Genomic DNA, 57,671 nt, shown 5'->3' on the forward strand with positions numbered 1-57,671 from the left:
GCCCACGTCTTTGAATGGCGCCGCGGTCACGACGCTGGTGCGGCCGGTGCGGAGATCGATGACCGGCGCCGCGAACACCGCTCCGCGCAGCGCTTCGGTCAGCCACGCCGCGCCGCTGTGCGACACGCCGATCGGCGTGGACCCGGCGCTGGAGCAGGTGATGCCGCCGCGGGGCAAGACGAAATCCAGGCGGGTCTGCTGGAGGACGCCGATCGGGCCGGAGCCGACGTTGCACGCTGCGCCCGGCACGAAGAGCGACGCGCTGGCCGGGTTCGCCGCGGTCCCGGTCACGAGCTCCTCGATCCCGCCCAACGCGCTCGTCACTTCCGACGCCGCAAGATCTGCGGCGAACATCGCTTCCTGTCGACCAGTTCGCTCCGCGTCCTGCAGGCCTTGGGCGCGGACGACCAATGCGGCACCCGCGGCAGTGCAGAGAAATAGGACCAAGAGACCGACTAGGTAGAAGCTGAGCGGAATCCTGCGGCTACGTCCACTGGCCATGCCTGCGGTCCCGACCAACCGCACATTACTGACCTTAATCGTCCAGTCAAGCGAGCCTTAGCACGTGTCAGGGGCTCAAAGTTCCGCTAACTCTTGCTGTCGGCCTCCATGGCCTTGGCGATCGAAGCGAGGAATTCCTTGTTCGTCTTCGTCTTGCCGAGCCGCTGCAGCAGAAGCTCGGTGCCTTCGATCTGACCGACCGCCGAGAGCATCTTGCGCAGCAGGATCACCTGCTTCATGACCTCGGGCGAGAGGAGCATTTCCTCGCGGCGCGTGCCCGACGCTGGGATGTTGATCGCCGGGAACGTGCGGCGTTCCTGCAGCTTGCGGTCAAGGATCATCTCGGAGTTTCCGGTGCCCTTGAACTCTTCGTAGATCACGTCGTCCATACGGCTGCCGGTGTCGACGAGACAGGTCGCGAAGATCGAGAGCGATCCGGCGGCCTGCCCGTTCGCGCCCTCGATGTTGCGGGCCGCACCGAAGAAGCGCTTCGGCGGGTAGAGCGCGACCGGGTCCATGCCACCGGAGAGCGTTCGGCCGGAAGGCGGGACGGCGAGGTTGTACGCGCGCGCCAGTCGCGTCACGGAGTCGAGGAGGATCGCGACGTCGCGTCCCGTCTCGACGAGTCGCTTCGCGCGCTCGAGCGCAAGCTCTGCGACGCGCGTGTGGTTCTCCGTCGGCTCGTCGAAGGTGGACGAGAACACCTCGCCCTTGATCGAGCGGCGGATGTCCGTCACTTCCTCAGGTCGCTCGCCGACGAGCACGACCATGATGTGTACGTCGGGATGGTTGCCCGCGATGCCGTTCGCGATGTCCTTGAGCAGCGTCGTCTTGCCAGCCTTCGGTGGCGACACGATGAGCGCGCGCTGTCCGAAGCCGAGGGGATTCACGAGGTTGATGAGCCGCTGGCTGAGGTTTGCGCCCTCGATCTCGAGGTCGAACATCTCGTCGGGGAACACCGGCGTGAGCGCCTCGAAGAGCGGTCGCCGTTTCGCGACCTCGGGGTCGACGCCATTGACGGCCTCGACGCGCAGCAGGCTGAAGTACTTCTCATTGTCTTTCGGTGGTCTGGTCTGCCCGGTGACGTAGTCGCCAGTACGCAGACCAAGACGGCGCACCTGACTCGAGCCGACGTACACGTCGTCGGGTGAGGGAAGGAGGCTGCGGCGCCTGAGGAAGCCGAAGCCGTCCTCGACGATCTCGAGGATGCCCTGGGCGAAGATGTTCCCCTGGGCCTCGGTCTGCGCCTGAAGGATGCGGGTGATGAGCTCCGGTTTGAGCGTCGCGGGTGTGATGTCAGTGACGCCGAACTCCTTGGCGATCGCCAGCATCTCCTTCGGCTTCGCCTCGTTCAGCTCTGTGATCGTGTAGTACTTGCGCACGCTCGCTTCGCTCGCTGAACCGGGGCCCCCACCCCGGGGCGCCGGCGGTGGCGCTTCGCGGCGCGTGGCCGGTGCGGCGGGCCCGTTCGTCGGGCCGTTGCTGGGACCGCCCGCGCCATTCGTTTCGCTGGTCGTGGGGGTCGCCGCCGCGGTGGGGCTCGGTTCGGGTGTCTGTGGTTGGGTGGGCTCTGGGGTGTCCAAGCGGTGTGTTGCTCCTTGCTGGTGTGTGCTGGCGCTACTGCTTACGTCCTGTGAGGACCGGGGGGCGCATTCGAGGTGCGCTCGCGCCCGGCAGAAGCCAATAGGGGAAAAGTCGCTATAGGACAGTATACAGCGTCGTGAAGCCGATCTCCTCTCCGCTTGCCGACGAGCTGATCCAACTCTCCCGCGAGATCCATGCCGATCCGGAGCTCGCCTATCAGGAGCGTCGCGCCGCAGCACGGATCGCGGCGCTGCTTCAGCGCCACGGGCACGAGGTTCAGATGGGTATCGGTGGCCTCGAGACGGCACTTCGGGCCCGCGTGGGTCCGCCCGGCCCTTCGGTCGCGCTCATCGCGGAGTACGACGCGCTTGCGGGAGTCGGCCACGGCTGTGGTCACAACCTTATCGCCATGACGAACGTCGGCGCGTTCTTGCATGCGGCGGCCGAGGACGATATCGGGATGGCCATCGAGCTCATCGGCACGCCTGCGGAAGAGGACGGTGGCGGGAAGATCGACCTGCTCGGCGCAGGGGTGTTCGACGACGTCGCGTTCGCGCTTTCGAGCCATCCCGCGGCGCAGGGGAGCTGGGGCGTGAGCGGCACGGGCCTCGGCATCGTCGGCAAGCGCGTCATCTACCGCGGAGCGGCGTCCCACGCCGGCTCGTCGCCCGAGCGCGGACGGAACGCGCTCAACGGAGTGATCCGTCTCTTCACCGGCATCGATGCCTGGAGGCAGCATCTCCCGCCCGACAGTCGCGTGCACGGGATCATCACGCACGGCGGCGATGCGGTGAACGTGATCCCGCGCGCGCCGAGGCGAAGTTCGGGCTGCGCGCGAAGGATCTCGCGACCCTGCAGGCGATGGTCGCGACGTTCACCGATGTCGTGCAGGGTGCGGCGCTCGAGACCGGCACCACAGCGGAGATCACCGACTATCTGCCGCTCTACGCGCCGGTCGCCGCGGATCTCCGGCTCGGTGACGTCGTCGCCGAAGAGCTGCGGCGTCGCGGCGTCGACGCGGAGCGCGGCGTCCTGGTGACCGCATCGACCGATCTCGGCAACGTGTCGCAGAAGGTGCCGACCGACTGGATCCGGTTCCCAGTGACGGAGCGTCCGATCGCGGGGCACTCCGATGCGATGCGCGACGCGAGCGCGAGCGACCTCGCCCACCGGAACGCGCTGCTCGTCGCAGACGCGCTGGGCGCAGCGGCGCACCGGGTCGCATCGGATGCGTCGCTTCGCCGATCGATCCAGGATGGCGCGAAGGTGATGGCATGAGGGCCGACGCGCTGCGCACGGAGCTGGTCGCGCTCTCACGCGCGATCCACAGCACCCCGGAGCTCGCATATCAGGAGCGAACCGCGGTGAAGAACATCGCCGCGCTCCTCGCGAGTCACGGCCACAGGGTCGAACAGCAGCTCGGCGGCGTCGAGACCGCCTTCCGCGCGCGGGTCGGACCCGCGGGTCCTGCCGTCGCCCTCCTTGCCGAGTACGACGCCCTACCGGAGATCGGGCACGCCTGCGGACACAACCTCATCGCGATGTCGAACGTCGGCGCGTTCCTCTTGGTCGCGGAGCGCGCGAAGGAGCTGAAGGTCGGCGTCGAGCTGATCGGCACACCGGCCGAGGAGAGCGGCGGCGGCAAGATCGACCTTATCGACGCCGGCGTCTTCGGCGAGTCGGTCGCGGTCCTCTCGTCGCACCCGTCGGGCGATCCGGACTGGGAGTTCGGCGGGAGCTCGCTGGGCGTCGTCACCAAACGCGTGACCTTCCACGGTGTTGCCGCGCACGCGGCGTTCTCGCCGCACCTCGGTCGCAACGCGCTCTCTGCGGCGATCCGGCTCTTCGTCGCGATCGACGGGTGGCGGCAGCACCTGCCCGCCGACACGCGCGTCCACGGGATCATCACCAAAGGCGGCGCGGCGCAGAACATCATCCCGGAGCTCGCCGAGTGCGACATCGGCCTTCGTGCCGCTACCAAGGAGCAGCTCGACGCGATGCAGCGCACCTTCGCGGAGATGGCAAAGGGTGCCGCGATGCAGACGGGAACGACCGTGGACATCGTCGATGACATGCGCATGTACGCGCCGGTGAAGCCGAGCGCGCAGGTCGGCGACCTCCTGGCGGATGAGCTGAAGCGCCGCGACCTTCCGACCGTGCGGGGCAAATTCGTCCTCGCGTCGACCGATTTTGGCAACGTGTCGCAGGTGGCACCGGCGGACTACATCGGGTTCCCGGTCAGCGAGGAGTCGATCCCCGGCCACTCGCATGTGATGCGCGACTCGTCGGCGACGGACCTTGCCCATCGAAACGCGATGATCACGGCGGAGATCCTTGCCGCCGCCGCGGTGCGCATCGCGACCGACTCCGCCTTAAGGGAGCGGCTGCGGGGCTAGCGCTACCCTCGCACTCGTGGCCGGCCCGATCACCAACGACACGACGCATCCTGTGCCACGCATCCCGCAGGGCGGCCGCGTTCTCGAGTTCGACTTCCCGGGCCTCGAGGTCGGCGCGGCCCAGTACGCGGAAGGACCGACGGGCTGCACCGTTTTCCACTTCCCGAAGATCGCGTCGATGCAGATCGACGTGCGCGGTGGATCGCCGGGGATCAATGGCGAGTACCTCACGGTCATCAACGCGATCTGCTTCGCCGGCGGCTCGCTCTATGGGCTGGAGGCGTCGACGGGCGTGGCCGCCGAGCTCTTCGCGAAGCGCGGCTACTCCACGAAATTGACGGACATCGCGCTCGTCTCCGGCGCGATCATCTTCGACTACCGCCGGCGCCAGAACGCGATCTATCCCGACAAGGAGCTGGGCCGCGCGGCCGTGCGCGCGCTGCGACCGGGTGCCTTCCCGATGGGTGCGGTCGGCGCCGGCTGCTCTGCCACCGCCGGCCACGGCGACTCGGCGGAGCTTTCGGGACAGGGCGGCGCGTTCCGCGTCGTCGGCAAGACGCGCATCGCGGTGTTCACCGTCGTGAATGCGTATGGAGCGATCGTCGACCGCGCGGGAAAGGTCGTGCGCGGGAACCGCGACGTCCAGGGTCGGCGCCAGCATGCGGCCGACATCGTGAGCGCCACCGGCGCGTACTACCCGCCGGCCGAGCCGCGCTCGCGCAACACGACGCTGACGTGCGTCGTGACCGACCAACGACTCGACGCGCTGCAGCTGCGATCGATCGCACGACAGGTGCACGCGTCGATGGCGCGCGCGATCCAGCCATTCCACGCGCGATGGGACGGCGACATCCTGTACGCGTGCTCGACGCAAGCCGTGGACGATCCTGCACTCGATGAGGTCAGCCTCGGTGTCGTCGCCTCAGAGCTGGCGTGGGATGCGGTGCTCGCGTGTTACGACGAATAGCCGTTGCACTACCGCTGCTCCTGGCGATCGCGTGCCAGCACGTGCAGCTGCCGTCAGCGCTGAGCACACAGCCACCACCGCAGCTGCCACTCCAGCTCGAGATCCCGGACGGCTACCGTGGCTACGTCGTGCTGCAGTACGCGCTCGACTCGTGCGCGGTCCTGCCGCGGCGCGGCGGCTTCACCGTCATCCGCTTCGGCGACGATGGACGCGCGTGCACTTCGGAGACGACCGTCGCGACGACGCTCAAAGACACCGCGTTCTACGTCGCGCCGAACGGCGAGCACACCGGCGAGCTCCTCGGCTTCGACGTGAACTTCGAACAGCGGCAGGAGGCGACCCACCGGATCATCGGCATGGTCTTCGCGGTCGCGCCGGATCCGCTCGTGATCCGGGCGATCGAACAGTGCCGCTGGGAAAACGCGAAATGCTTCGAGGGCATTCGCTCGCGCTGACCATGCCCCGAATGGACACAGCTCTGATGCGCATACGAGCCTGGCGTACGTTGGTATAGAAGGTATGCGTGCACTGACCGCTCTCGCAGCCCTTGCCGTGCTGTTGATCTCGTGCAGCACACCGGAGCCGTCGCGTCCGAGCGACCCTCCCGCGTCATCGGCGCGCACCGCGCCGCCGACCGGTCCGGTCCTTTCGAAGCTCCCCGTCGCGGCGAAGTTCGGCGAGCAGGGCATCCGCGTGTCGCCGAACGGGGAGCTGGTGCTCGTCGTCGAGCGCGAGGGTTTCGTGCACACGATCTACGACCTCGGGGGACGGACCCTCGCCAGCCTGAAGCTCGGCGAGATCGGGATGAATCCGTTCTGGCTGCCCGACTCGTCGGGCGTCCTTATCGGACGACGCATCGAGAAGGAACCGGGCGGCGCGTATCTCCTCGACATCTCGGTCCTCGAGCCTGATGGGAGCGAGCACGCCCTCGCGCATCGCGTCGGCTACCCGCGCGCAGAAGGTCAGCTGGTCTCACCCGATGGCGCCTACCTCGCGTTCGACACGCCCTGCTGTCCGTCGACGGTCATCGCGATCCCGCGCGTGGGTGGCGCGCCGCGCGAGCTCGCGACCGCGTCCGCGCAGCTGCACGTCCTCAGCTGGGACGCGGACGGTCATGTCGTGTACTGGGCGGGCGGTGACGCGCTGGACGCCGCCGGACTAGACGGAAGCCACTATCGCGTCCCGCTCGGACTTCCGGGCGGGGTGCATGCACTGGACATCGCGCCCGGCGCCCGCACCACTGACGGCGCGGCGACCGTGTTCTCCATCCAGGCCGACGGTCCGTTCCCCGGCACGGTGCAGAACAACGTCGCGGACCGCACGCTGGTCGCCCGCGAGCTGCGCGCGTATCCGTCCGGCGTGCCGCTGTATATCCGGCTCAGCGCCCACGAAGCGCTGACCTACGCGATCGGAGGCGCACTCGGCGCATACGACATCACCACGGGGATCACGCGGCCGCTCGTGACGATCGCCGATGACGACGGCGGTCAACCCACGACGATGTCCGGCGCGATCCTCGTGGCCACCCCGGGCCGCACGTGGGTGCGTGTTCTCGACATCGAACACGACGATGAGTGGCACGAAGCCGACGTCGGGCGGCTGCTGCAGACCGCCGGTTATGCGCTGTCGCGCGGCCGTTTCTTGGTGTTCGATGAGGACGGCACCCCGTATGTGCTGGACGGGATCGCCGCGCGAGCCGCGCCCGCACGCCCACAGGTCACGGCGACGTCTGTGAACACCGCCGTCGGGACCATCCGCGTTGCGAGGAACGCCTCCGTCGGTCGGAAGATGGAGCTCGCGTGGCGCATGAAGGATGGCGCGCCGCAGTCGCTGGACTATCTGGGCGCGAGCCTTGTCCTCGTGTCGACATGGACGCGACCGTGCGTGGTGTGCACGCAGCAGCTCGCGCTGCTCTCCGATGTCACGGTCGGCTCGCGGATCGAGATCATCGCGATCGGCGTGGACGAGACCGAGGCGTCGGCGCTCGACGTGGCCAAGGACTACCGGCGCCTCCGACCGCTCATCGGCAGCACCAGCGTCTTGAAGGACATCTCGCCGGGCCTTCTGCCGCAAACGTTCGTGCTCGACAGCGATCACATCGTGCGGCAGGTCATCTTCGGTCCAGTCACCTGGGACGACTTGGTGCGCGCGCTGACGGCGGCGTCGAAGAGTCGGCTAGCGCTCCGCGATGGGGATGTAGCGCTTTCCTGAGGGTCCGGTGTACTCGGACTCAGGCCGGATGAGCCGATTGTCGCCGTGCTGCTCCATGATGTGCGCGCTCCAGCCGGCGATGCGTCCGAGCGCGAAGATCGACGTGCCGAGATCGGCGGGGATGCCTAGGAACGTGTAGGTCGTCGCTGCGTAGTAGTCGACGTTCACGACGTTGACCTTCGCGGCGGCGCTCGGTGACATCTTCGGTCGCCGATCGGCGATCGCTTTCGCCAGTCGCTCCTGGATCTCGAAGTACGGCTTGCCCTTCCATCCCTTCGAGAGCTCCATCGCGAAACGTCGTAGGTACTTGCCGCGGGGGTCCTCCGTGAGATAGACGCGGTGCCCGAAGCCCGAGAACTTGTACTTCGTCGCGATGGCCTTGTCGACGAACGTTTCGACATGATCGGGCGACCCGATCTCATCGAGCATCTTCATCGTGCCGTCCGTCGCGCCGCCGTGCAGCGGGCCCTTGAGGGCGCCGAATGCCGCAGTGACGGCTGCGTGCATGTCCGCGTTCGTGCCTGCGACGACGCGCGCGGTGAAGGTCGATGCGTTGAGGCCGTGCTCTGCCTGCAGGATGAAGCAGGTGTTGAGGATCTCCGCGGCACGCGGGTGGACGTCGACGCCGGCCATGTGCGCGAAGTTCGCGGCATGGTCGAGCGATGGGTCCGGAGGGATCGGCTGTTCCCCGCGGCGGCGCCGCATGTAGCTGGCGAGGATCGTCGGCAGCTTCGCGGTGAGCCGGATCGCCTTCCGGTACTCGGCTTCCTGGGAGTTGTCGCCCTCGGCGGGGTCCTCGACGGCGGAGGCAGAGGTGACCGTGCGGAGAACGTCCATTGCCGTACCGCTCTCGGACATCTCCTGCAGGATCTGACGCAGGAAGGGCGAGAGCGTGCGGTGCTTCACCAGCTCCGCCTTGAAGGCCCGGAGCTGTTCCTTCGTCGGCAGGTCGCCGTTCAGCAACAGGTAAGCGACCTCCTCGTATTCGGCCTTCGTGGCGAGCTCGTCGATCGAGTAGCCGCGGTAGACGAGGCTGTTGTCCTCCACCTTGCAGATCGCCGTCGTGGTCGCAACGACGCCCTCGAGCCCGCGTGTGGGGGCCTTCATGCGGCTTTCGTCGGTCATTGTTCGAGTGTCGCATAAAGGTGTCGGTCGACCCTCTTGGTGCTTGCCCACCCGCCTTGCCTACTTGCATTAGCCGGAGAAGCCGGAGTACAGTCGCGCCATCAGGGTCAGTCGTCACTAAACCCTGTGGGGAGGACGAAACGGACGCGGCGAGGCCGCGTTAGGCACCTTGGGGTGCCCGCTAGAACTGAAAGCCCCTCATCCCACCCACCAGCGGAGGGCGGCGGCCATCGGGCCGGCGCCCTTTCGCTATCTTGGCCGGAGGAACGGTGAAGGCAGGAGCTGCAGTTCCAGAGCGTCGTCCCCGCGTCCCGCGCGACACATATCGAGCGACAGCACGCTCGGTGGGCATCGCGCCGCGTCTCCGCAAACGCATGCCTCTCTTCGACGCGGCGATCCTCATCCTCGCCGGTGTCTTCCTCCTCCTGACCGGCCCGGTCATCGGCTCCGCCATCGGCGACGGGATCCGCCAGATCACGGCGAGAGTCGGCGAGTCGATCGGCGGTCAACTCGGAAGTGGCCAGATCGAGCTGCCGGCTGGCGGCGGCAACGTCGTGAGTGCGGAGCCGGTCATCAACGGCCTGCCTGACTTCACGCGCGACTCGGAGCTGCAGATCTCCGGCCGCGTCCCGTCATTCGCGATCGCGCCGGGGCGCAGCGTCGAGATCGTGCTGAACGCCGCGGTCATCGCCAACGCGGAGCTCGATCCGACCGGCACATTCGCCGCAACGCTCACGCTGAAAGACGGAGCGAACGCGATCGGCCTCACGCTCCTCTCCGGTAAGGACGTCATCGCGCGCTCCGCCTACACCGTCATCCTCGACAAGCAACCGCCGACGCTCGACGTGCTCGGACCTGCGAACGGCGCGCTAGTCGAGGGACCGAACGTCGTCGTGCAGGGGAAGGCCGAGGTCGGCGCGTCCGTGACGGTCAACGGTCGGACCATCGTGCCCGCTCAGGACGGCTCGTTCAGCGAATCGTTCACGCCGCCGGTCGGCCCGGTCGCGATCACGGTGGTCGCGCGTGACCGTGCGGGGAACGAAACGACGGTGAAGGCGAATGTGACCCTGCGGGCGCCGACCGTCTCCGCAACGCTCGTCACGGTGACGCTCGATCGCGTGAAGGTGCGACCGGGTGAGATCGTCGGTGCGCAGATACGCGTGACCGAGAATGGCATCCCGAAGGGCGGTGCGCTGGCGACGCTGTCGGTCGGCGTCGTCACGATCGGCAGCTCCGCGACGGATGCCTTCGGCAACACCCGCATCTCCTTCGCGGCACCGCCGAACGAGGGCGACGCCGCGGTGGTGGTGTTCGCGGCCGGCTCGTCAGGAAGGACCGTGCTCACCGTCGCACGCTGAGCGCGCGCTGCCCGGCGATACTGCGCCGGTGACGTCGGCCGATCTCGTCCTCTTCTCTCTTCTGGGTGGGACCGCGCTCCTCCTTTACGGCGTGCGCCTGGTCGGGGAAGGACTCCAGCGCGCGGCGGGGACACGACTGCGGCACTTCCTTTCGACGCTTACCGGGAACCGCTTCAAAGCGCTCGCCGTCGGCGCAGGAGTGACGGCCGTCCTCCAGTCGTCGAGCGCGACGACGGTGATGCTGGTCGGATTCGCCTCCGCGGGGCTGCTTTCGCTGCGGCAGACCATCGGCGTGATCCTCGGCGCCGACGTTGGAACGACCGTGACCGTGCAGCTCCTCGCCTTCGATCTTCTCTCGGTCTCGCCGCTGATCGTCTTCGCTGGCTGGCTGCTGTGGACCGTAGGTCGCGGGACACTTCGCTACATCGGCCAGGCGGTGCTCGGCTTCGGATTCCTGTTCCTGGGCATGAAGCTCGTGTCGGACGGGACGGCGCCACTCGCGAGCAGCGCCCTGTTCCGCGATCTCCTCAGCGCGCTCACCGGCCAGCCGCTCATCCTGTTCCTCGTCGCGGCGATCTTCACGGCTCTTGTGCGCTCGAGCGCCGCGGTGATCGGTCTCGCGCTGTCGCTCGCGGCGAGCGGCCTGATGCCACTGACCGGCGCGATCCCGATCATCTTCGGCGCGAACATCGGGACAGCCGCCACAGCGCTGTTCGCGGCCATCGGACAGAACGCCGAGGCGCTCCGCGTCGCCGCGGCTCATGCGGCTTTCAAAGTGGTGGGCGTGGCGCTCTTCGTGCCGTTCGCCGGCCTCTTCGCGGATGTGGTCTCCCGCACCGCGCCCGATGTGCCGCGCCAGATCGCGAACGCCCACACGCTGTTCAACGTGATCCTCGCGGCCGTGTTCCTCCCGTTCACGAACGTCGCGGCGGATCTCTTCACGCGGCTCGTGCCGGACCGGACGACGACGTCGACGGGCGCCATCTACCTCAATACGCAGACGATCGACACACCCGCGGTCGCGCTCGGCCAGGCCCTGCGCGAGACACTGCGGATGGGCGACATCGTTCAGCAGTCGCTGCGCGACTCTCTCGCCGTGCTCGAGCGCGACGACGAGCGGCTCATGCGCGAGGTCGTCGCGCGCGACGACGTCATCGACCAGCTCGAGGAGGACATCAAGCAGTTCCTCATCGGCCTTGGCCAGCAGCAGCTCACCGAGGAGCAGGCGGAGCGCGAGACGGCGCTCATCTTCGTCATCGCCAATCTCGAGGAGATCGGTGACGTCATCGAGAAGAATCTGATGGAGCTCGCGGCGAAGAAGATCGCGGGCCACCACGTCTTCAGCCAGCAGGGCTGGTCCGAGATCCGGCAGCTCCACGCCAAGGTGGTCGAGAACCTCGAGCTGGCGATGTCCGCGCTCGCCTCGAACGACGCGACCATCGCGGAGAAGATCATCCGTCACAAGAGCGTCGTGAATGTCCTCGAGCGCCAGCTCCGCCAGACGCACATCCGGCGCCTGCACGAGGGGCTGCGCGAGACGATCGACACGTCGAGCATCCACCTCGACCTGCTGGCCAACTTGAAGCGCGCCAACTCTCTCGTCGCGGGCATCGCATACGCGGTCCTCGGAAAGCACGCGGTGAAGAGCGCCGAGGAATGAGCCGGCGGTGAGCAGCCGTGCCTTCGTCGGCACCTCTGGCTGGTCGTACACGACCTGGCGGCCGAAGTTCTACCCCGAGGGCACGAAGAGCGCAGCCTTTCTCAGCTATTACGCGACGCGGCTCGCCACGATGGAGATCAACTACACCTTCAATCACCTCCCGACCGAGAAGAACGTGGCGCAGTGGACCAGGGCGACGCCTGAGGACTTCATCTTCGCGCTCAAGGCGTCGCAGCAGATCACCCACCGCAAGCAGCTGCGGGAGCCCGCGGAGACGCTTCCGATCTTCTTCGAGCGCGCGCGGCCGCTCGGCAAGCGTCTGGGTCCGATCCTTTTCCAGACCCCACCGTGGGTGAGGCGCGACGACGACCGGCTCGCGATGTTCCTCGCCGCGCTACCACGCGATCTGCGCTGCGTCCTCGAAGTCCGCGATCCGTCCTGGTACGTGGCCGAGGTCTACGACCTCCTGAGCGCGGCGAACGTCGCGCTGGTGCACGCGGAGGGGGAGAAGGCGCCGTCTCCGGTCGAGACGCTCGGTGCGACAGCGGACTTCGCATACGCGCGTCTGCGTAGTCGCAGCGGTTATCCCGACGAGGTTGTCGATGCCTGGGCGGTGCGGCTTCGCGCGATCCTCGATTCAGGGAAGGACGTGTATGCGTACTTCCGTCATGACGAAGATGGCTCCAACGCCCTGTCGGCGGAGCGTTTGCGCCGATCGTTCACGTGAATCCCTCCGTCGAGATAGTCGTCGCGCTCGCGATCTTGGTCGGGTTGATGTGGGCGGTGCTGTCGGCGACGCGCATTCGCGTCCCGTATCTCGAGATCGTCGCGGTCGTGGGACTCCTGGCTGCGGTCGTCTGGGCGCTGCTGGCGTCGCTGTCCGTTCTCGTCTTCGGTCTGAGTGCGGCGGATCTCTCGCACGAGCCCGAGGCGTCCATCACGTTCCCTGGCGCACGCGTTGAGCGCTCAGTCCAGTCAGAGGCGCAACTGGACATCATCTGGGGCGGAGATGTTGCTCGATTTAGCCGCGTGTATCGAACAGCGGCGCCTCTGTCAGAGGTCGTCAGCTTCTACCGGCTGGAGCTTGGATCGCGAGGTTGGTTTGTACTCGTAGGGTTAACCGACTTTGATGCGTGCGCCCGCGGTCTGCTGTTCTCTGTCAGGGGCGTCAGCGCGACGACCTTCGAGACACGGATATACCCGCACGGTAGGTCCACGCACCCGCCTGAGTGCAAGCAGGGCACTCCTCCGGCTCCAGAAGCCGTGGCCCTGATTGCGGTCGGCGCGTTCACGGTGTACATCGTCACGGCATCGCAGGTGCAACGCCGCGCGCGACGTGCCCGCGGCACTCCACTGCGCGCAGTGAGTGGGTTTGCGAGGTGGGGACCGGCGTTCGCATGGGTCCCCTATGTGTTCCTCGACGCACGACCGGGCCCGACGATCGCGCCCAGCGAACTGATCGTGTATGTCGGCATCGTGCTCGTCGTCGTCGGCGCGGCAGTCGCGCTGTGGGCGGCGTTCACCCTAGGGAGCCAGTTCGATCTGGAGCCCGAAGTGCATCGAGACCACGTCGTTGTCAGGGACGGCCCCTACCGTTTCGTCCGCCATCCTGTCTACCTCGGCCTCGGCGCGCATTTGGTCGGCGCATGCCTCGCGTCGGGCAATCTCGTTCTGACCCTCGGCGTGCTGCTCGTCGGCCTCCCGCTCCTCTATCTTCGCGCGTACGCGGAGGAGCGGCTCCTGCGTGCCGAGCTTGGGCCTGCGTACGACGCCTACGCGCGAGAGGTGGGGATGTTCGTTCCGCGCCTGGTGCGCCCCGCTGGATGACGGCCCGGGATGGCCGGTTACTTGTGCGCTTGCCTTAGCCTACCCGCCAGGGGAGCAAGTCACGCTTAGGAGGGAAAGGTGAACTGGCTCGCCATCGTCATCGCGGCCATCGCGAACATGGTCATCGGAACGCTCTGGTATGGAACCTGGGCCTTCGGCAAGAGCTGGACCAAGCTCTCAGGACACAACATGGGTGAGGGGATGTCCACGGGGCCCCTCTACGCAATGACCGCGGCCGCCGCGGTCGTCCAAGCGATCACGATGTCCTGGTTCGTTGCGCAGACCGGGGCGAACAGCGGCGCCGCCGGTGCGATCATCGGCCTCTACGTGGGCCTCGGCTTCGTCGCCACCGCGATGTTCGCCGAGGTGCTATTCGCCGGACGACACCCGCGCCTTTACGCGATCACCGCCGGTTATTCCGTCGTCGCGGCGATCGTGCAGGGCATGATCATCGGATTCCTCGGCTGATCAGCTAACCGTCGCTTTCGGGAACAGACGCGCACCGACCGCGGACGCGGCGATCGTGATCGCCGCGGCCGCGAGTACGGCGCTGAACTGGCCGGACGACACGACGCCCGCGGCGAGGCCGAGGCCCATCACGACGAAGCTGAATTCGCCGATCTGACCAAGGCCGACGCCGAGCTGCGCGCGCCGCGCCGGCACCGAGAACAGCGCGGCGAGCCCGCTGATGGTCACGATCTTCAGCGCGACGAGGAGGAGGACGAGCCCGAGCACGCCGGCCTCGCTCACGACCGTCGCGGGTTCCACCAGCGTGCCGATCGCGACGAAGAACATGACCGCGAAGAGATCGCGGAACGGCAGGACCTCGCGCCGCGCCTCCTGCGCCTCTGGCCGGATCGAGAGGAGCAGTCCCGCGACGAATGCCGCGAGCGCGACGGGTACGCCGAAGATCACGGCGCCAGCGCCGGCGCTCGCGAGCGCGACCGAAACGGCGACGATGAGGAAGATGTCCGGCTGCTCGCGCACGCGCGCGAGTAGCCATGGCAGGGCGACGAGCTGCGCGACCGCCGCGAATCCGATGAACGCGAACGCCTTGCCGAAGGCCAGCGCGGCAGGATCGCCGCTCGGCGCGAGGAGGACGGCCAGGATCGTCGCCGCGACGAGCGTGACCGCGTCTTGAAGGATCGCCCAGACGACCAGCGCGCGATCGGTCACCGCGTCCGTCGTACGCCGCCGGCTGCGCGTGATGTTGACGACGACGACTGAGCTGGAGAGGGCGACGGCGAGCCCGAGCGTGACCGCGCCGAGGACGCCGGTGCCGAGCCACATGAACGCGATCGCTCCCGCGAGCGTGCCGATCGCGATCTGCAGCGGCACGGCGAGCAGGATCCCGCGCGGCTCTCGACGCAGCGCCCGCAGGTCGAGCTCGATCCCGACCTCGAAGAGCAGGAGGACGACGCCGACGTCCGCCAGGACCTGGATCTGATGGCGGTCGGCAACGTATCCAGGGGTGAAAGGGCCAACGAAAAGACCGACGAGGAGATAGCCGAGTACAGCCGGCAGTCCCAGCCGCCTGCTGATGGCCCCCGCGAGAGCGGCGGCAAGCAACACAACACCGATCTCGAGAACCGGGACAGCCTGGGGCACATCCCGAGGCTACCGGGTGCCGGAACGACAGGCAGCAGCGATCGGACGATCGGACGGGCGGGCGAGGTTGGACGGAGCGGCACTCCTCGACGAGCGTCTGCGCCCAGCCGGCCCGACCGGAGCGCGTGCCGTGGGCGGCGGGCCGGCGTAGCCAGCAGCGAGGAGAGGAGTGGCGCGACGTCGGACTCGCCGCCGCTGCGGTCGATAGCGCGGCTAGCTCGAGGGCACGTCCCAGTCAGCAGGGAGGATGTGGATCCAGGTCTGCCCTGGCGAGAGGTAGATCTTCTGGTTGTAGAAGTTCGTGAAGACGAACGCGTCCGTGTACGACGCCCGCGACCACGTCCCATCCTGGCGCAGTCCGTCGCGGAAGATGCTCGCCTTACCGACGCCGGTGAGGCGCATGTCGAGGCTCGGCGCGCCGCCCGCGTCGTCGATGACGTCGGTGACCCAGATGTCGGTGTTGATGATCACGACGTTCCGCGCCGCGATCGCCTGCCCGTTCATGCCGTCGATCTCGGGCCGGTAGTTCAGCGCGCTGCTCGCGCTCTGGAGGCGCGAATAGGTGTGCGACGTCGCGTCGTAGTGATAGAGGACACGCGCGTCGAGGCGATAGGGGATCAGGATGTTGCTCGCCGGGATGCTGCCGAGGAAGCCCCCGGACGTCGCGGCGTGATTCTGCGATGCGAGGAAGTCCCAACGCGGCACGTCGACCGGACCGCCGCCGCCGACCGACGCCGTCGCTTCGCGCAGGGCCTGCGAAGAGGTGAACAGGTTGTGCGGGGCCACCTTTCCGTCGACGTTCGTGCGATAGAACGCGCTGCCCTGTCCGAGCTGCGGCGAGACGCCGACGTAGGCGCCTCGCTCGATGTCGCCGCGCACCAGACCTTCCATGAGCTGCGACGCGCCAGAGAACACGAGCGAGCCGCGGACCATCGGCGTCGTGTACCGGTCCGAGAACCGTACGCTGCGGACCGCGCCGATCGTGTCCGGATCCTGCGAGTGGAAATATGCGGCGAGCCGCGTGATGAAGCCCTCGACAAGGAGCTCGATGACCATGTCGGCCTGACTGATCCCGTAGTGCGGGCGCGCGGTCGGCGCGTTGTCGATCTTCACCGCCAGGGGCCGGCGCAGCGGATTCGGACCGCCGGCGACAACGGGCATCCCGTCCAGCGGCCAGCACGAGACGCACGCGAGCTTCTGGACCTCATTCGGCGGCGTGATCCAGGTGTCGGGCTGGAATACAAAAGCGGACGTCCCGGTGTTGTTGAGCGCGCCGACGTGCGTGGTCCCGTCACCCAGTGCCGTTACCGTGGCCGCATCCGCCTTGCCATCCATGTTCCAGTCCCCGGCGACGAGTGCCGTGTTGCTCCACGACAGCGTCGCCGCGCTCAAGGTCGCGATGCCACCCACCTGCAGCAGAGAGAAGCGCGAGGCCGCCGACATCAGATGCACGCGACTGCTGCCGTCGGCGTAGGAGTACATGGTGAGGATGTCGGTCTTGCCGTCGCCGTCGACATCCCCGGCCGCCCACTTCGCCTTCGTCATGTCGAAGAAGCCTTCGGGCGAGATCCACATCCCGGCCCAGCCGCCGATCGGCTGGATACCGCGGGGTGAGGGATCGAAGACGTGCACGCCGATCCGGAAGTTCGGGTACTGGTAGATCATCGCGACCTGGTCGACGCCGTCGGTGCGCGTGAAGTGTCCCGTGAGGAAGCGCGCCTTCGTCGAATCGACCTGTCCGGGACCCGAGTCGTACGCGCCGCCGTCGCCCGCGTAGAACAGACCCGATCCGGTGGCGATCAGGTACAGGAACTTCAGCTGGAAGTTGTCGAGCTGGTAGGGAATGAGGAGTCCGGTCTTCGGCGTGCCATCCCAGACCCCCGCGAGCAAGCCCTGCGCGCGGTTCCAGTCAAAGTTCGTGTGGCGCCACCAACCGGCGTTGCCGGTGTAAGCGAAGTTGCTGCCGGTCGAGAGCCACACGACGATGTGGACGGTGAGCCCGCCGTCGTTGTAAAGAACTGCGATGTCGGTCTTCTTGTCGGCGTTCAGGTCGACCGCGACGGGCTTCATGCGCGAGAGGTCGAAGTGGTTCGCGCCCTCGAGGAACCACTCGGTGTGGGTGAACTTGCCGTCCGCGCCGCGGTCGAGCACGACGATCCGGAGCCCGAAGTCATCGTTCGGGTCGTAGATCGAGGCGATCTCCTGCGCGCCGGTGCCGCGGAAATCGCCGACGAGGGTGAAGCCGTTGGCGAGGGTCTGCGCCGCGGCGGTCCCGCCGCCGGGTTGCGCGGCCGGAACGATGCTCACGGAGAGCAGCAGGGTCAGGAAAAAGGTGAGGAGCCTCACAAGCGCCAGAACGTCCGATACGACGGTTTTGTGACGGCCTGACTGTACGGCACGGCGGCCGCGCCGCTAGGCGAAGAGGCGCTCCTCGTACTCGACGGCACCGATCGCCTCTCGCTTCGACCGTCCCGAGAGCAGGTGCTCGGCCATGGTGATCCCCATCTCCGAGGCGATGTCCATGTCAACGTACTTGTAGAGGCCCTGCCGGCCGCCTGTCACGAGGCCGTCGAAGCGCATGAGCTGGTCCATGAGGGTCTGCATGGCGACCTCGAAGCCGACCATGTAGACGGGGTAGCCGGTCGTCGCGCGCAGGACGACGGACTCGGCGACGTCCTCTTCGCGGCAGAAGCCCTCCGCGGCCAGCTCCTTCGCGCAGCGCCTCCCGAGCTCGTCGGCTGTTGCCGTCCAGATGGCGTCGTTGATCTCGCAGGTGATGTCGCATAGCACCACCGTCTCGCCGGGCGGGCAGATCTCCGTGCCGCCGTAATTGCGCGTCTCCGAAACCCGGTTGAAGGTCTTGTCCTGGAAGTAGACCGACTGTGCCGGGAGGACCTTCGGCTTCCGGAAGCGCAGGCCGACGATGGTGAGCGCGCGGAAGCGGAGCTTCTTCGCCGCCTCTCGTGCGGCGGGCGACACGCCATCACCGAGCAGTGCGATGAGGGAGGGGAGCGGCAGCGTGTTCACCACGCGGTCACACTCGACGCGCTCCTCCCGACCCTCGAAGTGGTACGGCGCTAGCCCGGGCTCGATGCCCGATGCGATGAGGCAGAGCTGCCCGTCCGTCGCTGTCGAGGCGACCTTCCGATAACGCACGGCGGTGACGCGGTCGCCGGCGACCTCGAGACCGGTGACGAGCGCGCGGGTCACGACGCGGTTGTCCGGCGACGCCGCGCGGATGCGGTCTGCCATCCGTCGCGAGATGAGCCCCGCGCCCTTGGGCGGGTAGTACAGCTGGACGACGAGAGGCGCGTATTCGTGCTCGCCCTCGGTGATCTTGTCGAGGCCCTTTCGGAACGAGCTCACAGCGACCTTCCACAGGTTGATCTGCGGAATGCGGTGCTGCGCGAACGACGCAGCGAGCTGCGAGGGCGGCATGCCCCAGACCTTCTGCGTGTACGGCCCGAAGAACATCCCGTAGAGGGTCTTGCCCATGCCCTGCGTGACCCAGTCCTCGGCCGAGACGATCTTCCGTGGCCGCACGCGCTTGCGAACGACTTCGACGAAGTAGTCGAAGAACGCGCGCGCCGCGAGCAGGGGCGACATGCTGCGCGCGATGTCCATCGCCTCGAGCGGGTACTTGTAGTACTTCCCGCGGAACTTGATGCGCACGTTCTTCGCTTGCGCGGGGAAGCCGTCCGACGCGATCTCTTTGAACATGTCGAGCACACGTTGATTGCGCGCGTGATACGCGTGCGGTCCGAAATCGAAGCCGGCATCGGTCGATCCGCGCAGCGTGGTCGCGAGACCGCCCAGGAAATCCTGCGCCTCAAGGAGCGTGACGCGCTCGCCGCGCTCGGCCAGCGTGAAGCCGGCGGCGAGCCCGCAGATGCCGCCGCCGAGCACGACCGTATGGCTCAGGGAGACCTCCTGGAGATGGTGTGGGTGCGGCTCAGGGTAAGCGGTAGACGCGGAGGTCGCTGGCCACGCGCTCGCCCGCCGCGACGTCCTTGGTGATGGTCGAGCCCAGCACGATCGCGGACCGATCACCGAGGCTCACGCCGCTGGAGACCACCGCACGCGGTCCGATCCATACCTCGTCACCGAGAACGACGCTGCCCGCGAGCGTGGTACCTGCCGCGATGAGGCAGCGCGACCCGATGCGGACGGAGTGCGCGATGTGAACGAGGTTGTCGATCTTTGTGTCGTCACCGATGCGCGTCGGCAGCCGGAACAGGCTGCGGTCGACGGTCGAGTTCGCTTGGATCTCGACCCGCGCGCCGATCTCGACGGAGCCCGCGTGCGGAACGGCGACGTTCGTCGTGCCGTAGTCCCACTCAGCGCGCGCTGCTCTTCCCTGGCGCATCGCCGGTCCCTTGAACTCGAAACCCTCGGAGCCGATCACCGCGCCCGCGCGGATGATCGTGTCCTCGCCGAGCGCGACGCGTTCGAGGATCGTTGCGTTCGGTTCGACGACGGCCCTCGCGCCGATGCGGACGTTGCGTGGCGCGACATAGGCGCGTTCGTGCACCCGCGCGCTGGGATCGATGACGCTCGCGAAGTCGTGCCAGTAGAACTCGCTCGAAGCATGAAGCCAGCGGTGCAGGCCATAGAACGCGGACTCGGGATGATCCGCCACTGCGAGGCCGAGCGATGCGGGCACCGCATCAGCGAGCTCCGCGGTCGTGACGATCGCGGCAGCGGCGCTCGTCTTGGCGAGACGCTCGAGCGATCGTGCGTCACCGGCGTAGACGAGCACGCGACCGTCGCGCGCGCCGAGGAGCGCGAGGTCATCGAACTCCGCGTCGCGCACCACACGAAGTGGTGCGTGCGCCGCGGCTTCGCCCAGCTTCATCGAGGGCACTCTACCCGTAGGATTCGCGCGTGTTCCAACCGCCGCCGCTCGAAGCGGTTCGCGCGTACACGCTCGAGACCTCACCGCTCTGCTTCACGACCGACATCGAATGGTCGCCCGACTGGGCGATCCGCGAACTCTTCAAGCTCGCGGATGAGCACGGTGTACCGCTCACGCCGTTCCTCACCCATCGGTCGCCGTACCTGGCGCAGCGGTTGATGGACGACAACGCCGCTGATGTTGGGTTGCATCCGAACTTCCTGCCCGGCAGCACACACGGCGCGACTGTCGACGAGGTCATCACTGCGACCAAGGCCCTGTGGCCGGGCGCCGTCTCGTTCCGCTCGCACTGTTTCTACGACGACACACGGATGCTCCGGAAGATGGCTGACGCCGGCTTCCGCTACGACTCGAACCTCTTCGCGTTCCTTCAGCCGATGCTCGCGCCGCTCCGCACGGTGACCGGGACGGTGCGACTCCCCGTGTTCTGGGAGGACGACGTTCATTCGGCAAACGAGCTCTCCTGGGATGCAGCTGCGCTGCGAGCGGCGTTCGAGATGCCCGGGCTCAAGATCGTGAACGTCCATCCGCTCCGTGTAGCGCTGAACGTGCCTGACGAGGCCTTTTACGAGTCGCACAGGCGGCTCGAGTCCGCGGTCGACGTGGACCCCCGTGCTGAGGCGCATCGCGGGAAAGGCACACGGACATACCTCGAGGAACTGTTCGCGTACGCGAGCGCTGGCGCGCGCCCCCCGCTGCGGCTCTGTGACCTCTATGCACAAGCGGTCGACCGAGGCGTCGGCGCCCTCGACCGATGGGCCTAAACTCCGCCCGTGCGCGTCGCGGCGATCCAGGCGCTCGAGCATCATCTCCCGGAGCGCCGGCTCACGAACGATGAGCTCGCGAAGCTCTACCCCGACTGGTCGGCCGAGAAGATCTTCGACAAGACCGGGATCCGTGAGCGTCGCATCGCCGCGCCCGATGAGTTCGCATCGGACCTCGGCGTGGCCGCCGCTGAGAAGCTGATCGCATCTACCGGCCTTGACCGCTCGACGGTCGATCTGCTGGTGTACTGCACGCAGAGCCCCGACTACTTCCTTCCGACCACCGCGTGTGTGATCCAGGAGCGGCTCGGTCTGCCGATGACGACGGCCGCGTTCGATTACAACCTCGGCTGCTCAGCGTTTCCGTACGGTCTCGCGATGATCCGCGGCCTCATCGAGACGGGTAGCGCATCGACCGCGCTCCTCGTTATGGGCGAGACCTATTCGAAGTTCATCCACCCGATGGACAAGAGTGTTCGCACGCTCTTCGGCGACGCCGGCAGCGCTGTGCTCGTCACCGCGACGGAGCGCGAGGGACCGACGCTGGGCCCATTCCTGCTCGGCAGCGACGGCAAGGGGGCGAACAACCTCATCGTGAAGCGCGGCGGGATGCGCCAGCCCATCGGTACAGAGCCGCTCGCCGAGACCACCGACGCCAGCGGCAACATCCGCACCGAGGCGAACCTCTATATGAACGGGCCGGCCATCCTCGAGTTCACGATCCGGCGCATCCCCGCGGTCTTCAAAGAGCTGCTCGCGCGCGCCGAAGTCACGCTGAATGACGTGCGCTGGGTGGTCATGCATCAAGCCAACGAGTACATGCTTCGCTACTTGCAGAAGAAGATCGGGATCCCCGATGAGAAGTTCGCGGTCCATCTCGCCAACTGCGGCAACACGGTCTCGTCGACGATCCCCATCGCCCTGCAGCACTTGGTCAAACAGGGCCAGGTCAAGCGCGACGACCTCATCCTCACGCTCGGCTTCGGTGTCGGCTACTCGTGGGGCGCCAATCTGATCCGCTGGAGTCCCGACGCCTGAACGAGCAGGAGTTCCTGCGAGGTCTGCGCGACCGCCTCGCTTGGCCCGATCTCGGACCGGACACAGACCTCTCAGGCGACGATCGCTGGGATTCGCTCGCGCTTGTCGACGTCGTCATGTACGTACAGGACGAGCTCGGCCAGACGCTCGCCGCTGATGACCTGCAGAAGCTGACGAAGGGCCGCGAGCTCGTTGGACTGGTGCGCGACAAGCTCGCCTAGCTTTGAAGGGCCTTCTTCACGAGCCCCGGGATCTCGCTTGGTGCGTTCGCGACGGGAATGCCGGCGGCCTCGAACGCCTTGACCTTTGACTCCGCGGTGCCCTGATTTCCAGAGACGATCGCGCCGGCGTGACCCATGCGTTTCCCTGGCGGTGCGGAACGACCCGCGATGAACGCCACCGCCGGCTTCTTGCCGTTCGCGCGCATGTACTCGGCGGCGCTTTCCTCGGCGCTCCCGCCGATCTCGCCGACGATCACGATGACCTCCGTCGCCGGGTCCTCGTTGAGCAGGCGCACCGCGGCGGGCGTCGGCAATCCGATGACGGGATCGCCGCCGATCCCGAGGCACGTCGACTGGCCGAGACCGGCGCGGCTGAGCAGATCGGCGATCTCATAAGTGAGCGTGCCGCTGCGTGAGACGAACCCCACGGCTCCCGGCTTGAAGTTCTCCGCGGGCATGATCCCGATCTTGCATTCGCCGGGTGTGATCGCGCCGGGGCAGTTCGGGCCGATGAGGGTCGTCCCGGAGCGATCGAGCACCGATGCGACCTTGAGCATGTCCTGCACCGGCGTGCCCTCGGTGATCGTGATCACGAGGTCCAGCTCGGCGTCGAGCGCTTCGAGCATCGCGTCCATCGCGCCCGACGCGGGAACGAAGATGATCGAGGCGTTCGCGCCGGTGTCCAAGGTCGCGCGTGAGACCGTGTCGAAGATCGGGAAGCCCTCGCGCGTCGTGCCGCCGGCACCCGGGACGACGCCGCCGACGACCTTCGTCCCGTACTCGCGCATGCGCGTTGCATGGAACGTCCCCTCGCGGCCCATGCCCTGGACGATCACCTTGGTGTTGCGATCCAGCAGGACGCTCACCTGTGTATCGCAGGGGGAGAATCCCCTGCAACCCCCCTCGTTTCCGCTGCTCTTCGGACGGCTTCTGTGGCGGCTTCGTCCATCGTCGTCTTCGAGACGAGCTTCGCGCCTTCGAGCAGCTTGCGACCCGCTTCGGCCTCGGTGCCCGAAAGCCGGATGACGAGCGGCACGCTCGGCGGGTGCGTCGTGATCACCGAGAGGATCCCCTTCGCCACTTCGTCGCCGCGCGTGATCCCGCCGAAGATGTTGATGAGGACGCTCTTCACCTTCGGGTTCGCGAGGACGATCTCGAGCGCCGAGCGCACGACGGATTCCTTCGCGCCACCGCCAACGTCGAGGAAGTTCGCGGCACGCCCGCCCGCCCGCTGGACCGCGTCGAGAGTCGCCATGACCAGGCCTGCGCCGTTGCCGATGATGCCGACGTCCCCGTCGAGCTGCACGAAGCTGAAGCCGAGCGCGCGGGCGCGCTCCTCGACCTCCTCGTCGGGTGAGATCTCCTTCCAGTCGCGAAGCTCGTTCTGCCGGAAGAGCGCGTTGTCGTCCATGTCGAGCTTCGCGTCGCCGGCCAGCACAGAGCCGTCCGTCTGGATGAAGAGGGGGTTGATCTCGACGAGCATCGCGTCGGTGCGCGCGTAAACGCCGTACAGCTTGATCGCGATCTCGGCGACCGCGTTCCGCTGCGCCGCTGGGACGCCGGCGTCGAAGCACAACGCGCGCGCTTGGTAGGGAAGCATTCCGACCAACGGGTCGGGCCATCCGCGTGCGATCTTCTCGGGCTCTTTCTCGGCGACCTCTTCGATGTCCATTCCTCCGACGGTCGAGAGCATCACGACCGGGCGCCGCCGGTCGCGGTCGAGCGTGATGCCCAGGTAGAGCTCGCTCGCGATCTGCGCGCCACGCTCGACGTACACCTTGCGGACGCGCAGTCCTTTTATCTGCATGTGCAGGATCGTCGATGCGTGCTCGCGCGCCTCGGCCGGCGTCTTCGCGACCTTGATGCCGCCGGCCTTTCCGCGGCCGCCTGCGTGCACTTGCGCTTTCACGACAACGGTGCCGCCGAGGGCGCGCGCGGCCGCCTCCGCCTCCTCATGCGTCGTCGCGAGACGACCCTCGGGGATGGGGATGCCAGCGCGCGCGAGCAGCTGCTTCGCCTGGTACTCGTGGAGCTTCACTGAGGTCGCACCGAGGATATCGTCGCGCTCCGTGAGACGCGTTTCGGTCGTCGGTTCGACGGGCAGCGGCAAGACCACCTTCGCGCGTGAGCTGGCGTCGATCCTTGGCGTGCCGCACGTCGAGCTCGACGCACTCAACTGGGGACCGAACTGGACCATGGTCGACGAGTTGCTCTTCCGTAGTCGCGTGGCTGCGGCGACGTCGCCGGACGCGTGGGTCGTCGACGGCAACTACGGAGGGCGCGGCGCACGGCGGATCGTCTGGGGGCGTGCCGACACCGTCGTGTGGCTCGACCCGCCACTTCCGGTGATCCTCGCGCGCCTCTGGCGGCGGTCGGTCGGGCGCATCCGGTCGGGATACGTGCTCTGGGGCGGGAACCGCGAGACCTTCCGCAACACATTCCTCTCGCGCGAGTCGCTCTTCGTCTGGGCTTTGAAGACCTACCGCGGGCGCAGGCGGCTATACCTGCGAGAGCTCGCGCGGCCCGAACATGCTCACCTCCAGGTGCATCGGTTCGCGCGACCGACGGACGCGGAGCGCTGGCTTGCGACGCAACGCCGGCTCGGCCCGCCGCGTATATAAGTATCGATGGCGACCCTCACCGCGGCGCGATCGACCGCCCTCCCACGAGCCGGCGCGCTCGGGGTCAGGCTCGACTGGCTGGTGCTCGCCGCAAGCGTGTGGCTCCTCGGCGGCTTGTACTGGGACGGCTGGGCTCACGGCTACGGCCTACCGGATTCGTTCTGGACCATCTGGCACGCCGCCTTCTATTCGGGATACGCCGCGTCGGCGACGGTGATCCTCGGGGCGATCGCGCGGGCCCGGCCGCAAGTGGCGAGCTGGCGCGCCGCGATCCCTGCCGGTTACGAAGCCGCGGTGGTCGGCGTCTTCGTGTTCGGTGTGGGCGGCGTATTCGACATGGCGTGGCACACGGTATTCGGCATCGAGCTGAGCACCGATGCGCTGCTGAGCCCCAGTCACCTCATCCTCGGTCTCGGTATCGCGCTCATCGTCAGCGGCCCGCTGCTCGCGGCCTGGCGTCGCGGCGCCTCCGGCGGACTTGTGGCCCAGCTGCCGGCGGTCCTTTCGCTCACCGCGCTTCTGTCGCTCTTCACGTTCTTCTCACTCTTTGCCGGTCCGTACTCGACCGTGATCGGAGCTGGAGCGAAGCCGAACGAGACCACGCTGGTGCGGTCGCTACTTGGCATGTATCTGTTCAGCGCGCTCGTCGTCGGGCTCGCGCTCGTGGCACTTCGTCGAGGCACGCTTCCGATCGGCTCAATGACCGTGCTGCTCGGGCTCAACGGCGTCGCGATGATCCTCATGCGTGGTCACGCGGCGCTCGACGTTCAGGTGACGTTCGCGCTGGTCGCGATCGCAGCCGGCGCCATCGGTGACCTGCTCCTGTGGCGGCTACGGCCGTCGGATTCGCGGCCGTTCCAGCTTCACGTCTTCGCGTTCGTCCTGCCGGCCGGGTACCTTGCGATCTATCTCGCCGTGGTGGTGCTGCGCGTCGGCAGCGGCTGGACCGTGCCCGAGCACACCGGGATGGTCACGCTGTGCGGCGTCGTTGGCCTGCTGGTCAGCTTCGTCGCCGCTCCGCGGCGAGCTATTCCGTAACGTCCGCCGCGACCGCGAGGATCCCTTTGCGCGTCAGCGCGAGGCGCACGCCGTGTTCGACGTCGGCCGGCACGCGACCCCCAAGCGAACGCAGAACATCCTCAGGGACGGCGCCTCCCTCCGACGACAGCATGTCGGCGGCGTTGCGTCGTAGGTCCGGGTCGGGCGAGGTGAGGTTCTGCGCGATCCGACGGCCGAACAGCCGACGGGTATGCCACGCGTTGTATACGTACACGAGCGAGAGCCCGGCGCCCGCGGCGAGCAGCGTCTGCACGTCGGAGTAGCGCAGACCGACGATGAGGGCGACCGCCGCGGCCATATTGCCGAAGGCGTTCACGCCTCCGGACAGGAAGGCGCGCGCTCGTGGACGGATCGTGGCGGACACCTGGCTGTACACGAGCTCGCTGGCCGGACGGTGGAGCGCGGGGATCCAGATGCGCTCGCCGAGCTGCAACGCGATACCGGTGACGAGGATCAGGCCGAAGTACGCGCCCGCGGCATACGTTCCCAGGTACCAGAGCGGAAGGAAGAACAGCACCCAGGCGATGCCGATGCGCCGGAGGAGTCCGCTGGTGATGAAGCTCTGGATCCCGAGGGCGACGAGTGAGGAGCTGGTGTAGACGGACGCATAGAGCTGGCTAAAGACGTCCTCGCGGTCGATCCCCGTGGCCTGCGCAGCCGACGACTGATCCAGACCCAGCAGGTACAGGAAGTTCGCGAACTGCATCAGGAAGTACCAAAAGAAGACCCCGACGCCGAACGTGCGAAGCAGGTTGTCCGACGTGACGGTGCGGTAGCCGTCGACCGACTCGCGGGTCGTCGCCCGCAGGCCCTGCGGCCGCTCTTTCGCCTCGACGTGGCCGGAGCGCCCTTCGGGGAGTCCGCGATATAGCACGAGCGCGATGAAGCACACGAAGAACCCCACTGCCTGCGCGCCGATGAAATTCTCCGCGTGGATGACCGGAGCGATCGCGGCGCCGACGATGCCGCCGATGATCTTCCCCACGAGGACCGAACCCGCGAAGAAGGGAAAGAGACGACGCGACTGTTCGGAGTCGTACAGGTTGCCGGCGTAGACCCAGAAGAGGATGTAGATGGTCTCCTTGACGCCATGCGCGAACACATACGAGATCGGCTGGATGATGTTCCCGATCGAATTAAAGGAGATCGCATATTGGATCCCGACCGACGCGACGGTGACGGCCGCGACATAGAGGAGGAGCATCGTGCGGCGACGCATGCGATCGATGAAGAAGAAGATGAGCGCGGAGACCGCGAGCATCGCGATCGGCGTGATGATGTACATCCAGGGGACGTTCTGGACGCCGTAGCGTTTCACGAAGAGGGCGTCGGCTCCGAGCTTTCCGACCCAGTCGGCACCGACCATGACCGTGAGCAGGAAGTACAGGAAGAGGGCGAGGCCCCATTCGCCGCGCCGCAGGGGCATCGCGTCCCGCAGTAGCCGTCGCATGACTGTCAGGCTACGCGAGTCAGGTCGGAGCTAGGAGGCGGCGGTCTTCGCGCGCGTGCGGCCAAGGCGACAACCCGTGTCGGCGAGATCGAGCGAGAGCCAGTCCTCGCCGACCTTCGCTTGGAACCCGTACGGCGAAGGCTTGCCCGCATCGATGGCGGCGACGACGTCATTCGGGACCCCGACCACGACCCACGCGACGCCGGGACCTGCGTGCTCATCGGTCGGCGCGTGTCCCTTGTCGCCGGGCGCGAGCGGGATGCAGAGCCGCGTCTCGATGACGTTCTCATTGGTGTCGATGACGCGGACCGCGGCTGGTGCGAGCTCAGCGGTGCCGCCCTGGAGCTGCATCCAGTGACGATCGCCGTCGGCGTGGATGCAGAAGCGGAACGGGACCTTCGGGAGCAGACGCGGCGTCGGAAGCGGGGCCGTGACGGTCTGGGCAGCCGACACGCGCGTCGGCGCGATCGGCCGGATCGAGGGAGCAGGAGGACGGATGCCAGGAATGCTCGGCGTGATCGCCATACCCGACGGTGGCACGATCGAGCGCACCGCGGTCACGATCTTCTCGGCCGCCTCGTGCAGCGCGTGGTGCCCGCCGAGCATGCTCGCTCCGTATGAGAGCTCGAGCGTCGCGCGGCCGACCTCGCCGAGCGGGAGCATGAATTCGATGTAGCGCGCGTACTCATCAGCCGCGCCGTCGATGTCGCCGCCACTCGCGAGCGTCGCGGCAAGACGGCGATGCGATGCGAGGTCGGTCGGATCGATCGCGACGGCGGACCAAAGGAGTGCCATCGCGGCGACGCGGTTCCCGGCCTGGATCATCATCGCGGCGCCGTCCTTCAGCGCCTCGAGGTCGCTGCGGTTGGGTCCGCTATTGGGCGAGCCGAGCTCGACCTCCGCTACGGGGTCGGTCGCTCCACGGTTCGCAAGACGGGTGTCATCGTCCACGTCAGGAAGTGTGGTCCCGCTAAACAAGAGCAGCGCCCCCCGGTCGGGGGAAGACGACTCCCCCGCAGGCATGGTCAGGCCGTCAATAGGGCGCGCGTCTCTCGTTCGATCTCGGCTGTCAGCCGGCGGGGACCGGACGCGATCGCCTCGAGCGCGCGCGCGATGTGGATGCGCCGCGCCGGCTCGAGGTCGGGCGGAAGCTCCTCCTCATCGAGGATGATCGTCTCGCCCGTTGGTCGTAGGAGCACGTCGACGACGAGGTCGGTATAGGCGACGACGTCCTCATCGATGACCGTGTCGCTCGCGACGTTGCAGTAATACGCGATCGTTCGTGAGCCATCCAGCCAGTGATAGACGTTGTACGGACGGTCGATCCAGTAATGCGCGATCGTGATCTGACCCGGCCGAAGCACGATCCCGGTGTCAGCGATGACCCACTCGCGGTCCATCGCGTACCGCAGCACCGCATGACGACCGACCTCGAGCGACAACGCCTCGCAGCGATAGTCGCTGACCGATCCGTCGAGGCGGGTCTTCCGTTCGATCGTCGCTCTGCTCGTTTGACGCGCCATGTGCCGTCGGTAGCATGAGCCACGCGTGAGAGAGCTGTACCAGGTGGTTGAGGTCGGGCCGTCCTGGTACCAGGACAACATCCCGTGCCAGGAAGCCTGTCCCGTGAAGACCAACTGCCGCGGCTACCTCAATCTCGCGGCTGCGGGCGAGTTCGAGAAGGCGTGGGAGCTCGCTCTCGACCCGAATCCCATGGCATCGATCTGCGGCTCGGTGTGCGCCGCGCCGTGCGAGACCGCGTGCCGGCGCAAAGAGGTCGACAAGCCGCTCTCGATCCGTTACGTGAAGAAGTTCCTGTCCGACTGGACGCACGACAACATTCGCGTCGATGGGCGCGCGTACACACAGCCGCCACCGCCGGTCATCGGCCCGCCGCGCGGGCGCGTTGCGGTCGTCGGCGCCGGATGCGCGGGCCTCTCGGCGGCGAGCGATCTCGCGAAGCTTGGGTTCGGCGTCACGGTGCTCGACGCACTCGATCAGGCGGGCGGCACCGCACTCGCGGGCGTGCCGCCGTTCCGTCTGCCGCGCGAGGTCATCGACCGGGACATCAATGGGATCGTCAACGAGAACGTCGAGCTGCGTCTCTCGACGTACGTCGGTCGCGATGTGACGCTGCGGCAGCTGCACGATGAATACGACGCCGTGCTCGTGACCGCCGGTTGCTTCGAACCGAACTATCCGGCGGAGATCAAGAACCTCGACGCCGACGGCGTGATGGCCGGTATCGTCTTCCTCGAGCGTGCGTATCGCGGTCGGCCCGTCGAGGTGGGGAAGAACGTCGTGGTCCTCGGCGGCGGCTACACAGCGATGGACTGCGCCTCGACCTCGTGGCGGCTCGGCGCCGACAACGTATCGATCGTCTACCGCCGGGGTCGCGACGAGATGGTCGTCGACGAGGAAGAGCTCACCGAGACCGAGCGCGAGGGCATCCACTTCGTGTATCTCGCGTCGCCTGTCGAGATCCTCACAACGGAGTGGGGGCACGCGCGCGGCGTGCGCTTCGTCCGCAATAAGCTCGGCGAGCCGGACAAGAGTGGACGCCGCAGCCCTGAGCCGATCGCCGGCTCCGAGTTCGACGTTCCGTGCGAGACCGTCCTTCTTGCCCTGAGCCAGAACCCCGACACGACCTGGCTCGCCGACATCCCCGAGTTCCGCGTCAAGCGTTACCGCGACCTGAAGATCGACCCGGAGACGTATCAGACATCGGTGCCGAAGATCTTCATGGCCGGCGACTACCGCGAAGGACCGTCGACGATCATCGCGGCGGTGGCCGATGGACGGTCCGCGGCCCAGCAGGTCGCGAGATTCCTCGATCCGATCGCCTCCGCCGTGAACGTGCCCGAGTACCACGAGATCGTGACGCTGCGACGCTCGAGTACGCCAGACAACACCGGCCAGATCGCCGGCGAGGGCGAGCTCGCGCGCATCTACCACAACATGTCGGTGGACTACGACCGCATCCCCCGTCAGGAGATGCCCAAGCTCGCCAAGAAGGAACGCCGCGGCCTGTTCCTCGAAGTGAATCAGGGTTACGAGCAGGCGCAGGCGATCGCGGAGTCGGACCGCTGCCTCAAGTGCAACTTCAATATCGAGATCATCGGCGAGCTGTGCATCATCTGTGGCGGCTGCGTCGACGTCTGTCCGATGGACGTGATCCACATGGTCGACATATCGGACGTAGTCGATGACGGCGCGATCCCCGCGGTAGGCGAGGCGAAGAAGTGGGGGCAGGGTGTCGCATTCTTCCTCGATGAGACCGCCTGCATCCGCTGCGCCCTCTGCGTCATCCGCTGCCCGACCGACGCGATCACGATGAACCGCTACGGCGCGGTCATGCCCGCCGTTGGCAAGACGCTACCGAAGGAGTCCATCGACGACGAGGTCCACCTCGACCTCACGGTCGGCGGCGGAAGGGCGATCCGCCCGCTTCCTATGTACGATCCCGCCCGCGCGTCCGGATACAAGAACGCGCACAACGGCCATCCGATGACAGAACCACGGAAGGAGCACGTTCACTAGATGCTCGACATCCCGGTGCAGGTCTGGCAGCGCGTCAAGCAGGGCGTGCTCTGGAAGTCGCTCTTCCGCCACGGCTACCCGGACTCGCGGAAGAACCAGTCGCTCGCGGTGTTCACGAACGTGTTCCTCCACCTCCATCCGGTCAAGGTGCGGCGTCACGCGCTTGCGATCCCGTACACGTGGTGCATGGGCGGGCTCTCGTTCTTCCTGTTCCTCGTGCTCACGCTGACCGGGACCCTGCTGATGTTCTATTACCGGCCCACGACCGAATGGGCGTACTCGGACATCAAGGACCTCGAGACGGTCGTCATCTTCGGACAGCTGCTGCGGAACATGCATCGCTGGGCGGCGCACGGCATGGTGATCACGGTCTTCCTCCACATGATCCGCGTCTTCTACACCGGGTCCTACAAACCGCCCCGTGAATTCAACTGGGTCGTCGGCACGCTGCTGTTCACCCTCACGATCCTCTTGTCATACACCGGCTATTTGTTGCCTTGGGATCAGCTGGCGCTGTGGGCCGTGACGGTGGGATACGAGATCGCCAGGGCAACCCCAGCCGTCGGCGACGAAGTGAGCTTCCTCATCTTCGGCGGCTACCAACTCGGGCCAAACGCATTGCTGCGCTTCTATGTGCTCCATGTCGTGGCGCTGCCTCTGGCAACCGGATTCCTGATCGCCATTCACTTCTGGCGCATCCGAAAAGACGGCGGGATCAGCGGCCCGCTATGAGCAGCGCCACGACGCGCCGAGCGCCACTCCTCGTGCAAGCGTTCGCGAGCTCAACGTCGCGCCGCACCTCTCGCTCGCTGCTGGCTACGCCGGCCCGCTATTCACGTAGCGCGCTCCGTTCGGGCCGGCTGGGCGCAGACGCTCGCTCGAGGAGCGCCGCGCCGTCGTCGCTCGCGACGCTTGCACTCGTCGTTGAGGCGCGACCGTGACCGCTCCTAGGGGTCCGCAGCCTTTCCCGGGGCAGGAGAAGCGGCTCCGGCTGCTCGCGTTCGTCCGTCAGGACTCCGTCGTGCGCGTCGACAAGCGCGTCGAGGACACCGCGATGGTCTGGCCGCACTTGCTCGTCATCGAATTCATCGCGGCGATGATCTGGTCGCTCGGCTTGTTCGTGATCGCCGCCTTGTTCAACGCGCCATTGCAGGACCACTCAACAGTGGACTGCACCCCCAACCCCTCGAAGGCGCCGTGGTACCTGCTGAACCTCCAGGAGCTGCTCCTTCACATGGATAAGGGGCTCGCCGGCGTCGTCGTCCCGACGATCTGGCTCACGTTCATGGCGGTCATCCCGTACATCGACCGCGACCGGTCGGGTATCGGCCATTGGTTCACCAACGAGATCGGGAAGCGCACGGCCATCTTCTCCACGGTCTTCACCGGCGTGATCGTGTCGGGGCTCATCGCGATCGATGCCGTGGTAAAGGTCGATCGTCGTGTCTTGGATCCTGCGACCGGCATCAAAACGGGTTGGCCGGGCTACGCCGAGTTCGCGAGCCAATACTTCCCGGGCGGCCGAGAGCTTATCCCGAACTACGTGATCCCGATCACTCTGATGCTCGTTCTGCCGGTCGTGCTCGTGGTGCTCTGTAAACGCCTGTTCGGTGCGGGCACGCGCGAATGGATGATCGCGATCTTCACGGGCTTCGTCGTCACGTATGTCGTGCTGACCGTCGTCGGCACCTCGTTACGCGGCCCAGGGATGGACCTGTACGCGCCGTGGGCGCTGCCGGAGACTCATCAATGCTTCGCGCCGAGTCCTTGACGTGATCCGACCGCACGATGACACGTCGATCGTGTCCGGAGGCATGTTGTCGCGCGTCAAGCGACGGCAACTTCTTCGCATCGGCTTTCTCACAGCGACGCTGCTCGCGGTCGGGGAGCTCTCGGCCGCGTTCCTGCCGTTCTTCAAGGTCATCAAGATCGAGGGCCTGGGCGCCAAGATCCCGGCCGGCAAGAAGGCGGACATCATCGCCAAATTCCAGGCGACGAAGGACGAACCCATCCTCAACACCGAGGGTCGCTTCTTCCTTATCCACGGCCCCGGTGCGATCGCTGCCGCGTACCGCAAGTGCACGCACCTCGGCTGCACCGTGCCCTGGAACAAGACCGAGGACCAGTTCCACTGCCCATGCCATGGGTCGCTGTACGAGAAGACGACCGCGCTCGTGATCGGCGGACCGGCGCCGCGCGGCCTCGATCTTTTCCACGTTGCCGACGTGAACGGGGCGCTGGTCGTCGACACGAACCCGCTCAACGTCCAGAAGCGACCGGACAACAAGTGGAACCCGGCGCACGTCGAGGTCCCGGACGCGTAATGGACATCAACATCATCCTGGCCGCGGCCAGCCTCCTGTTGTTCGTCGCGCTGCTCGCGTATTTCGGTTTCGTCGCGTACCACCAGCGGCAGATCGAGCCCGACGAGAAGCCCACGACCGGCGTGGAGCTGCTCCGCCAGCACTACAGCCCCGGTGACACGGTCGAACAGCCGACGCCGTACTGGGTGGCGCCGATCCCCGCCGCCCCGGACCCACTCGAGATCTCCGGCAACCTCGATCGCAAGATCATCGCGGGCGGCGTGATGCTGTTCGCCATCATCGGTCTGGTGGGCGGCTATCTGCTCCTCGAGATCATCCCCACCGGTCCTCTGTCTCTGCGCGCCGCGGCCGCGGAGAAGCAGATAGAGACCTCGATCCAGCGCGGCAAGAACCTGTACGCGAACTTTTGCTATCCATGTCACGGCAAGACGGGGCTCGGCAACGGTGAGACCGACAAGAACGGAAAGGCCCTGCCCGGCAAGCCTCTGAACGTGGCGGCCAACAAGTACGAGACGCTGAAGGACGATCCGCAAGCGCTGAAGACACGCGAGGACTTCATTCGTCTCACGATCTCCCGCGGCAAGCCGAATCCGCCGCCGAACTATTCGATGCCCGCGTGGGCCGCGTCCGAGGGTGGCCCGTTCAATCCCGAGCAGATCAACCAGCTCCTCACGTTCATCATGCGCGGCACCGAAACCGACTGGGCCGACATCGTCACGATCCGCGGACACCTCGAGGGCGTGACGTCGACCGATATCGAAGTGCCCGCGCCACCAGCCGTCCAGTCCGGCGCGGAGATCGCCCAGGCTTACTGCGTGTCCTGCCACAGCTTCGATGCGGGCAAGCCGAGCACCGTGCCCACGGCGCCGAATCTCGCGCACTACGGCACCGAAGGGCCGATCAACGACCAAAACAAGGCGGCGAAGGCGTCCGGTGACGCCGACTGGCTGTTCCACTGGATCTCGAACGCGCCGAAGGTCAAGCCAGGCGTCATCATGCCGGTGTGGCTCAATACCGATGGCGGTCAGCTCGACGAGGCGACGATCCGCAAACTCGTCGAGTACCTGCAGGGTCTGAAATAGCGTGATCGCTCAGGTCGGCGAGTCCGGCGAGTTCTACATGGTGTTCGTCACCACGGTCATCCTGATCGCGGTGCTGTATTTCCTGCAGAAGTGGTGGACCACCTACCGGTAGGCACCGAGGCCCAGCGACCTTTGCCGCGGCATGCCACGCTCGCCCTCCTCGTCGGCCGCATCACCACGATCAAGCTCGCGTACTGGGCCGCGCTGACGCTCTTCGAGCTCGCGCTCCCACTGGACGTGCGGCCACACGACGAGCGATTCGGCTCGTCGATCGCGTTCGCCGTTCTTGCCACGTTCGTCGCGCTGCTCTGGGCGCGCCGGTCTGCTCGCGCAGTCGATCCCCGCGCGGGCGCACTGTCTCGCTCGATCCCGACGATCGCGACCACATTCGCGGCGGCGACCGTCGTGGCATCTCCAGCGAGCCTGCCACTCCTCCTCGTCGAGCGGGAGCGCTCCATCGAAGGCTGCGTCAATCTGGTGACCTGTCATCCCGAGACGCTGTGGCTCTGGGTCGCGACGCTCGCGATCGGCCTTCTTGTCATCCCGGCTGTTTTCGCTGCATCACTGAGATCGGGCGGCTAGGTAGGCTGTTTACTGTCGGCTGCACAGCGAGCGAAGCGAGCGTTGTGCAGACACAAACAATCTCGTGTGTCATGCTGCCCGCCGGTGGGTACCCAGAAGCGTGTCCTTGTCGTCGATGACGATGCCAGCATCCGTGAGCTGCTCTCGACCGCGCTCGAGGACGACGGCTACGAGGTCGTGCCCGCGATCAACGGTGAAGACGCCCTCTCGGTGTGCGAGCGGTGGCGCCCAGATGTCATCGTTCTCGATCTCATGATGCCGGTGATGGACGGCTGGACCTTCGCGAAGCGCCTGCGCGAGCGCGACGAGATCCCCATCGTCGTCCTCTCGGCTGCGAACGATCTCGCGCGTCACGCCAATTCCATCAGGGCCGCCGATGTCGTCGGGAAACCCTTCGACCTCGACCAGCTCCTTCCGAAGGTCGCACGCGCGGCGGAGAGCGCCTAGCCCTTTCTAGACTGGCGCCCGTGAGACAGGTGCCCTGGCGTCCGCTGCTCCTGCTGCTTCTCGTGATCTCTCCGACGGTCGTCCTCGCGGCCTTGCTCGCGGACCCGCAGCGCAACTCACCGGTCTTCATCCCGGTCGAGCACTTCGTGATCACGACGAACGTTTCCGTCGTCGCGCTGCTCGTAGCGATCTTCGTCGCGCGCGCCGCGCTCGGCTCGGGCCACTACCGAAGTCTTCTCATCGCGACCGGATTCCTGTGCATGGCAGGGATCTTCGCGGTCCATGGCCTCTCGACACCGGACGTGCTGCAGCGTGGAGACAAGAGGGACGACGCCGGCCTCGTCGTCGGCGTGTCGGCGCAGCTCGCCCTCTGGACCTCGGCGCTCTTCTTCGCGATCCGCTACACGCCGGCGGCGGCCTTCCTCGAGAAGCGCGTGCCACCGCGGACGCTGCTCGCGGTCGTTGCGGTCGCGGTGCTGCTCTACGCGGTCGTCGCGATCGGTTGGCCGGCGGCGTTCGGCGGCCTCGCGCGTTGGATCCTCATCGGCGGCGGCGCGTACGCCAGTTACGACCCAGCCGCCTATCCCCGCGGTGCCGCCCCCGACATCTACGGCGGCGCGGGCGTGGTCCCGTATCTGGTCTCGGGAAGCGCGATCGTCCTCTACGGCATCGCCGCGTGGTCGCAGGGCCGCGACTACCTGCGCACGCGGCTTCCGATGCAGGGCGCGCTGGCGGCGTCGTACGTGCTCCTCGCGCAGGCGCAGCCGTCGCAGTTCCTCGGCCCGGTGTGGACGCTCTCATGGTGGGAGTACCACGGCCTGATGTTCGCGGCGACCGTCATCGCGCTCGGCGCGCTGTTTCTCGAGCTCGATCGCAGGCGCGGCCTCGAGCGGTTCCTGCCGCCCACGGTCGTAGAGCGCGTCATCGGAGGCGACCCGCTGCGGCTCGAAGGCGAGCGCCAGAGGGTCACGATCCTCTTCGCGGACCTCCGCGGTTCGACGGCGCTGGCTGAGAAGCTCGCGCCAGAGCAGGTGATCGCCGTGATGAACGCCTACCTCCGCCTCATGGCGCGGTCGGTGATCGACGCCGGCGGCATCCTCGACAAGTTCACCGGCGACGGCCTGATGGCGATCTTCGGCGCGATGGGCGACCCGGCGTACGGCGCACCCGCGGCTGCCCGGGCCGCGCTCGCGATCCGCTCGAGCATCACGGCACTCAATGTCGAGCGCGGGCGGACCGGCGAGCCCGTCGTGCAGTTCGGCGTTGGTATGCACACCGGTGACGTAGTGCTGGGCGCGATCGGGATACCCGAGCGCTCGGACTACACCGCCATCGGTGATGCCGTGAACACCGCATCGCGGATGGAATCGCTCACGAAGGAGTACAAGGTGGACGCAGTGCTCTCCGGCGTCACCGCCGGATACCTCCGGGACGACGGCGTCGAAATGCGTCCGCTCGGCGAGGCTCATGTCCGCGGCAAGTCCGAGGCGGTCTCGATCTTCACGCTCGACTGAGACTCGCGGCACGGCGCGCCCGCAGAGCTGCCGCGCCGTCCAGCACCGTGAGGCCAGCGGGCGTGCGCGCGAGCCACTCGCGAGCGGCAACGAGCGCGCGCACCGTGCTGATGAATTCCTGCGCCGCTCGGGTCAGCCGTCGGTCGCGCCGGTGCGCGAATCCGATCGTCCGCGTGAGCTCGGGCTTCGCGATACGCACCGCGCGCAACGGTCCGCCGCGCTCGACGACGAGGCTCGGCACGACGGCGACGCCCACGCCCGCCGCTGTCAGACGCAAGACGCCGTCCATCTCGCCTCCCTCGAGCGCGAACGTCGGCTCGAACCCGGCGTGGCGGCACGCCGCGACCGTCGTCGCGCGCAGGTCGTAGCCGTCGCGGAACATCACGAGGGGCACGCCGCGCAGCTCCGCGATCGACACGCTCCGCCGTTTCGCGAGCGGATGCGACTTCGGCACCGCAAGCACCAGCTCCTCGCGCAGCAGCGGCGTCGTTTCGAGGATGTCGTCGTGCATCGGGAGGATTCCCAGCGCGACGTCGAGCGCCCCGCGCTCGAGCTCGCCAACGAGATCGCGCGAGCCTGCCTCGTGCAGAACGAGCTCGATCCCCGGATAGCTCTGGTGGTACCGCGCGAGCGCCGCCGGCACGAGCGTCGTCGAAAGGCTCGGCGTCGCGCCGACGCAGAGGCGTCCACGGCGCATTCCCGTGAGGTCGCGGACCTCGCTCTCGGCGCCCGCAACATCGGTGAGGACGCGACGCGCGAGGGGAAGCAGTGCCTCGCCTGCCGGCGTAAGCGCGACGTTCCCGCGCATGCGGTGGAAGAGTGGCGCGCCGAGCTCGTCTTCCAGGCGACGGATCTGCTTGGAGACCGAAGGCTGGGCGACTGAGAGCTCACGCGCCGCCTTCGTGAAGTGGCGCTGCTCGGCGACCGCGACGAAATACCGCAGCTGGTGCAGCTCCACCTCCATAGCCTACGGCTATCGTCACCAGCACCTCGATATCCTTGTCCCCTGCGAGCCGAATGCGTAGGGTGAGCACGCGGTGGCGACGACGACGGCCAGTGTCCGGCAGCGTCCGCACGAGCGTCACGATCGGTGGTGGATCGAGCCACTCACCATCGTCCTCGTTCTGGGTGGCTTCGTCGTGTACTCCCTCATCGTGAGCATCCAGAACGCGAACTACTTCGCCGATCCATACCTGTCGCCGTTCTACTCGCCCTGCCTCACCACGGGGTGCATCCATCCGACGTTCCCGATCATCGGCGACTGGTACACGCTGTCGCCCGCGTTCCTCATCGTGGGCTCGCCTCTCGCGTTCCGCGTCACTTGCTACTACTACCGCCGCTCGTACTACCGCGCGTTCTTCTGGTCGCCACCGGCCTGCACCGTGCCGGACGCGCGCGCGAAGTACAGCGGCGAGACGCGCTTTCCTTGGGTGATCCAGAACATCCACCGGTACGCGCTGTACCTCGCGATCGTCGTGCTCGCGATCCTCTGGTGGGACGCGATCCAGGCGTTCAACTTCGACGGACACTTCGGCGTCGGCGTCGGCACGCTGATCATGGTCGCCAACGTCTTGCTCCTCAGCGGCTATACGTTCGGCTGCCATGCCGCGCGGTACCTCGTCGGCGGCTACCTCGATTCGTTCCACGGCAAGTCCCTGCGCTTCCGGCTCTGGAGCTGGGCGAATCAGCTCAACGTGCGCCACTCGCGATGGGCCTGGGTCAGCCTCTTCGGCGTCGCGCTGACCGACCTCTACATCCGGCTCGTCGCGATGGGTGTCATCACCGATCTGCGGTGGGTGTCTTAAGTGAAGCGAGCGTGCTGCGAGGAGCGAGTCCGCCAGCCCCGAGCGCGTTTCCTCGCCGAAGGCGAGAGATCGAGCTGATGGCCGAGTACGAGACCCACGACTATGACGTCGTCGTCATCGGCGCGGGCGGCGCCGGTCTACGCGCGGCGATCGAGGCGAGCGCGATGGGCGTCAAGACGGCGCTCGTCTGCAAGTCGCTTCTCGGGAAAGCCCACACCGTCATGGCTGAGGGCGGGATCGCCGCGGCGATGGGCAACGTATGGAAAGAGGACAACTGGAAAGTCCACTTCCGAGACACCATGCGTGGCGGCAAGCTGCTGAACAACTGGCGCATGGCGCAGCTCCACGCGCAGGAAGCACCTGATCGCGTTCTCGAGCTGGAGGAATGGGGCGCGCTCTTCGACCGCACGAAGGACGGCCTCATCCTGCAGCGCGACTTCGGCGGTCACAGGTACGCGCGGCTCGCGCACGTCGGCGACCGGACCGGTCTCGAGATGATCCGTACGCTCCAGAACCACGCAGTGCACCGCGGCATCGACGTCTTCATGGAGTGCACGCTCTACCGACTCCTCACCGAGGACGGCGCCGTCTCAGGCGCGTTCGGTTATTGGCGGCAGAGCGGGAAGCTCGTGCTGTTCCGCGCGAAGGCGATCGTGCTCGCGACGGGCGGCGTCGGCAAGTCGTGGAAGATCACGTCGAACTCCTGGGAGTACACCGGTGACGGCCACGGCATGGCGCTCGACGCGGGCGCCGACCTCATCGACATGGAGATGACGCAGTTCCACCCGACGGGGATGGTGTGGCCGACGAGCGTGCGCGGGATACTTGTGACGGAGGGCGTGCGCGGCGACGGCGGAACGCTCAAGAACAACAAAGACGAGCGCTTCATGTTCCGCTACGTCCCCGACTTCTTCCGCGCCGAGACGGCCGACACGGAGGAAGAGGCCGACCGGTGGTTTGAGGACAAGAAGAACAACCGCCGCACGCCGGATCTGCTGCCCCGCGACGAGGTCGCGCGCGCGATCAATGCCGAGGTCAAGGCCGGACGCGGCAGCCCGCACGGCGGCGTCTTCCTCGACATCGCGTCGCGCCGCTCGTCCGACTACATCAAGCGGCGCCTCCCTTCGATGTACCACCAATTCATGGAGCTTGCGGACGTCGACATCACGAAGACGGCGATGGAGGTCGGACCGACACTCCACTACATCATGGGCGGGGTCCGAGTTGACGCGGACTCGACGCAATCGACCGTCCCGGGTCTCTTCGCCGCTGGTGAGGTCGCGGCCGGGATGCACGGCGCGAACCGCCTTGGCGGCAATTCGCTGTCGGATCTCCTGGTGTTCGGCCGGCGCGCCGGCCTGTATGCGGCCGAATACGCGAAACGTGTCGCGAAGATGCCGCGGCTCGACGTTCGCCAGGTGGACACCGCCGCGACCGGGATGCTCGCGCCACTCGAGCGGGTCGAAGGCGAGAACCCCTATGCCGTGCACGCCGATCTCACCGAGACGATGCACGAGCTCGTCGGGATCATCCGCACGCGTGCGGAGCTGGAGGAGGCGATCACACGGATCGGCCGTCTCCGCGAGCGCGCGATGCGCGTCGGAGTCAAGGGCTCGCGCATCTACAACCCCGGCTGGCATCTTGCGCTCGACCTGCTCACGATGCTGACGGTCTCGGAAGCGGTCGCGATGGCCGCACTGATGCGGCAGGAGAGCCGCGGAGGGCACACGCGTGACGACTTCCCGAAGCCCGATCCCGAATGGGGAAAGAAGAACGTCGTCGTTCGCCGGCGTGACGGTCGGCTGGTGCTGCAGTCCGAGCCGCTGCCGGAGATGCCCGCGGAGCTGCGCCCGCTCATCGGCGAGGACAAGCCTACCGGTAAGGTCGCTCTCGAGCCGGTCGCCGCGGCGAGCGCGAAGGAATAGCGGTGGTCGACATCCGCATGAAGATCTGGCGCGGGGATGCGACAGCGGGCGCGTTCGTTGAATACGCAGTGCCCGCTGACGAAGGCATGGTGGTCCTCGACGTCGTGCACCGCATCCAGGCGACACACGCGCCGGACCTCGCGGTGCGTTGGAACTGCAAGGCGGGAAAGTGCGGCTCGTGCAGCGCCGAGATCAACGGACATCCGAAGCTGATGTGCATGACACGGATGAACACGTTCGAGCCTGGGGAGGAGATCACCGTCTCGCCGGTGAAGACCTTTCCCGTCGTGAAGGACCTCGTCACCGACGTCTCCTTCAACTACGAGAAGGCGAAGACGATCCCCGCGTTCAAGCCGAAGCCGAAAGAAGCGGACGGAACGCGACGCATGTACCAGGAGGACATCGACCGCGTGCAGGAGTTCCACAAGTGCATCGAGTGCTTCCTGTGCCAGGACGTATGTCACGTCATCCGCGATCACGAAGAGAACAAGCCTTCGTTCTCTGGTCCTCGCTACTTCGTGCGGCTCGCGGCGCTCGAGATGCATCCGCTCGACACCAATGACCGCATCGACCTCGCGCGAATGAAGCACGGGCTCGGCTACTGCAACATCACAAAGTGCTGCACCGACGTGTGTCCCGAGGACATCCACATCACGGACAACGCGATCATCCCGCTGAAGGAGCGCATCGTGTCTCGGACGTACGACCCGATCGCGTGGGCGCTGCGACGCATGCGCGGCAAGCCCGCTGACTTCGGCGCAGGCGAACCGGAGCCTCCATCCGCCTGAGCTCGCGCCTGCTGTTCCAGATCGTCGTCGGCGTGTTCATGGGTGCGACGCTGCTGTTTCTCGTCATCAGGCCGGCGGTCGACCGAGGCGGCGCGGTCGAGCTGCTTGTTATCGCCGGCATCTTCGCCGCGGTGCTGTTGACCGAACGCTGGCTTCGAACGCGCTGATGCCCCGCTGACCCCTTTTTGCGGCACGGCCGGTGTTAGGCTCGGCCACCGAGGGGCAAAGGTATCCAAATGAAGCCACTTCCGCGCGCCGCGAGGTTCCTGATCGCGGTCACCGTCCTGGTCGCCACGCCATACGTGGCGCTCGGGGTGCGCGATGCGCTCGACGGACGAGTCAGCCCCGAGTATCTCGGCCTCCTTTTCCTTTCGGCCTTCGTCCTCTCGGTACGGCCCATCCGGGTGCAGACGAACACGGAGCTGTCCGCGTCGGACGTCGCGGTGATCGCCGGCATCGTCCTTATGCCAGCCGGCGCGGTGGCCTGTATGGCGGCGGCCGCCCGCCTCGCGAACGACCTGCTTTCGGGGAAGCGTCCGCTGCAGATCATTCGCAACGCCGCATCGGTCGCGGTCGCCACCGGTACCGCCGCGGCGGCCTACGCGCTCTTCCGCGCCGAGCTCATAGCGATGGTGGAGCCCACCGCGGCGACGATCATCGCGGGTGTCGTCGCGGTGCTGGTCCTCGTATTTGTCGACATCCTGCAGATCGTTCTGCTGCAGCGCGCGCTGCGGAATGTGAGCCTCGACCGCATCACGCGGCAGTGGGTCGATCGCACCGTCCGTGCGCAGCTCCTGTGGAGTCTCGCGGCGGTCATCACCGTGCAGGTCGTGCTCATCGAGCCGTGGTTCCTCGTTCCGGGGATCCCGCTGTTCTTCTTCGGCTATCTGGACATCCGCGCGCGGTTCGCCGCGGAGCGCCGCGCCCGGCTGCTCGCGACGCTCGTGGACGTCGGCCACTCCGTCGGCAGCTCGCTCGACCCGGTGAAGGTCTTCCGCGAGGTCTTCGAGCAGGTGCGCAAGGCGCTCGATGTTGACGCGTTCTACGTCGCGATCGCGATCCCCGAGCGGGGCACGCTCTCATTCCGCTACCTGTATGACGGCGGAGAGGAGATGGCGCCGGAAGAGAGCCCGATGGCCGGAACACTGGGCGGGCTCGCCGTCGAAGGCGACAAGCCGATCCTGCTTCGCGATGCGGAGCGCGACCGCGTGCGTCTCAAGCTCCCGCCACGAAGCCCGTGGGGAAAGGTGGTCGAGCGATCGATCATCGTCGCGCCGCTGCGCCTGCACGGAAAGCCGATCGGCGCGATCTCCGCGCAGAGCTCGCGCGCGAACGCCTACGACGAGGGCGACCTCGAGCTCCTGTCGGCGATCGCGACCGAGGCCGCGATCGCGATCGAGCGCGCCGACCTTTACGACCGCACCCTCGCGCTGTCACGCCGGCTCTTCGACCTGCACCGCATCGGCCTCCAGCTGGCGACGCACAAGGAACTACCCGCGCTCGTTCGCGCGCTCGCCGATTCGGTGCAGGAGATGATGCAGGCGTCGGCGGTCGCCGTATACCTCGACTCCGGCGGCGACAGCCTGGAGTTCGCGGTGACGACGGGGACCGCCTCGAGCGACGTGCTCATGCTGGCGAAGAACACCCCGGTCATCGCGCAGTTCCTCGAGGCCGGCGCGCCGATGCAGATCCACGACGAGGACGACGCGCCGAAGAATGCGCGCAAGCTTCTGCGCCGCTTCGGTCACCAGAGCGTGCTGCTGCAGCCCCTCCGCCTCGCCGACAAGCTCGTCGGCGTGCTCTTCGTGACCTGGAGAGAGCACCACATCGTGTCGAGCGAGGAGAACGAGCTCATCGGCGTCCTATCCGGTTTCGGCGCCGCTGCCATCCGGAGCATCGGTCTCTACCGCGAGCTCGACGACGCCTACCTCTCGACGGTGTCGGCCCTCACCGCGACGATCCAGGCGCGCGACCACTACCGCGAGGACCATCAGCGCCGCGTGGCGGCCGATGCGCTCGCGCTCGGCGAGCGCGTGCGCCTACGGCCCGACGAGCTGCGCGACCTCCGCTACGCGTCACTGTTCCACTCGCTCGGGAAGATCGGCGTTCCCGCGTCGATCCTCGGCAAGAACGGCCCGCTCACGCCCGAAGAGATCACGATCGTCCGCGAGCACCCGCTGCTCGGCGCGCGCATCCTCGAGTCGATCCGCTTCCTGCGCGGCGTCGTGCCGATCGTGCGTCACGCGAACGAGCGCTGGGACGGCACCGGCTATCCCGACGGCCTCGCGGGTGAGGCGATCCCGCGCGCAGCGCGGATCCTCAACATGGTCATCGGATACCACGCGATGCTCGCCGACCGTCCCTACCGCATCGCCCTTCGCTCGGACGTCGCGCTGGGAGAGCTGCGCCGCCTCGCCGGCGCGTGGTACGACCCGGTGATGGTCGATCAGTTCGTCTCGATGATCGAGGCACGTGGCGTGATCGAAGCCGCCGAGGAAGAAGTGGGCACGAGCCGCGAGCTCGCGATCCTTGCCGACCTCACTCCGGAGTTCCACACGATCCTCGACCTGCAGCAGCTCCTCGACCGCATCCTCAGCATCCTGCTCAAGAGCATGCCCGGTAGCCGCCTCACGATCCTGCTGCGTGAGGATCAGAGCGACGATCTCGTCGTGCGCGCGCTCGCGGGGCTGCCGACCGGACCCGGCATGTCGCTGCGCATCCCGTCCGGCCGCGGGATCTCCGGATGGGTGCTGGAGCATCGGCAGCCGCAACTCATCGACGACGTCCATCTCGACCCGCGCTACATCGGCGATCCCGAGATCCGTTCGGAGATCATCATTCCCCTCGTCAGCGCGGGCCGGCCGATCGGCGTCCTTGCCGTTTCCCACCGCGTGCCGCACGCGTTCTCGCAGCGAGACCTCACGCTCATGCAGGCCGTCGGCGCGCAGATCGCTGCGGCCATCGACGTCGCGGAGCTGCATGAACGGCTGAAGCGGGCGGCGAACACCGATGCGCTGACCGGTCTGCACAATTACCGGTACTTCTATGACCGTCTCGAAGAAGAGATCGCGCGCGCGGCGCGCCGCGAGAACTCGCTCGCGGTCGCGTTCTTCGACCTCGACAAGCTGAAGGCGGTGAACGACACGTACGGTCACCTGGCCGGCAACGAGGTCCTCCGCACACTGGGCCGCAGCATCGGTGCCCAGGTGCGCACGGAGGATGTGCCCGCACGCTATGGTGGCGACGAATTCGCGATCGTGATGCCCGATACTCCACGCGATGAGGCGGAGAAGGTCGTGACCCGTCTGATGGAGATCCTGGAGAACGCGGACGTCGAGCTGCAGGACGGCCGGCGGATCCGGATGCCCGAGCTGTCGTGGGGCATCGCGTCGTACCCGCTCGACGGCCGCACCGCGCGGGAGCTCGTGGACAACGCCGATACGCGCGCGTACGCGAGGAAACGATCCCGCTAGCGGAGCTCCGCGCGAAGCGCCTCTTCGACTGCAGGCTGACTCCGGACCGGAAACTGCGGACGCTCGATGACGCGCATGCGTTCCTCCAGGACCGACGCATGCTCACGCTGACACAGGACGCGGCGCTGCCCAGTCTCTTCGCGGCGACGCACGAGGAGGCCTACGACGCGACGAAGAAGGGTTTCGCCTCGTGGCCCAAGACGAAGTGGAACTGGGGCGGCGAGCTCTCCGAGCGCCCCGACGTGTTCGAGACGAAGCTGCATCGCGGGAAGACGCTGTTCCTCGCGCCGGAGGCAGCGCGCGCGGCCGACCCGCTCTGCCGCGCCGCGCTGGCCCAGGCGGAGTCCGGCGACGACGACGCGGCGCGCCTGGTGCGGCACCTTGCTGGCGCGGGGCCGAGCACGGTGGAGGATCTCAAGTCCGAGCTGGGTCTCGCGGCCGCGACGCTGCGCAAGGTGCGCGAGGGTCTCGAGCGGGACGGCGCGATCGTCGCCCGCGGGCTCGCCGTCGAGGACAGTAAGGGTGGCCATCGCCATTCGAGCGTGCTCTCGCGCTGGGATCAGGTGTGGCGCAAGCCATGGAAGACGACGGAGGACACCGCGCTCGAGGAGCTCGTCGTCATCGGCGTCCGCGCCGCGGTGCTGACGCACGAGGATGAGGTGCGCAACTGGTTCTCCTGGCCGATCGCTCGGCAGACGATCGCGGATCTCGTCGCGTCCGGGCGTCTCGTGCATCCGGTCAGTGGCTGGTTGTCCGCTCGCTGACGTTCTGATCGCGGCGCGGCGACAGCGGCGCGGCTTCCTCTCGCTCGCGGCTGGCTACTGCGCCGTCGCGAAGCGAAATGGCAAGCAGCCGGCGAAGGCGTATGCCGAGCCGTACGCCCGCCCGCTCATCACCTCGCGTGCTGCGCACGGGCCGGCTGGGGCGCAGATGCTCGCTCGAGGACCCCGCTCCGCTGTCGCCGCGTCGCTCCAGGTCACCCGCACGCTCTTACCCACCTCCTCGCCTTTGCTCGTGCGCCTGTCTCCCCGGCGAATCGCGTTCGTCTCCTCGCTGAGGAACCTTTGACTACGTTTGCTGTACGAGTTGTGACCGCGAGCGCAGACGCGCGACGGGCCTATTCGGTCGGAGAGTGCGTGCATGCGCGCATCGGTCGTGGTCCGCGAGGCAACGTCATTCGTCGGTCGTCTCGTTACAGCGTTCGTCGAGCTCACGCTCGCTGCGGCGGTCATCGTGGGCGCGATCGTCGTCGGCCACGATCTGCGCGAGTGGCGCGACTGGTATCCGATCGCCTACCACCAGTGGACCGACGTTCACCGGCAACCGGGCGAGACGACCGAGCCAGGCGGGCCGTGAACTAGGCCGCCGCGATCCGCTCCCGAAGTACCTGCTGAAGGATCCCGCCTTGGCGCACGTACTCGACGTCGGTCGGATCGTCGACCCGCGCGAGCACCTGGAACGACGTCTTCTTCCCGTCCACTGACGTTGCCTCGACCGTAAGCCGCGCGCGCGGCGCGAGCCCACCGAGCCCGCGGATCGTGAACGTCTCCTGACCGGTGAGCCCGAGCGACGCCATCGTCTCGCCAGGTGAGAACTCGAGCGGCAGGACGCCCATCATCACGAGGTTCGAACGGTGGATCCGTTCGAACGACTCCGCGATCGCGGCGCGCACGCCCATCAGGTTCGGTCCCTTCGCTGCCCAGTCGCGCGAGCTGCCGGAGCCGTACTCCCTGCCCGCGAACACGATGAGCGGTGTCCGCTCTTTCTGGTAGCGGACCGCCGCGTCGTAGATCGTCATCTCCTCGCCGGATGGGAAGTGGCGCGTCCACCAGCCTTCTTTGTCGGCGAGCTTGTTCCGCAGACGGATGTTCGCGAACGTGCCGCGAATGAGGACCTCGTGGTTCCCGCGCCGCGTGCCGTACTGGTTGAAGTCGACGGGCTTCACTCCCTTCGAGATCAGGTACTGCCCGGCGGGGCTCGCGGCCGGGATCGCGCCCGCCGGCGAGATGTGGTCGGTGGTGACGGAATCGCCGACGGACACGAGTACGCGTGCGCCGACGATGTCTGGGATCGTTGCCGGCGGCGTCGCCGAGGAGTTCTGGAAGAACGGCGGCTCCTGCACGTAGGTCGAGCTCGGGTCCCACCGATAGGAGAGACCGGTGGGTGAGGGCATCGTCTTCCAGAAGCGGTCGCCGTCGAAGATCTTCGCGTACTCGGTCGCGTACATCTCCTGCGTGATCGCCCTGCCAACGACCTCGTTCACCTCTTCGGGTGTCGGCCAGAGATCCTTCAGGAAGACTGGCTCTCCGTTCTTGCCGTTGCCGATCGGCTGGTCCTGCAGGTCGATATGGATGGTGCCGGCAAGCGCGAACGCGACGACCAGCGGTGGCGACGCGAGGTAGCTCGACTTCACGAGCGGGTGGATGCGGCCCTCGAAGTTGCGGTTCCCGGACAGGATGGAGACGACGTTGAGGTCGTGATCCTTGACCTCCTGCTCGATCTCGGGCGTCGCGAGCGGACCCGTGTTCCCGATGCAAACTGTGCATCCGAAGCCCACCAGGAAGAAACCGAGCTGCTCGAGAAATGGCGTGAGCCCCGCCGCCTCGAGATAGCGCGTCACGACGCGCGAGCCCGGCGCGAACGTCGTCTTCACGTGCGGCTTGACCGCGAGACCGCGCTCGATCGCCTTCTTCGCGAGAAGGCCGGCCGCGATCATCACCGATGGGTTCGAGGTGTTCGTGCAGCTCGTGATCGCGGCCACGACGACGGATCCGTCGCTGACCATAAGGTCGCGCGGTTTGTCCGCAACTGCGGCGGTCGCGGCCGTCGCCGGACGCACCAACGTCGGGGCGGCGTCGTTCACGGGCTTCGGCCCTTCGGTGTGGCCAGGGACGGTGATGCCCTTCGTTGGATTGGGACTGGTGAACGAGTCCCAGATCATAGGAAGATCGACGCGGTCCTGTGGCCGCTTCGGTCCGGCCACCGACGGCTTCACCGAGCCGAGGTCGACCTCGATGAGCTCGTCGAACGCCGGTGTCGGAGCGCCGTCCGACCGGAACATGCCCTGCGCCTTCGCGTAGCGCTCGACGAGCTCGATGAGAGAAGGCGGCCGCCCGGTCTGCTCGAGATAGCGAAGTGTCTGACGATCGACCGGAAACAGCGCGCTGGTCGCGCCGTACTCAGGACACATGTTCGCGACGGTCGCGCGCTCGGCGACCGCGAGCGACGAGAGGCCGTCGCCGGCGAACTCGATGAACTTGTTCACGACGCCCTTCTTCCGGAAGAGCTCGGTGAGAGTGAGCACCAGATCCGTCGCGGTCGTGCCGATCGGTAGCTTGCCCACGAGCTTCACGCCGACGACGACGGGCCACGGCAGGTACGTCGGCTGACCGAGCATCGCGGCCTCGGCCTCGATGCCCCCAACGCCCCATCCAAGCACTCCGAGTCCGTTGATCATCGTCGTATGCGAGTCGGCGCCGAAGAGCGTGTCCGGCATCGCGACGCCGTCGCGCACCACCACGACTTCCGCGAGACGCTCGAGGTTCACCTGATGGCAGATGCCGGCGCCCGGCGGGACGACGCGGAACGTCTTGAAGGCCTGCCCGGCCCAGCGGAGAAGCGAATAGCGCTCGCGGTTGCGCTCGTACTCACGTTCAAGGTTGCGCTCGTAGACGTCCTTCGCGCCGAAGAAGTCGGCCTGGACCGAGTGGTCGATGATCAGGTCTACGGGGATGAGCGGTTCGATCTGCGCTAGGTCTTTGCCCGCCCGCTGCATTGCCGCACGCATCGCCGCCAGATCGACCGCCGCTGGGACCCCCGTGTAGTCCTGCAGCAGGATGCGCGACGGGCGGAACGGGACAGTCGCGTCCGGTGGCGGCGCCGCTGGGTATTTGGCCAGTGCGGTCGCGTCGCGATCGGCCGCCTTGCCGTTGGCGGCCGCGCGCAGAACGCCCTCGAGGAGGATCTTCACCGTGATGGGCAGACGCGCGACGTCGCCCGCTTGCGAGAGAGGCACGTAGCGGAGCTGCGAGTCGGGCAGCGATGCGCTCTTGAAATCGGTCATGCGAGCAGATCCTTCACCAGATCACGCTCCTTCACGAGCTCCGCGACGGTCGCCGCGATCTTCTCCGTCGCGAAGCGGTCGAGCTTCACGCCGCGGACGAGCTCGTATCCGCCGTCGCCCTTCGAGTGGAGCGGGAACGAGGAGACAAGACCCTCCGGTACGCCGTAGCTGCCGTCGGAGACCACCGCGGCGCTGAAGCAATCTCCGGGTGGCGTGGGCGTCACAAGGCTGCGCACGTGATCGATGAGGGCCTGCGCGGCCGAGAACGCGCTCGATGCGCCGCGCGCCGCGATCACAGCCGCGCCGCGCTGCTGCACCGCGGAGATGAAGTCGTTCTCCAGCCAGGCGCGGTCGATCGCGTCCGCCGCCGCCTTGCCGTTCACGGTGGCGTTCGTGAAGTCCGGATAGAGGGTAGCGCTGTGATTGCCCCAGATCGCGAGCTTCTTCACGTCCCTCACGCGCGCGCCGGCCTTTTTCGCGATGAGCGAGCGCGCGCGGTTCTGGTCGAGCCGCGTCATCGCGCTCCAGCGGTCGTTGGTGATGCTCCGCGCGTTGGCGCGAGCGATGAGGCAGTTCGTGTTGCAGGGATTGCCGACGACGACGACGTGCACGCCTTGTGCGGCGTGCTGCGCGATCGCCTTGCCTTCCTCCACGAAGATCGGTCCGTTCTTCCGGATGAGGTCGCCGCGCTCCATGCCCGGGCCCCGCGGAACGCTACCGACGAGCAGGACCCAGTCCACCTCGTGATGCGTCTCGGCCCGGTCGGCGCTCGCGCTGACGCGGGAAAGCAGCGGGTACGCGCCATCCTCGAGCTCCATCACGACGCCCTTCGCTTTGTCGATCATCTGCGGTATGTCGGAAAGACGCAGGTCGACCTCCGTCTCCGGGCCGAACATCTCGCCGGCCGCGATGCGTGGGAGCAGTGCGTAGGCGACTTGTCCGGTCGCGCCAGTGACGACGACGTTGAGCTTCTTCATTTCTTCGGGTTCGCCTTTCCGTCCGGGAATTCGTCCGCGCCGCCGAACACGGCCTCTGCCTCGATCTCGACGAGGATCCGGGCATCGATGAAGTCGACCCGCACGATGGTCGTAGCGGGACGGATGTCGCGAAACACTTCGCCGTGGACGACCGCGACGCGGTCGATGTCATGGACGTCGTGGACGTAGATGCGCGTCATGATCACCTCTTCGAGCGATGAGCCGAGGTCCTCGAGTGCGGCCTTCATGATCTCGATCGCGCGCCGCATCTGATCGACCACGTCGTCCGAAACGACCTGGCCGTTCTCGTCGAGGCCCGCGGTACCGGCGACGCGGACGACCCGTCCGTGCCGAACGGCGCGCGAGTAGCCGAACTGGAATTCGTACTTCGTGGATGTCGAGTGCATGTAGCGGCGAGGGTTCTTTGGATCCTGGAGTGGCATCAGCCCTTCATCCTCTTTATGACCGCGTCGGCGAACTCGCGCGTGCCGACCGCGGTCGGATCGTCCCGTTCGCGCTTGAGGTCGTACGTGACGTCCTTTCCCTCCGCGACGACGGCCGCGATCGCGCGCTCCAGCCTGTCGGCCGCGTCGCGCTCCGAGATGTGCTTCAGCATCAGCACGCCCGCCAGCATGAGCGCCATCGGGTTCACCTTGTTCTGGCCGGCGTACTTCGGGGCCGACCCGTGGATCGCCTCGAAGACAGCGACACCGTTCTCGCCGATGTTCGCGCCAGGAGCGACACCAAGCCCGCCGGCGAGCCCCGCGACGAGGTCGCTCACGATGTCACCGTAGAGGTTCGGCAGCACAAGGACGTCGTAGAGGTCCGGCTTCTGGACGAGCTGCATGCACATGTTGTCGACGATGCGGTCCTCGAACTCGATGGTCGGGTAGAGCTGCGCCACCTCGCGCGCGATGCGCAGGAACAGCCCGTCCGCGAACTTCATGATGTTCGACTTGTGCACCGCGGTCACCTTGCGGCGGCCGTTCGCCACCGCATAGTCGAACGCGAACTTCACGATGCGCGTCGAGCCCATCACGCTGATGTACTTGATCGCGATAGCGGCGTCCTCGCGGATCTTCGTGTGCGCCTCCTTCTCGATGACGGCGCGGACCCGTGCGAGCTCCGGCGTGCCGAGGTCGAACTCGATGCCGGCGTAGAGGTCTTCGATGTTCTCGCGCACGACGACGAGATCGATGTTGCCCATCGGAGCCTGGACCCCTGGATACGTCTTCGCTGGGCGCAGGTTGGCGTAGAGGTCGAATTCCTTGCGCAGCGCGACGTTCACCGAGCGCATCCCGGTGCCGAGCTCGGTCGTGAGCGGACCCTTGAGTCCCACCTTGTTACGGCGGATCGAGTCGAGCGCGCTCTTGGGGAACGGATCGCCGAGCCTCTGCAGCGCGGGCAGGCCGATGTCGTGGATGTCCCATTCGATCGCCACACCTGTCGCTTCGATCGCGCGGCGGGTCGCGTCGACGATCTCCGGACCCGTGCCGTCGCCTGGGATGAGGGTGATGCGATGAGTCAGAGCGGTCTCCCCTTCGCCAGCGGCTCTTTCGGCATCGTACGCTCGGGGGCGAGCCATAGAACAGCCTTGTCGTGTATGTATTCCCATAGACCTGTTCTATGCTGAGTGTGTGGAATTGGGCCAGATCGAGGCCTTTGTCGAGGCGCAGCGGCGGGGAAGCATCACGCGAGCAGCCGCGGCTCTGGAGCTCACGCAGCCGACGCTCACTGCGCGCCTGCGGGGTCTCGAGCGCGAGCTTGGCGCGCAGCTGCTCGTCCGGGGACGGCGCGGCGTGACCCTGACGGCCACCGGCCGGCGATTCCTGCCCCGCGCACAGGCCGCGCTCGAGGCGGTGCGGCGAGGAGTGGCCGAGACGAAGGCCGCACGCGAGGGGCGCGGCGGCGTGCTCGCCCTCGGACTGGCGACCGACCTCGCCCTGTACATCGCTCCGGCGGCGCTCGCACGCTTCGCGCGCGGGCATCCCGATGTGGAGATCAGCGTCCGCAGCGGGCGCTCGCACGCGGTCGCGGAGGCCCTTCGCGCCGACGAGATCGAGATCGCCCTGGTGAGTCAGCTCATCGCGTTGCCGGAGCTTGCGTCGCGCGCGCTGTTCGATGAGGCGGTGCCGATCGTCGTCGGCCGCACACACGCCTTCGCGGCCCGTGGCCGTGTCGGCATCGAGGAGCTCGCACTCTCTGGGCTGGTCATGCGCGATCCGACCGCGTACCTCCACGCGATCACCACGGCGTACTTCGCCACGGCCGGGACCGCGCCACGCATCCTCATGGAACTCAACAACACCGAAGCGTGCAAGCGGGTCGTTCTCGCCGGACTCGGTGCCGCGCTCCTGCCACAGATGGCGATCCACGAAGACGTTCGACGCGGCGATCTCGTCGTGCTGCGGGTCGAGGGACACCCAGCACCCAAGCGCACGATCCACCTCATGACGCGCGCGGGCGCGGAGGTCTCGCCGACGGCGAATGCGTTCCTTCGGGCCCTGCCGCGGCCGTCATGATGCCGTCATGAGCGGGGAGGATCGGCCTCTGCCAGCGGTGCAGCGCGCGTACTTCTATGTCGTCCTGCTCGTGGCGGTCCACATGATCGTGCTCGGCGTCGCGAATCTCCTGCGCGTCGGCGCCGAGATCGCGCTTGGCGCACCGAGCGGGGGCTTCACCGGCCTGCCCTTCGTGTTCGCGGAATTCAACCGTCCGCGCGAGCAGTACCGGGAGCAGGCGAGCCTCGCCATCGCGCTGCTGCTCGTGGCCGTGCCCGTCTGGTACCTCCACTATCGCTCCGCGGACGCGGCGGCGCGACGTTCGCTACGCGAGCGCGGTGCGGCGCTGCGCGGCGCCTATCTCCAGATCGTCGTGCTCGTCACCGCGCTTCTCGTCTTCGGTTATGGACAGCGCGTACTCCATCTGATCCTGCAGGCGGTGCTCGTGGGCGATGTCCCCCAGGTCTTCCCGCTCGAGCCGAGCTGGGAGGCGCGCACAGCCGGCGCGTTCGCGATGGTGGTCGCAGCCGCGGGGGCGCTGATCTTCCATCTTCGTGTCGCGGCCGCGGACCGCGCGAGCGGGGCGGTCGCCGGGCGCGCGGCCGAGGTCGGCTTCTTCGTCCGCTATGCGCTCGCGGTCATCGGCCTGCTGTTCTTCGGCTTTTCGCTAGCCTCGACGCTCGCGGGCGTCTGGGAGCGCCTGCTGTTCCCGTTCCCCGATCCGGTGCTCCCGCCGGGTGTGCCAGCACTCCGGCCGCCGCGGCCCAGCCGCCAGACCTCTCTGCTCTTCGATCTAGCGAATGCGATCCCCCAGGTCGTGGCGGGTCTGGCACTCTGGCTCGCGGCCTGGCTGCCCGCGCAGCGATCGGCGCTCCGCGCTGACGGGGAGCGGACATCGGTCGCGCGGCGCCTGGCGATCTACTTCGTCATCGCGGTCTCCGCGTTCATCGTGCTGTTCGGTCTCACGACCGTCGTCGCCGCCCTCCTCGCGCGCGCGCTCGGCGAGCGCATCGCGGACGCCGACCTCGGGCGGCAGCTCGGGTCACCGATGTTCTTCGCCATCGTCTTCGCCGCCGCGTGGTGGTACCACCGTCGCGTCGTCGAGGGCGAGGCGACACGCGAGACCGAGGCCGGTCGCGCGGCCGGCGTCCGCCGCGCCTACTACTACGTCATCGCGGCGATCGGGCTGGCCATGGCCGCGATCGGTGCGGCTGGCGCGATCGGCGCGATCGGGAGTGGCTGGCTCGGTCTCACGAACCACGATGCCCGGGAGACGGCCACGTGGATCGCGCTCGTCCTGGCCGGCGGTCCCGCTTGGGCGTTCCACTGGCGCACCCAGCAGAAGCGGCTCGAAGATGACGAGCGGCGTGCGCTCCAGCGTCGCGTCTACCTCTATCTGGCGATCCTCGGCAGCGTTGCCGCGGTGCTCGTCTTCGGCTCCGCGCTGCTGTTCAACCTGCTGAAGGGCGTCCTCGCGTTCCACTTCGACCTCGCGCTCTGGCACGACCTCTGGCACTTCGGCGTCGATACGGCCGTCGGAGCGGTCGCGCTCGCGTGGCACTTCCGCCTGGTGCGGGCAGATCGCGCGGCGCTCGCGGCCGCGGGTCTCGAGGACACCTACCACGTGACGCTGCTCGTGAAGGCTGCCGATCGCGCCGCGGCGCAGGCTCGTGTCGCGGCGGCGCTACGGGGTCAGCCGGACATCACCGTTCGCGGCTAGTGAGTGGCGCGCCGCTAGCCCGCGCTCAGCCGGTCGATCGTCACGCGAAGCTTCTCCGGCGTGACGCCAAGCTGGGTCAGCACCTGTGACCCGATCCCGTCCGGATCCGCAATGAGCGCCAGCAGCAGAAGCTGCGGCTTTACGAGGTCGGCAGAGGGCGCGGCGAGCATGATCGCCTTGCCGAGCAGCGTCCTCACCCGCGGCGTCACCGTGATCTCCGTGACGTCGGTCTCTCTTGGTGGCACCGCCTTGAAGACCCCGGCGCGAGCCTGATCCAGCGTGACCCCGAGCTCCTGAAGCGCGCGCTGCGCCACACCGTCGGACCGGAGGAGCGCGATCATCATGTGCTCGGTCCCGATCCAGTTGTGGCGCATCAGCCGCGCCTCCTCCTCTGCCAGCGCGAGAACCCGCTTCGATGGCCTGTCGAGAAGATCGAACGGGCCGGTCGAAGGCAGATCGCGTGGATCCGGACGTGGCGAGCCGGCGTGGCCGTGGGGCTGCCCCACCATCGTGATGACGTGCTCCCGGACCTTTTCGAGCGTCACGCCGAGCGATTCGAGCACCTTGGCACCGACGTGGCCGCCCTCGCGCACGAGACCGAGCAGGAGGTGCTCGGTGCCAACGTGGCTGTGACCGAGCTTACGGGCTTCATCGATCGCAAGCTCGATGACCTTCTTCGTGCGTGGACTCAGGGTGATCTCGCTCGGCGTTTTCGTGGAGTCTCCGCGCCCGATGATTGATTCGACGCTTACACGTACCTTTGAAAGCTCGACGCCCATTGAGTCGAGGACGCGTGCGGCCGCGCCCTCACCCTCGCGGATCAGCCCCAGCAGGAGATGCTCCGTTCCGATGTAGTTGTGGTTGAACCGGACGGCCTCGTCCTGCGCGAGGGCGAGGACGCGCTTGGCGCGGTCGTTGAAGCGATCGAAGGGCCCCATCGCGATCGAGAGTACGGCTTGCTAGTTCGTCAGCTCCGCCTTCAGCGATGCGAGAAGCAATCGGCGCTGTAGTCGCAGTGCTTCCGGCACAGTGCCGCCGATCTTCTCGAACCAATCGGCATGCGCCTCGAGTTCCTTCGTCCACTCGTCAGGATCGACACGCAGCGCGGCTGCGATTGACTCGATGCTCGCGCCGATCCCGCGCAGGTCGAGGTCGGTCGGGCGCGGCGTGTATCCGATGGGCGTCTCCATCGCGCCGGCACGACCGGCGCAGCGGTCGATGATCCATTTCAAGACGCGCATGTTCTGGCCGTAGCCCGGCCAGAGATACTTTCCGTCATCACTCTTGCGGAACCAATTCACGAGGAAGATCTTCGGCGGCTGCTTCATGCGCCCGAACATCGACAGCCAGTGGGCGAAGTACATGCCCGCGTCGTAGCCGATGAAAGCGAGCATCGCCATCGGGTCGCGGCGGATCCGGCCGACCGCGCCGGTGATCGCCGCCGTCGTCTCCGCACCTGCGGTCGCGCCGAGATAAACGCCGTGCGTCCAGTTGAATGACTCGACGGCGAGCGGGACCGTCGTCGAACGGCGACCGCCGAACAGGATCGCTGAGATCGGGACGCCGCGCGGGTCCTTCGCGTAGCGCGAGAGCGCCGGATTGTTGTCCATCGGCGTCGTGAAGCGGCTGTTCGGATGCGCCGCGGGCTCTTTCGCGCCACGTTTCCATGGACGTCCCCGCCAGTCGATGAGGTCGGTCTCCGGCTCATCCATGCCTTCCCACCAGACGTCTTTGTCCGGCGTGAGCGCGACGTTCGTGAAGATGCAGTCGTGCTCGAGCATGCGCATCGCGTTCGGGTTCGTGACGTAATTCGTCCCGGGCGCGACGCCGAAGAACCCGAACTCCGGGTTCACGGCATACAGGCGGCCGTCCTCGCCGACGCGCATCCACGCGATGTCATCGCCGATCGTCCGGAGCTTCCAGCCCGCGAATTCGGGCGGCGGAACGAGCATGGCGAGGTTGGTCTTGCCGGAGGCGCTCGGGAACGCGCCGGCGATGAAGTGCGTCTCTCCCTCAGGACTCTCGGCCTCGAGCAGCATCATGTGCTCCGCGAGCCACCCTTCGTGATTCGCTCGATAGCTCGCGATCCGCAGCGCCAGGCACTTCTTGCCGAGCAGCGCGTTGCCACCGTACCCGGAACCGACCGCCCAGATCGTGTTGTCCTGGGGGAAGTGCGTGATGTAGCGGCGTTCGGGGTCGCAGTCGGCGACGGAGTGGAGCCCGTGGTTGAAGTCGTCGCTCGATCCGCCGAGGCGGTCGAGCGCGACGTTTCCGATCAGCGACATGATGCGCATGTTCAGCACGACGTAGATCGAATCGGTGAGCTCGACACCGAGCATCGCGAACGGCGAATCCGGCGAGCCCATGAGGTAGGGGATCACGTACATCGTGCGGCCCTTCATCGCACCGTCGAAGATCGCGGCGAGCTTGCGGCGCGCTTCCTCTGGGTCCATCCAGTTGTTCGTCGCGCCGGCCTCTGCCTTCGTCGGCGTGCAGACGAATGTGAGCTCTTCGGTCCGCGCGACGTCGTTTGGATTCGAGCGCGAATAGAACGAGTGCGGGCGCTTCTCGGGATTCAGTGGGATCAGGACCCCTTCGGCGACCGCCTCCGCGGTGAGGAGCTTCGCCTCCTCGTCCGAGCCGTCGCACCAATAGACGCGGTCGGGCTTGCACATGCGCGCCATCTCGTCCACCCAGGACAGGAGATGTCGGTTGGTCGTGGGGGCTGCCTTCGCGACGAGCACGCCCATCCGATTCTAGGTTGCGCCACGGGTCGACATGATGCGCGCCACGATCACCGCGACCGTCGCCGTCAGCGGCAACGCGAGCGAGAGCTGCACGAGGAGGGGAAGCAGGGGGTCGGCGTCGTAGAGGATGCCGGAGAGCAGGCCGCCGGTGCCGAATCCCAGTGCGAACACGAGCTGGAAACCGGAGTAGCCCAGGGCCGTGCGTGCGGGTGGAAGGATCCGTTCGAGCGCTCCGGCGAGCACCGGGTTCGGCGCGGTCTGCGCGCCGAGCAGAAAGGAGCCGAGCGCGAGCGGGACCTCAGATCGACCGGAGAGCGCGATCAGGCCGGCACCGAGCGTGAGCACGGCGCCCGCACCGATCACGGCCGGCACCGGACCGAATCGGTCGGCGATGCGGCCGTTCGCCGCCGAGAAGAGCGCGGCGCCGAGCGCGACAAGGCCGACGTATACGCCGACGCGCTCGAGCGGGACAGCGGCGATATCGCGCACGTACACCGGGAACAGCGGATTCACGACGGTCGTGATGATCGCGGCGAGCGGGGTGATCGCGAGAAGCGTCCAAAACGACCGCGGAAGAGGCGGACCGGGCACGTGCGGGATCGGCGGCGTGTGCGATAAGCGAAAGGTGAGCGCTGACGACAGCATGAACGCGAAGGTGGCGAGCGCGATCCCGCCGCGAAGCCCGACGGCGGCGCCGATGGCGCCCGCGAACGGCGCCGCGAGGATCGTGCCGAAGAAGAACGCGCCGTAGACGAAGCCCAGTTCACCCGAGAGGCGCGCGCGAGGCGTGAGCGCTGCGAGGTGCGCGCTCATGAGCGGCAGCGCCGCGCTGCCGATCCAGTACAGCGACGACCCGATGAACGCGCCGTGCCAGTCCG

General features: G+C 67.2%; 53 protein-coding genes (2 of these 53 cut by a window edge). 32 read left to right on the top strand and 21 right to left on the bottom strand.

Annotation, left to right across the window (positions count from 1 at the left end; translation table 11 throughout):
- The 3 genes from VI056_09470 to VI056_09480 all read right to left on the bottom strand — a co-directional run.
- Positions 1 to 324 carry the 5' portion of a PAS domain S-box protein gene (locus tag VI056_09470; protein HEY6203261.1) on the bottom strand. 2,082 nt of this gene lie to the left of the window's left edge, so the window shows 324 of its 2,406 coding nt (coding positions 1-324); it begins with the start codon at positions 322 to 324; the stop codon falls past the left edge of the window.
- A gap of 263 nt (positions 325 to 587) precedes the next feature.
- Positions 588 to 1,883: a transcription termination factor Rho gene (rho, locus tag VI056_09475; protein HEY6203262.1), complete on the bottom strand. Its 1,296-nt coding sequence runs from the start codon at positions 1,881 to 1,883 to the stop codon at positions 588 to 590.
- A gap of 242 nt (positions 1,884 to 2,125) precedes the next feature.
- Positions 2,126 to 2,863 carry a hypothetical protein gene (locus VI056_09480; GenBank protein ID HEY6203263.1) on the bottom strand — a complete coding sequence of 246 codons (738 nt, stop codon included), beginning with the start codon at positions 2,861 to 2,863 and terminating at the stop codon, positions 2,126 to 2,128.
- Between the two features lie 83 nt (positions 2,864 to 2,946).
- Here VI056_09480 and VI056_09485 point away from each other — a divergent pair, with 83 nt between their 5' ends.
- From VI056_09485 to VI056_09505, 5 genes are all read left to right on the top strand, one after another.
- A complete protein-coding gene (locus VI056_09485) occupies positions 2,947 to 3,363 on the top strand; it encodes a hypothetical protein (protein ID HEY6203264.1) in 417 nt (138 codons plus the stop codon).
- Complete coding sequence (locus VI056_09490; GenBank protein ID HEY6203265.1) at positions 3,360 to 4,481, top strand: amidohydrolase; 1,122 nt, start codon at positions 3,360 to 3,362, stop codon at positions 4,479 to 4,481. The genes VI056_09485 and VI056_09490 overlap by 4 nt, the downstream gene beginning before the upstream one ends.
- A 16-nt stretch (positions 4,482 to 4,497) precedes the next feature.
- Positions 4,498 to 5,448: a P1 family peptidase gene (locus tag VI056_09495; protein ID HEY6203266.1), complete on the top strand. Its 951-nt coding sequence runs from the start codon at positions 4,498 to 4,500 to the stop codon at positions 5,446 to 5,448.
- Between the two features lie 41 nt (positions 5,449 to 5,489).
- Positions 5,490 to 5,903, top strand: coding sequence for a hypothetical protein (locus VI056_09500; GenBank protein ID HEY6203267.1), 414 nt, complete (start codon positions 5,490 to 5,492; stop codon positions 5,901 to 5,903).
- A 64-nt stretch (positions 5,904 to 5,967) separates the two neighbouring features.
- On the top strand, positions 5,968 to 7,659 hold the full coding sequence (locus VI056_09505) for a hypothetical protein (GenBank protein HEY6203268.1): 1,692 nt from the start codon (positions 5,968 to 5,970) through the stop codon (positions 7,657 to 7,659).
- Here VI056_09505 and VI056_09510 read toward each other — a convergent pair.
- Positions 7,624 to 8,784, bottom strand: a complete 1,161-nt coding sequence (locus VI056_09510; protein HEY6203269.1) for a citrate/2-methylcitrate synthase — start codon at positions 8,782 to 8,784, stop codon at positions 7,624 to 7,626. The genes VI056_09505 and VI056_09510 overlap by 36 nt on opposite strands.
- Before the next feature lie 374 nt (positions 8,785 to 9,158).
- On the opposite strand from VI056_09510, the gene VI056_09515 reads away from it, so the two are divergent.
- The 5 genes from VI056_09515 (at position 9,159) to VI056_09535 (ending at position 14,097) form a co-directional block, all read left to right on the top strand.
- Positions 9,159 to 10,142 carry a hypothetical protein gene (locus tag VI056_09515; protein ID HEY6203270.1) on the top strand — a complete coding sequence of 328 codons (984 nt, stop codon included), beginning with the start codon at positions 9,159 to 9,161 and terminating at the stop codon, positions 10,140 to 10,142.
- A gap of 28 nt (positions 10,143 to 10,170) precedes the next feature.
- Positions 10,171 to 11,802, top strand: coding sequence for a Na/Pi cotransporter family protein (locus VI056_09520; GenBank protein HEY6203271.1), 1,632 nt, complete (start codon positions 10,171 to 10,173; stop codon positions 11,800 to 11,802).
- A 7-nt stretch (positions 11,803 to 11,809) separates the two neighbouring features.
- Entirely contained in the window at positions 11,810 to 12,529 is a 720-nt protein-coding gene (locus VI056_09525) for a DUF72 domain-containing protein (GenBank protein ID HEY6203272.1), read from the top strand.
- On the top strand, positions 12,526 to 13,629 hold the full coding sequence (locus VI056_09530) for an isoprenylcysteine carboxylmethyltransferase family protein (protein HEY6203273.1): 1,104 nt from the start codon (positions 12,526 to 12,528) through the stop codon (positions 13,627 to 13,629). Before VI056_09525 ends, VI056_09530 begins: the two co-directional genes overlap by 4 nt.
- A 78-nt stretch (positions 13,630 to 13,707) precedes the next feature.
- Positions 13,708 to 14,097, top strand: a complete 390-nt coding sequence (locus VI056_09535; protein HEY6203274.1) for a DUF1761 domain-containing protein — start codon at positions 13,708 to 13,710, stop codon at positions 14,095 to 14,097.
- On the opposite strand, the gene VI056_09540 is transcribed toward VI056_09535, so the two are convergent.
- From VI056_09540 to VI056_09555, 4 genes are all read right to left on the bottom strand, one after another.
- Entirely contained in the window at positions 14,098 to 15,237 is a 1,140-nt protein-coding gene (locus VI056_09540; GenBank protein HEY6203275.1) for a cation:proton antiporter, read from the bottom strand.
- 213 nt (positions 15,238 to 15,450) lie between these two features.
- Positions 15,451 to 17,544, bottom strand: a complete 2,094-nt coding sequence (locus VI056_09545; protein HEY6203276.1) for a DUF3048 domain-containing protein — start codon at positions 17,542 to 17,544, stop codon at positions 15,451 to 15,453.
- A 105-nt stretch (positions 17,545 to 17,649) separates the two neighbouring features.
- Positions 17,650 to 19,143: an FAD-dependent oxidoreductase gene (locus VI056_09550; protein ID HEY6203277.1), complete on the bottom strand. Its 1,494-nt coding sequence runs from the start codon at positions 19,141 to 19,143 to the stop codon at positions 17,650 to 17,652.
- 46 nt (positions 19,144 to 19,189) lie between these two features.
- On the bottom strand, positions 19,190 to 20,092 hold the full coding sequence (locus VI056_09555; GenBank protein HEY6203278.1) for a UDP-3-O-(3-hydroxymyristoyl)glucosamine N-acyltransferase: 903 nt from the start codon (positions 20,090 to 20,092) through the stop codon (positions 19,190 to 19,192).
- Between the two features lie 29 nt (positions 20,093 to 20,121).
- Here VI056_09555 and VI056_09560 point away from each other — a divergent pair, with 29 nt between their 5' ends.
- From VI056_09560 to VI056_09570, 3 genes are read left to right on the top strand one after another with little or no spacing between them, the layout of a single operon-like run.
- Positions 20,122 to 20,916, top strand: a complete 795-nt coding sequence (locus VI056_09560) for a hypothetical protein (GenBank protein ID HEY6203279.1) — start codon at positions 20,122 to 20,124, stop codon at positions 20,914 to 20,916.
- Between the two features lie 9 nt (positions 20,917 to 20,925).
- Positions 20,926 to 21,954: a ketoacyl-ACP synthase III gene (locus tag VI056_09565; protein HEY6203280.1), complete on the top strand. Its 1,029-nt coding sequence runs from the start codon at positions 20,926 to 20,928 to the stop codon at positions 21,952 to 21,954.
- The gene (locus tag VI056_09570) at positions 21,915 to 22,175 is read left to right on the top strand and encodes an acyl carrier protein (protein HEY6203281.1); all 261 of its coding nucleotides are present in this window, start codon (positions 21,915 to 21,917) and stop codon (positions 22,173 to 22,175) included. Before VI056_09565 ends, VI056_09570 begins: the two co-directional genes overlap by 40 nt.
- Here VI056_09570 and sucD read toward each other — a convergent pair.
- Positions 22,172 to 23,041, bottom strand: coding sequence for a succinate--CoA ligase subunit alpha (gene sucD / locus VI056_09575; protein HEY6203282.1), 870 nt, complete (start codon positions 23,039 to 23,041; stop codon positions 22,172 to 22,174). The two genes, VI056_09570 and sucD, sit on opposite strands and share 4 nt — an antisense overlap.
- On the bottom strand, positions 23,038 to 24,213 hold the full coding sequence (gene sucC, locus VI056_09580) for an ADP-forming succinate--CoA ligase subunit beta (protein HEY6203283.1): 1,176 nt from the start codon (positions 24,211 to 24,213) through the stop codon (positions 23,038 to 23,040). The genes sucD and sucC overlap by 4 nt, the downstream gene beginning before the upstream one ends.
- Positions 24,214 to 24,244: 31 nt before the next feature.
- Here sucC and VI056_09585 point away from each other — a divergent pair, with 31 nt between their 5' ends.
- Positions 24,245 to 24,796 (top strand): adenylate kinase, encoded by a 552-nt coding sequence (locus VI056_09585; protein HEY6203284.1) that lies wholly within the window; start codon positions 24,245 to 24,247, stop codon positions 24,794 to 24,796.
- 6 nt (positions 24,797 to 24,802) lie between these two features.
- A complete protein-coding gene (locus tag VI056_09590; GenBank protein ID HEY6203285.1) occupies positions 24,803 to 25,834 on the top strand; it encodes a hypothetical protein in 1,032 nt (343 codons plus the stop codon).
- Here VI056_09590 and VI056_09595 read toward each other — a convergent pair.
- From VI056_09595 to VI056_09605, 3 genes are all read right to left on the bottom strand, one after another.
- Positions 25,824 to 27,305, bottom strand: coding sequence for a hypothetical protein (locus VI056_09595; protein ID HEY6203286.1), 1,482 nt, complete (start codon positions 27,303 to 27,305; stop codon positions 25,824 to 25,826). The genes VI056_09590 and VI056_09595 overlap by 11 nt on opposite strands.
- A 30-nt stretch (positions 27,306 to 27,335) precedes the next feature.
- Positions 27,336 to 28,256 carry a bacterial transcriptional activator domain-containing protein gene (locus VI056_09600; GenBank protein ID HEY6203287.1) on the bottom strand — a complete coding sequence of 307 codons (921 nt, stop codon included), beginning with the start codon at positions 28,254 to 28,256 and terminating at the stop codon, positions 27,336 to 27,338.
- A 74-nt stretch (positions 28,257 to 28,330) separates the two neighbouring features.
- Entirely contained in the window at positions 28,331 to 28,828 is a 498-nt protein-coding gene (locus VI056_09605; GenBank protein ID HEY6203288.1) for a DUF402 domain-containing protein, read from the bottom strand.
- 25 nt (positions 28,829 to 28,853) lie between these two features.
- Between VI056_09605 and VI056_09610 the strand changes: the two genes are divergently transcribed.
- The 8 genes from VI056_09610 (at position 28,854) to VI056_09645 (ending at position 36,794) form a co-directional block, all read left to right on the top strand.
- Positions 28,854 to 30,845 (top strand): FAD-dependent oxidoreductase, encoded by a 1,992-nt coding sequence (locus VI056_09610; protein ID HEY6203289.1) that lies wholly within the window; start codon positions 28,854 to 28,856, stop codon positions 30,843 to 30,845.
- Positions 30,846 to 31,577 carry a selenite/tellurite reduction operon b-type cytochrome ExtP gene (gene extP / locus VI056_09615; protein ID HEY6203290.1) on the top strand — a complete coding sequence of 244 codons (732 nt, stop codon included), beginning with the start codon at positions 30,846 to 30,848 and terminating at the stop codon, positions 31,575 to 31,577. It begins immediately after the preceding gene.
- A gap of 205 nt (positions 31,578 to 31,782) precedes the next feature.
- Entirely contained in the window at positions 31,783 to 32,616 is an 834-nt protein-coding gene (locus tag VI056_09620) for a menaquinol-cytochrome C reductase (protein ID HEY6203291.1), read from the top strand.
- A 43-nt stretch (positions 32,617 to 32,659) separates the two neighbouring features.
- On the top strand, positions 32,660 to 33,169 hold the full coding sequence (locus VI056_09625; GenBank protein HEY6203292.1) for a Rieske 2Fe-2S domain-containing protein: 510 nt from the start codon (positions 32,660 to 32,662) through the stop codon (positions 33,167 to 33,169).
- Complete coding sequence (locus VI056_09630; protein HEY6203293.1) at positions 33,169 to 34,251, top strand: c-type cytochrome; 1,083 nt, start codon at positions 33,169 to 33,171, stop codon at positions 34,249 to 34,251. Before VI056_09625 ends, VI056_09630 begins: the two co-directional genes overlap by 1 nt.
- Positions 34,252 to 34,383: 132 nt before the next feature.
- Positions 34,384 to 34,833 (top strand): hypothetical protein, encoded by a 450-nt coding sequence (locus VI056_09635; protein ID HEY6203294.1) that lies wholly within the window; start codon positions 34,384 to 34,386, stop codon positions 34,831 to 34,833.
- An 84-nt stretch (positions 34,834 to 34,917) separates the two neighbouring features.
- Positions 34,918 to 35,280, top strand: coding sequence for a response regulator (locus VI056_09640; protein HEY6203295.1), 363 nt, complete (start codon positions 34,918 to 34,920; stop codon positions 35,278 to 35,280).
- 20 nt (positions 35,281 to 35,300) lie between these two features.
- Positions 35,301 to 36,794: an adenylate/guanylate cyclase domain-containing protein gene (locus tag VI056_09645; protein HEY6203296.1), complete on the top strand. Its 1,494-nt coding sequence runs from the start codon at positions 35,301 to 35,303 to the stop codon at positions 36,792 to 36,794.
- Here the strand turns inward: VI056_09645 and VI056_09650 are convergent.
- Positions 36,781 to 37,758 (bottom strand): LysR substrate-binding domain-containing protein, encoded by a 978-nt coding sequence (locus VI056_09650; GenBank protein HEY6203297.1) that lies wholly within the window; start codon positions 37,756 to 37,758, stop codon positions 36,781 to 36,783. The genes VI056_09645 and VI056_09650 overlap by 14 nt on opposite strands.
- A gap of 73 nt (positions 37,759 to 37,831) precedes the next feature.
- Between VI056_09650 and VI056_09655 the strand changes: the two genes are divergently transcribed.
- The 7 genes from VI056_09655 to VI056_09685 all read left to right on the top strand — a co-directional run bounded on the left by VI056_09655 (position 37,832) and on the right by VI056_09685 (position 46,141).
- Positions 37,832 to 38,599, top strand: a complete 768-nt coding sequence (locus VI056_09655) for a succinate dehydrogenase (protein ID HEY6203298.1) — start codon at positions 37,832 to 37,834, stop codon at positions 38,597 to 38,599.
- A gap of 77 nt (positions 38,600 to 38,676) precedes the next feature.
- A complete protein-coding gene (locus tag VI056_09660; protein HEY6203299.1) occupies positions 38,677 to 40,524 on the top strand; it encodes a fumarate reductase/succinate dehydrogenase flavoprotein subunit in 1,848 nt (615 codons plus the stop codon).
- 17 nt (positions 40,525 to 40,541) lie between these two features.
- Positions 40,542 to 41,312 carry a succinate dehydrogenase/fumarate reductase iron-sulfur subunit gene (locus VI056_09665; protein HEY6203300.1) on the top strand — a complete coding sequence of 257 codons (771 nt, stop codon included), beginning with the start codon at positions 40,542 to 40,544 and terminating at the stop codon, positions 41,310 to 41,312.
- Positions 41,313 to 41,344: 32 nt separating this feature from the next.
- On the top strand, positions 41,345 to 41,479 hold the full coding sequence (locus VI056_09670; GenBank protein ID HEY6203301.1) for a hypothetical protein: 135 nt from the start codon (positions 41,345 to 41,347) through the stop codon (positions 41,477 to 41,479).
- A gap of 69 nt (positions 41,480 to 41,548) precedes the next feature.
- On the top strand, positions 41,549 to 44,785 hold the full coding sequence (locus VI056_09675) for a GAF domain-containing protein (protein HEY6203302.1): 3,237 nt from the start codon (positions 41,549 to 41,551) through the stop codon (positions 44,783 to 44,785).
- A 98-nt stretch (positions 44,786 to 44,883) separates the two neighbouring features.
- Complete coding sequence (locus VI056_09680; protein ID HEY6203303.1) at positions 44,884 to 45,549, top strand: crosslink repair DNA glycosylase YcaQ family protein; 666 nt, start codon at positions 44,884 to 44,886, stop codon at positions 45,547 to 45,549.
- 376 nt (positions 45,550 to 45,925) lie between these two features.
- Positions 45,926 to 46,141, top strand: coding sequence for a hypothetical protein (locus VI056_09685; protein ID HEY6203304.1), 216 nt, complete (start codon positions 45,926 to 45,928; stop codon positions 46,139 to 46,141).
- Between the two features lies 1 nt (position 46,142).
- On the opposite strand, the gene acnA is transcribed toward VI056_09685, so the two are convergent.
- Genes acnA through VI056_09705 form a run of 4 tightly spaced genes read right to left on the bottom strand, consistent with a single transcriptional unit; the run spans position 46,143 to position 51,353 of the window.
- Positions 46,143 to 48,848, bottom strand: coding sequence for an aconitate hydratase AcnA (gene acnA, locus VI056_09690; GenBank protein ID HEY6203305.1), 2,706 nt, complete (start codon positions 48,846 to 48,848; stop codon positions 46,143 to 46,145).
- Positions 48,845 to 49,825: a malate dehydrogenase gene (locus VI056_09695; GenBank protein ID HEY6203306.1), complete on the bottom strand. Its 981-nt coding sequence runs from the start codon at positions 49,823 to 49,825 to the stop codon at positions 48,845 to 48,847. Before VI056_09695 ends, acnA begins: the two co-directional genes overlap by 4 nt.
- Complete coding sequence (locus tag VI056_09700; protein HEY6203307.1) at positions 49,822 to 50,268, bottom strand: RidA family protein; 447 nt, start codon at positions 50,266 to 50,268, stop codon at positions 49,822 to 49,824. The genes VI056_09695 and VI056_09700 overlap by 4 nt, the downstream gene beginning before the upstream one ends.
- Positions 50,268 to 51,353, bottom strand: coding sequence for an isocitrate/isopropylmalate dehydrogenase family protein (locus tag VI056_09705; GenBank protein ID HEY6203308.1), 1,086 nt, complete (start codon positions 51,351 to 51,353; stop codon positions 50,268 to 50,270). The genes VI056_09700 and VI056_09705 overlap by 1 nt, the downstream gene beginning before the upstream one ends.
- 109 nt (positions 51,354 to 51,462) lie before the next feature.
- On the opposite strand from VI056_09705, the gene VI056_09710 reads away from it, so the two are divergent.
- A complete protein-coding gene (locus VI056_09710) occupies positions 51,463 to 52,347 on the top strand; it encodes a LysR family transcriptional regulator (GenBank protein HEY6203309.1) in 885 nt (294 codons plus the stop codon).
- A gap of 7 nt (positions 52,348 to 52,354) precedes the next feature.
- Positions 52,355 to 54,046, top strand: coding sequence for a DUF5671 domain-containing protein (locus VI056_09715; GenBank protein HEY6203310.1), 1,692 nt, complete (start codon positions 52,355 to 52,357; stop codon positions 54,044 to 54,046).
- A 14-nt stretch (positions 54,047 to 54,060) separates the two neighbouring features.
- Here the strand turns inward: VI056_09715 and VI056_09720 are convergent, their stop codons facing one another.
- The 3 genes in view from VI056_09720 to VI056_09730 are tightly spaced (at most 21 nt apart) and all read right to left on the bottom strand, a layout consistent with a single transcriptional unit that may run on beyond the window.
- Positions 54,061 to 54,984, bottom strand: a complete 924-nt coding sequence (locus VI056_09720; GenBank protein ID HEY6203311.1) for a Clp protease N-terminal domain-containing protein — start codon at positions 54,982 to 54,984, stop codon at positions 54,061 to 54,063.
- A 21-nt stretch (positions 54,985 to 55,005) separates the two neighbouring features.
- Positions 55,006 to 56,790, bottom strand: a complete 1,785-nt coding sequence (locus VI056_09725) for a phosphoenolpyruvate carboxykinase (GTP) (GenBank protein ID HEY6203312.1) — start codon at positions 56,788 to 56,790, stop codon at positions 55,006 to 55,008.
- A gap of 12 nt (positions 56,791 to 56,802) precedes the next feature.
- On the bottom strand, positions 56,803 to 57,671 hold the 3' portion of the coding sequence (locus VI056_09730; GenBank protein ID HEY6203313.1) for an MFS transporter. Its footprint extends 229 nt past the window's final position; 869 of the gene's 1,098 nt are visible here — the last part of the coding sequence; its start codon lies off the right edge, out of view — the gene reads right to left on this strand; its stop codon occupies positions 56,803 to 56,805.

Source organism: Candidatus Limnocylindria bacterium (assembly GCA_036523395.1).
Lineage (GTDB): Bacteria > Chloroflexota > Limnocylindria > P2-11E > P2-11E > CF-39.

Bases quoted from the DNA above. Each gene is read 5' to 3' on its own strand.
- VI056_09485 (HEY6203264.1), top strand. From the start codon at position 2,947: ATGGTCGCGACGTTCACCGATGTCGTGCAGGGTGCGGCGCTCGAGACC.
- VI056_09490 (HEY6203265.1), top strand. From the start codon at position 3,360: ATGAGGGCCGACGCGCTGCGCACGGAGCTGGTCGCGCTCTCACGCGCG.
- VI056_09505 (HEY6203268.1), top strand. From the start codon at position 5,968: ATGCGTGCACTGACCGCTCTCGCAGCCCTTGCCGTGCTGTTGATCTCG.
- VI056_09510 (HEY6203269.1), bottom strand. From the start codon at position 8,784: ATGACCGACGAAAGCCGCATGAAGGCCCCCACACGCGGGCTCGAGGGC.
- VI056_09515 (HEY6203270.1), top strand. From the start codon at position 9,159: ATGCCTCTCTTCGACGCGGCGATCCTCATCCTCGCCGGTGTCTTCCTC.
- VI056_09555 (HEY6203278.1), bottom strand. From the start codon at position 20,092: ATGAAGCTGGGCGAAGCCGCGGCGCACGCACCACTTCGTGTGGTGCGC.
- VI056_09590 (HEY6203285.1), top strand. From the start codon at position 24,803: ATGGCGACCCTCACCGCGGCGCGATCGACCGCCCTCCCACGAGCCGGC.
- VI056_09595 (HEY6203286.1), bottom strand. From the start codon at position 27,305: ATGCGACGGCTACTGCGGGACGCGATGCCCCTGCGGCGCGGCGAATGG.
- VI056_09605 (HEY6203288.1), bottom strand. From the start codon at position 28,828: ATGGCGCGTCAAACGAGCAGAGCGACGATCGAACGGAAGACCCGCCTC.
- extP (HEY6203290.1), top strand. From the start codon at position 30,846: ATGCTCGACATCCCGGTGCAGGTCTGGCAGCGCGTCAAGCAGGGCGTG.
- VI056_09625 (HEY6203292.1), top strand. From the start codon at position 32,660: ATGTTGTCGCGCGTCAAGCGACGGCAACTTCTTCGCATCGGCTTTCTC.
- VI056_09630 (HEY6203293.1), top strand. From the start codon at position 33,169: ATGGACATCAACATCATCCTGGCCGCGGCCAGCCTCCTGTTGTTCGTC.
- VI056_09650 (HEY6203297.1), bottom strand. From the start codon at position 37,758: ATGGAGGTGGAGCTGCACCAGCTGCGGTATTTCGTCGCGGTCGCCGAG.
- VI056_09660 (HEY6203299.1), top strand. From the start codon at position 38,677: ATGGCCGAGTACGAGACCCACGACTATGACGTCGTCGTCATCGGCGCG.
- VI056_09665 (HEY6203300.1), top strand. From the start codon at position 40,542: ATGAAGATCTGGCGCGGGGATGCGACAGCGGGCGCGTTCGTTGAATAC.
- VI056_09675 (HEY6203302.1), top strand. From the start codon at position 41,549: ATGAAGCCACTTCCGCGCGCCGCGAGGTTCCTGATCGCGGTCACCGTC.
- VI056_09680 (HEY6203303.1), top strand. From the start codon at position 44,884: ATGCTCACGCTGACACAGGACGCGGCGCTGCCCAGTCTCTTCGCGGCG.
- VI056_09685 (HEY6203304.1), top strand. From the start codon at position 45,926: ATGCGCGCATCGGTCGTGGTCCGCGAGGCAACGTCATTCGTCGGTCGT.
- acnA (HEY6203305.1), bottom strand. From the start codon at position 48,848: ATGACCGATTTCAAGAGCGCATCGCTGCCCGACTCGCAGCTCCGCTAC.
- VI056_09695 (HEY6203306.1), bottom strand. From the start codon at position 49,825: ATGAAGAAGCTCAACGTCGTCGTCACTGGCGCGACCGGACAAGTCGCC.
- VI056_09700 (HEY6203307.1), bottom strand. From the start codon at position 50,268: ATGCCACTCCAGGATCCAAAGAACCCTCGCCGCTACATGCACTCGACA.
- VI056_09715 (HEY6203310.1), top strand. From the start codon at position 52,355: ATGAGCGGGGAGGATCGGCCTCTGCCAGCGGTGCAGCGCGCGTACTTC.
- VI056_09720 (HEY6203311.1), bottom strand. From the start codon at position 54,984: ATGGGGCCCTTCGATCGCTTCAACGACCGCGCCAAGCGCGTCCTCGCC.